50 protein-coding genes, 6 tRNA genes and 1 pseudogene (1 of these 57 running past the window's edge) are annotated in these 57,671 nt (G+C 54.2%); 21 read left to right on the forward strand and 36 right to left on the reverse strand.

Annotation, left to right across the window (positions count from 1 at the left end; all coding sequences use genetic code 11):
• The 12 genes and pseudogenes from AB8846_RS20495 to tssB all read right to left on the reverse strand — a co-directional run.
• Positions 1-333 (reverse strand): annotated as a pseudogene (locus tag AB8846_RS20495) (hypothetical protein); the annotation flags it as partial.
• Positions 326-2,347, reverse strand: a complete 2,022-nt coding sequence (locus AB8846_RS20500; protein ID WP_370733550.1) for a lipase family protein — start codon at positions 2,345-2,347, stop codon at positions 326-328. The pseudogene AB8846_RS20495 and the gene AB8846_RS20500, both read right to left, overlap by 8 nt.
• 1 nt (position 2,348) lies before the next feature.
• Positions 2,349-4,889, reverse strand: a complete 2,541-nt coding sequence (locus tag AB8846_RS20505) for a type VI secretion system Vgr family protein (RefSeq protein ID WP_370733551.1) — start codon at positions 4,887-4,889, stop codon at positions 2,349-2,351.
• Positions 4,890-5,193: 304 nt separating this feature from the next.
• On the reverse strand, positions 5,194-5,658 hold the full coding sequence (locus AB8846_RS20510) for a putative T6SS immunity periplasmic lipoprotein (RefSeq protein WP_370733552.1): 465 nt from the start codon (positions 5,656-5,658) through the stop codon (positions 5,194-5,196).
• The gene (locus tag AB8846_RS20515) at positions 5,652-6,218 is read right to left on the reverse strand and encodes a type IV secretion protein Rhs (protein ID WP_370733553.1); all 567 of its coding nucleotides are present in this window, start codon (positions 6,216-6,218) and stop codon (positions 5,652-5,654) included. Before AB8846_RS20515 ends, AB8846_RS20510 begins: the two co-directional genes overlap by 7 nt.
• Positions 6,205-8,880 carry a type VI secretion system ATPase TssH gene (tssH, locus tag AB8846_RS20520; RefSeq protein ID WP_370733589.1) on the reverse strand — a complete coding sequence of 892 codons (2,676 nt, stop codon included), beginning with the start codon at positions 8,878-8,880 and terminating at the stop codon, positions 6,205-6,207. Before tssH ends, AB8846_RS20515 begins: the two co-directional genes overlap by 14 nt.
• 168 nt (positions 8,881-9,048) lie before the next feature.
• Positions 9,049-9,540 (reverse strand): type VI secretion system effector Hcp, encoded by a 492-nt coding sequence (gene hcp, locus AB8846_RS20525; RefSeq protein ID WP_023325816.1) that lies wholly within the window; start codon positions 9,538-9,540, stop codon positions 9,049-9,051.
• A gap of 4 nt (positions 9,541-9,544) precedes the next feature.
• Positions 9,545-11,269, reverse strand: a complete 1,725-nt coding sequence (locus AB8846_RS20530; RefSeq protein ID WP_370733554.1) for an OmpA family protein — start codon at positions 11,267-11,269, stop codon at positions 9,545-9,547.
• Positions 11,270-11,272: 3 nt separating this feature from the next.
• The gene (gene tssL / locus AB8846_RS20535) at positions 11,273-11,926 is read right to left on the reverse strand and encodes a type VI secretion system protein TssL, short form (RefSeq protein ID WP_370733555.1); all 654 of its coding nucleotides are present in this window, start codon (positions 11,924-11,926) and stop codon (positions 11,273-11,275) included.
• Positions 11,923-13,260, reverse strand: coding sequence for a type VI secretion system baseplate subunit TssK (gene tssK / locus AB8846_RS20540; RefSeq protein ID WP_370733557.1), 1,338 nt, complete (start codon positions 13,258-13,260; stop codon positions 11,923-11,925). The genes tssL and tssK overlap by 4 nt, the downstream gene beginning before the upstream one ends.
• 18 nt (positions 13,261-13,278) lie before the next feature.
• Positions 13,279-14,823 (reverse strand): type VI secretion system contractile sheath large subunit, encoded by a 1,545-nt coding sequence (gene tssC / locus AB8846_RS20545; RefSeq protein WP_370733558.1) that lies wholly within the window; start codon positions 14,821-14,823, stop codon positions 13,279-13,281.
• Between the two features lie 32 nt (positions 14,824-14,855).
• Complete coding sequence (gene tssB, locus AB8846_RS20550; RefSeq protein ID WP_032643508.1) at positions 14,856-15,353, reverse strand: type VI secretion system contractile sheath small subunit; 498 nt, start codon at positions 15,351-15,353, stop codon at positions 14,856-14,858.
• A 756-nt stretch (positions 15,354-16,109) separates the two neighbouring features.
• Here tssB and lpxP point away from each other — a divergent pair.
• On the forward strand, positions 16,110-17,066 hold the full coding sequence (gene lpxP / locus AB8846_RS20555) for a kdo(2)-lipid IV(A) palmitoleoyltransferase (RefSeq protein ID WP_063143503.1): 957 nt from the start codon (positions 16,110-16,112) through the stop codon (positions 17,064-17,066).
• A gap of 356 nt (positions 17,067-17,422) precedes the next feature.
• Positions 17,423-17,494 carry a membrane protein YpdK gene (gene ypdK / locus AB8846_RS20560; RefSeq protein ID WP_099458937.1) on the forward strand — a complete coding sequence of 24 codons (72 nt, stop codon included), beginning with the start codon at positions 17,423-17,425 and terminating at the stop codon, positions 17,492-17,494.
• A gap of 52 nt (positions 17,495-17,546) precedes the next feature.
• Here the strand turns inward: ypdK and alaC are convergent, their stop codons facing one another.
• Positions 17,547-18,785, reverse strand: coding sequence for an alanine transaminase (gene alaC, locus AB8846_RS20565; RefSeq protein ID WP_023308710.1), 1,239 nt, complete (start codon positions 18,783-18,785; stop codon positions 17,547-17,549).
• A 386-nt stretch (positions 18,786-19,171) separates the two neighbouring features.
• On the opposite strand from alaC, the gene AB8846_RS20570 reads away from it, so the two are divergent.
• The gene (locus AB8846_RS20570; protein WP_370733559.1) at positions 19,172-20,878 is read left to right on the forward strand and encodes a LytS/YhcK type 5TM receptor domain-containing protein; all 1,707 of its coding nucleotides are present in this window, start codon (positions 19,172-19,174) and stop codon (positions 20,876-20,878) included.
• A gap of 3 nt (positions 20,879-20,881) precedes the next feature.
• On the forward strand, positions 20,882-21,613 hold the full coding sequence (locus tag AB8846_RS20575; RefSeq protein ID WP_370733560.1) for a LytR/AlgR family response regulator transcription factor: 732 nt from the start codon (positions 20,882-20,884) through the stop codon (positions 21,611-21,613).
• Between the two features lie 35 nt (positions 21,614-21,648).
• Here AB8846_RS20575 and glk read toward each other — a convergent pair whose 3' ends face one another.
• Positions 21,649-22,614 (reverse strand): glucokinase, encoded by a 966-nt coding sequence (gene glk, locus AB8846_RS20580; RefSeq protein ID WP_048029635.1) that lies wholly within the window; start codon positions 22,612-22,614, stop codon positions 21,649-21,651.
• Positions 22,615-22,819: 205 nt separating this feature from the next.
• On the opposite strand from glk, the gene AB8846_RS20585 reads away from it, so the two are divergent.
• Positions 22,820-24,055: an ion channel protein gene (locus AB8846_RS20585; RefSeq protein ID WP_370733561.1), complete on the forward strand. Its 1,236-nt coding sequence runs from the start codon at positions 22,820-22,822 to the stop codon at positions 24,053-24,055.
• Here the strand turns inward: AB8846_RS20585 and ipdC are convergent, their stop codons facing one another.
• Positions 24,056-25,714, reverse strand: a complete 1,659-nt coding sequence (ipdC, locus tag AB8846_RS20590) for an indolepyruvate decarboxylase (RefSeq protein WP_370733562.1) — start codon at positions 25,712-25,714, stop codon at positions 24,056-24,058. It lies immediately after the preceding gene.
• Positions 25,715-25,898: 184 nt separating this feature from the next.
• Between ipdC and mgrA the strand changes: the two genes are divergently transcribed.
• A complete protein-coding gene (gene mgrA / locus AB8846_RS20595) occupies positions 25,899-26,897 on the forward strand; it encodes an L-glyceraldehyde 3-phosphate reductase (protein WP_370733563.1) in 999 nt (332 codons plus the stop codon).
• Between the two features lie 127 nt (positions 26,898-27,024).
• Positions 27,025-27,375 (forward strand): DUF2502 domain-containing protein, encoded by a 351-nt coding sequence (locus AB8846_RS20600; protein WP_331411694.1) that lies wholly within the window; start codon positions 27,025-27,027, stop codon positions 27,373-27,375.
• A gap of 33 nt (positions 27,376-27,408) precedes the next feature.
• On the opposite strand, the gene AB8846_RS20605 is transcribed toward AB8846_RS20600, so the two are convergent.
• Positions 27,409-28,647 (reverse strand): Nramp family divalent metal transporter, encoded by a 1,239-nt coding sequence (locus AB8846_RS20605; RefSeq protein WP_370733564.1) that lies wholly within the window; start codon positions 28,645-28,647, stop codon positions 27,409-27,411.
• 348 nt (positions 28,648-28,995) lie between these two features.
• Here AB8846_RS20605 and AB8846_RS20610 point away from each other — a divergent pair, with 348 nt between their 5' ends.
• On the forward strand, positions 28,996-30,183 hold the full coding sequence (locus AB8846_RS20610; protein ID WP_008501591.1) for a NupC/NupG family nucleoside CNT transporter: 1,188 nt from the start codon (positions 28,996-28,998) through the stop codon (positions 30,181-30,183).
• 44 nt (positions 30,184-30,227) lie between these two features.
• Here AB8846_RS20610 and AB8846_RS20615 read toward each other — a convergent pair whose 3' ends face one another.
• From AB8846_RS20615 to AB8846_RS20625, 3 genes are all read right to left on the reverse strand, one after another.
• Positions 30,228-32,417, reverse strand: a complete 2,190-nt coding sequence (locus AB8846_RS20615) for an EAL domain-containing protein (protein ID WP_370733565.1) — start codon at positions 32,415-32,417, stop codon at positions 30,228-30,230.
• A gap of 215 nt (positions 32,418-32,632) precedes the next feature.
• Positions 32,633-32,708: transfer RNA gene (locus AB8846_RS20620), tRNA-Ala, on the reverse strand.
• A gap of 41 nt (positions 32,709-32,749) precedes the next feature.
• A tRNA-Ala gene (locus tag AB8846_RS20625) sits at positions 32,750-32,825 on the reverse strand.
• A gap of 217 nt (positions 32,826-33,042) precedes the next feature.
• On the opposite strand from AB8846_RS20625, the gene AB8846_RS20630 reads away from it, so the two are divergent.
• Together AB8846_RS20630 and AB8846_RS20635 are read left to right on the forward strand one after the other, a co-directional pair.
• Entirely contained in the window at positions 33,043-33,405 is a 363-nt protein-coding gene (locus tag AB8846_RS20630) for a YfeC-like transcriptional regulator (protein ID WP_063143493.1), read from the forward strand.
• A 1-nt stretch (position 33,406) separates the two neighbouring features.
• A complete protein-coding gene (locus tag AB8846_RS20635) occupies positions 33,407-33,790 on the forward strand; it encodes a YfeC-like transcriptional regulator (protein ID WP_370733566.1) in 384 nt (127 codons plus the stop codon).
• A gap of 52 nt (positions 33,791-33,842) precedes the next feature.
• Here the strand turns inward: AB8846_RS20635 and gltX are convergent, their stop codons facing one another.
• Complete coding sequence (gene gltX, locus AB8846_RS20640) at positions 33,843-35,258, reverse strand: glutamate--tRNA ligase (protein WP_370733567.1); 1,416 nt, start codon at positions 35,256-35,258, stop codon at positions 33,843-33,845.
• Between the two features lie 258 nt (positions 35,259-35,516).
• Between gltX and AB8846_RS20645 the strand changes: the two genes are divergently transcribed.
• From AB8846_RS20645 to AB8846_RS20660, 4 genes are all read left to right on the forward strand, one after another.
• Positions 35,517-35,592 (forward strand) — tRNA-Val (locus tag AB8846_RS20645).
• Between the two features lie 41 nt (positions 35,593-35,633).
• Positions 35,634-35,709 (forward strand) — tRNA-Val (locus AB8846_RS20650).
• A gap of 29 nt (positions 35,710-35,738) precedes the next feature.
• Positions 35,739-35,814: transfer RNA gene (locus AB8846_RS20655), tRNA-Val, on the forward strand.
• Between the two features lie 4 nt (positions 35,815-35,818).
• Positions 35,819-35,894, forward strand: a tRNA-Lys gene (locus AB8846_RS20660).
• A gap of 43 nt (positions 35,895-35,937) precedes the next feature.
• On the opposite strand, the gene AB8846_RS20665 is transcribed toward AB8846_RS20660, so the two are convergent.
• The 3 genes from AB8846_RS20665 to xapA all read right to left on the reverse strand — a co-directional run bounded on the left by AB8846_RS20665 (position 35,938) and on the right by xapA (position 39,022).
• Positions 35,938-36,822, reverse strand: a complete 885-nt coding sequence (locus tag AB8846_RS20665; protein WP_370733568.1) for a LysR family transcriptional regulator — start codon at positions 36,820-36,822, stop codon at positions 35,938-35,940.
• A 67-nt stretch (positions 36,823-36,889) separates the two neighbouring features.
• On the reverse strand, positions 36,890-38,146 hold the full coding sequence (locus tag AB8846_RS20670) for a nucleoside permease (RefSeq protein ID WP_370733569.1): 1,257 nt from the start codon (positions 38,144-38,146) through the stop codon (positions 36,890-36,892).
• Between the two features lie 51 nt (positions 38,147-38,197).
• Positions 38,198-39,022: a xanthosine phosphorylase gene (gene xapA, locus AB8846_RS20675; RefSeq protein ID WP_024907618.1), complete on the reverse strand. Its 825-nt coding sequence runs from the start codon at positions 39,020-39,022 to the stop codon at positions 38,198-38,200.
• Positions 39,023-39,229: 207 nt separating this feature from the next.
• On the opposite strand from xapA, the gene AB8846_RS20680 reads away from it, so the two are divergent.
• Complete coding sequence (locus AB8846_RS20680; RefSeq protein WP_032659298.1) at positions 39,230-39,568, forward strand: FlxA-like family protein; 339 nt, start codon at positions 39,230-39,232, stop codon at positions 39,566-39,568.
• Here AB8846_RS20680 and AB8846_RS20685 read toward each other — a convergent pair.
• Positions 39,565-40,500, reverse strand: coding sequence for a LysR family transcriptional regulator (locus tag AB8846_RS20685; protein ID WP_063143488.1), 936 nt, complete (start codon positions 40,498-40,500; stop codon positions 39,565-39,567). The genes AB8846_RS20680 and AB8846_RS20685 overlap by 4 nt on opposite strands.
• A gap of 89 nt (positions 40,501-40,589) precedes the next feature.
• Between AB8846_RS20685 and AB8846_RS20690 the strand changes: the two genes are divergently transcribed.
• On the forward strand, positions 40,590-41,585 hold the full coding sequence (locus tag AB8846_RS20690; RefSeq protein WP_023332950.1) for a bile acid:sodium symporter family protein: 996 nt from the start codon (positions 40,590-40,592) through the stop codon (positions 41,583-41,585).
• On the opposite strand, the gene AB8846_RS20695 is transcribed toward AB8846_RS20690, so the two are convergent.
• The 3 genes from AB8846_RS20695 to zipA form a co-directional block, all read right to left on the reverse strand.
• Entirely contained in the window at positions 41,582-41,797 is a 216-nt protein-coding gene (locus AB8846_RS20695) for a DUF3820 family protein (protein ID WP_003861328.1), read from the reverse strand. The two genes, AB8846_RS20690 and AB8846_RS20695, sit on opposite strands and share 4 nt — an antisense overlap.
• 1 nt (position 41,798) lies before the next feature.
• On the reverse strand, positions 41,799-43,814 hold the full coding sequence (gene ligA, locus AB8846_RS20700) for an NAD-dependent DNA ligase LigA (RefSeq protein ID WP_370733570.1): 2,016 nt from the start codon (positions 43,812-43,814) through the stop codon (positions 41,799-41,801).
• Positions 43,815-43,883: 69 nt separating this feature from the next.
• Positions 43,884-44,861 (reverse strand): cell division protein ZipA, encoded by a 978-nt coding sequence (zipA, locus tag AB8846_RS20705; protein WP_370733571.1) that lies wholly within the window; start codon positions 44,859-44,861, stop codon positions 43,884-43,886.
• Between the two features lie 230 nt (positions 44,862-45,091).
• Between zipA and cysZ the strand changes: the two genes are divergently transcribed.
• From cysZ to crr, 5 genes are all read left to right on the forward strand, one after another.
• The gene (gene cysZ / locus AB8846_RS20710; protein WP_370733572.1) at positions 45,092-45,853 is read left to right on the forward strand and encodes a sulfate transporter CysZ; all 762 of its coding nucleotides are present in this window, start codon (positions 45,092-45,094) and stop codon (positions 45,851-45,853) included.
• Between the two features lie 163 nt (positions 45,854-46,016).
• Positions 46,017-46,988, forward strand: a complete 972-nt coding sequence (gene cysK, locus AB8846_RS20715; RefSeq protein ID WP_014884739.1) for a cysteine synthase A — start codon at positions 46,017-46,019, stop codon at positions 46,986-46,988.
• Between the two features lie 317 nt (positions 46,989-47,305).
• Positions 47,306-47,563, forward strand: coding sequence for a phosphocarrier protein Hpr (ptsH, locus tag AB8846_RS20720; RefSeq protein WP_000487600.1), 258 nt, complete (start codon positions 47,306-47,308; stop codon positions 47,561-47,563).
• A 44-nt stretch (positions 47,564-47,607) separates the two neighbouring features.
• A complete protein-coding gene (gene ptsI, locus AB8846_RS20725; protein WP_023332954.1) occupies positions 47,608-49,335 on the forward strand; it encodes a phosphoenolpyruvate-protein phosphotransferase PtsI in 1,728 nt (575 codons plus the stop codon).
• A 40-nt stretch (positions 49,336-49,375) separates the two neighbouring features.
• Entirely contained in the window at positions 49,376-49,885 is a 510-nt protein-coding gene (crr, locus tag AB8846_RS20730; RefSeq protein WP_003861316.1) for a PTS glucose transporter subunit IIA, read from the forward strand.
• 44 nt (positions 49,886-49,929) lie between these two features.
• Here crr and pdxK read toward each other — a convergent pair whose 3' ends face one another.
• The 9 genes from pdxK to AB8846_RS20775 all read right to left on the reverse strand — a co-directional run.
• Complete coding sequence (gene pdxK, locus AB8846_RS20735; protein WP_023332955.1) at positions 49,930-50,766, reverse strand: pyridoxine/pyridoxal/pyridoxamine kinase; 837 nt, start codon at positions 50,764-50,766, stop codon at positions 49,930-49,932.
• Between the two features lie 5 nt (positions 50,767-50,771).
• Positions 50,772-51,683 (reverse strand): cysteine synthase CysM, encoded by a 912-nt coding sequence (gene cysM, locus AB8846_RS20740; RefSeq protein WP_032643539.1) that lies wholly within the window; start codon positions 51,681-51,683, stop codon positions 50,772-50,774.
• Positions 51,684-51,801: 118 nt separating this feature from the next.
• Complete coding sequence (gene cysA, locus AB8846_RS20745) at positions 51,802-52,896, reverse strand: sulfate/thiosulfate ABC transporter ATP-binding protein CysA (protein ID WP_063143482.1); 1,095 nt, start codon at positions 52,894-52,896, stop codon at positions 51,802-51,804.
• Positions 52,886-53,761 carry a sulfate/thiosulfate ABC transporter permease CysW gene (gene cysW, locus AB8846_RS20750; protein ID WP_370733573.1) on the reverse strand — a complete coding sequence of 292 codons (876 nt, stop codon included), beginning with the start codon at positions 53,759-53,761 and terminating at the stop codon, positions 52,886-52,888. The genes cysA and cysW overlap by 11 nt, the downstream gene beginning before the upstream one ends.
• Positions 53,761-54,594, reverse strand: a complete 834-nt coding sequence (gene cysT, locus AB8846_RS20755; protein WP_063143481.1) for a sulfate/thiosulfate ABC transporter permease CysT — start codon at positions 54,592-54,594, stop codon at positions 53,761-53,763. The genes cysW and cysT overlap by 1 nt, the downstream gene beginning before the upstream one ends.
• Positions 54,594-55,607, reverse strand: coding sequence for a sulfate ABC transporter substrate-binding protein (locus AB8846_RS20760; protein WP_370733574.1), 1,014 nt, complete (start codon positions 55,605-55,607; stop codon positions 54,594-54,596). The genes cysT and AB8846_RS20760 overlap by 1 nt, the downstream gene beginning before the upstream one ends.
• A 176-nt stretch (positions 55,608-55,783) precedes the next feature.
• Positions 55,784-56,683: a Dyp-type peroxidase gene (locus AB8846_RS20765; protein ID WP_045355354.1), complete on the reverse strand. Its 900-nt coding sequence runs from the start codon at positions 56,681-56,683 to the stop codon at positions 55,784-55,786.
• A 92-nt stretch (positions 56,684-56,775) separates the two neighbouring features.
• Positions 56,776-57,351, reverse strand: coding sequence for an RpoE-regulated lipoprotein (locus AB8846_RS20770; RefSeq protein ID WP_032646711.1), 576 nt, complete (start codon positions 57,349-57,351; stop codon positions 56,776-56,778).
• 63 nt (positions 57,352-57,414) lie between these two features.
• Positions 57,415-57,671: the 3' portion of a DUF2919 domain-containing protein gene (locus AB8846_RS20775; RefSeq protein ID WP_370733575.1), read on the reverse strand. 193 nt of this gene lie beyond the right edge of the window; only the last 257 of its 450 coding nucleotides appear in the window; its start codon lies beyond the right edge, outside the window; its stop codon occupies positions 57,415-57,417.

The following is a 57,671-nucleotide window of genomic DNA, read 5'->3' on the forward strand; positions in this document are numbered from 1 at the left end:
CCATTTACACGAGCCACCACCGGTCATAGCCACTTTTGCTTTCCAGATATCCCCGCTCTCTTGCTGCATGGGGATCCCGATAACGTTATAGCTGGGTTCCGTAATAACTGAGCCATCAAATCCACTGATTCTTTTTTTCTTACATTCATACGAGATGTATCTGACCTCAAGTGGAATCGGTTTCGTGTACTGAGAAGGGTTTTTTACTTCAAAATTAACCCATTTTGTATCCGCCGGTGGAGATAACGTCTTGTTAACGGCCTGGCTAACACTGCATCCTGCAGAGGAAAACAACACCAGGGAAAGCAGAATAATTTTTGATTGATTATACATTTTCCATTGCCTCTTCTCCGTATTGAGCAAACCGCAAAAGCGTATCGTTGCCAGACGGCATAGATAATGTTGGAGTCAGCGATATTCCCAACAAGCCTTCTATATTGAGGAAAATTTCATTTCTGGATAATTCATCATTCGGTATATCATTTTTATTTTCTGCCATCTGCTCCCTGAATGCATCCACATTATACCGGCGCTCAGTAAATGTGTGTTTTTCCACTATACCGGCATTATCAATCAACTCTAACACCTTGTTATACATATAGGGCATATAGGACGTCATAAAGTGTTCAAAAATATTTAAATTAATCCCTCTGTCCGGGTTGCTACCTTTAGGGAAGAAATTTTTTAGATCCGGTTGCGTCAATGACGCTTTAAATTCTTTCTGTTTCTTACCGGCCTGTTGCATCTCTTGTTCCGCCAGAGCGGGCACAAGATAAAGCTTAGCCTTTAGTGGAAGTGGATTTCTGATGGTAATGCACCCTGCAGGAGTTGGGAGATCCCTCTTACACTCATTCCATTCCCGGCTCTGTGTGGCTGTGAGAAAGGCAACCGTATTGCCGTGGTGCCAGAAGCAGTCTCCCCAGGCAACCATCTGGTAAGCAAGAAGCTCACCCAATGACCAGAAAAAGCCCAGCGTTCCACCAAACCATCCCCATAATTTATATAACTCGTTATCAAGGTTGGCTTCTGCGGGTACGGCTGGAATGGGATCATTATCATTCACATGACGGTAATGGGTAATCTCCGACAATTGCATCACTGCATCACGTGTAAAAGTTCGTGGCATTCCATAGGTATGAAGAACTGGATTAACATTCTTTAACTTTACCGAATGAATTAATGCCAGCGCGCCCCCTAAGCTATGGCCACAAATAAATAGTTCACGCTCACCTGCCAATTGTTCAAATTTTGTAACTTCTTTACTAAATTTTTTTTCAACTCTGTTATATCCACTCCAGAACCCAGTATGCACTTTGCCAGCAGGTAATAAGCTAGTACATTGCGTTTTTTCTAAATCGCATAATTCTGCATTTACCGGTCTGAACGCCAGATCCGTCCCCACATCAAACAAGCTGGCCGTTCCACGCCAGGCAACGATCACCTTATTCGCGTTATAGACATAATAAAACTGCGTATCACCGTCTGCATTTGTTACAGCAGTATCATCTTCTGCCTGTACTGTTCCAAGTGGGTTCTTCTCGTCTTCCTTAGGTGACGTGTCTCGTGAGGTATCCATAAATACCGGGGGGTAATACCGTTCACTAAAGGGAACATCATGTACTAACATATTCCATGCAGAGCCGTCTTTATAAAGTTGAGGTAATCGGGATAGATCCTGGCACTGGTTAATAAAAAAGCGCGTAATTGACACCGTATCCAGAGTACTGTCATTTGCATAGGCAAGCGTTGCTGCCGCCCCAAGGTTAATTCCATTAGCAATGGAATAGTCCTTTTGATGATGCAGAACGAGCTCCCATACCCTGAAAGGGCATATTTCTATTACATGACGCTTTTCAAGTTCATTCGTTCGGAATTTTAATCCCTTATATGCTGTTTTTGCAGGAAAGTGGTATGCAGGTAACATTTCACCAGGTCTTAATTCCAGGATTGGTGAACTCTGACAAAGTTCACCAATAACGGCATAATGCCAGATATACCCTTTCTCTTCGACTTCGGGACGAACAACAGAATCATTTTCCGCATCGCGGCTAACGCGTAAGGCACGTTTTTCCATTTCCCTGGCCAGTTGATTGCCATCTAACTTCAGCCTCAGCTCCAGACCGTGCGGCATGTCGACCCTGATTAGTCCGTCAGCATCGCTCTGACCAGAATAAGTGAATCCCTCCACCGGCGCGGAAACAGGATGAGCACTTTCAACAGTCCATGGCATATATGCTACAGCATCGCCCTGCTCATCAACCAGTTGAAATTCGACCCAGTAGGGCATTTGCTCTTCACATGGAGCATGAGGGTTTTTACGGCAGAGTGAGGATACAGCGGTAGTCATTTTATTCGCCCTCCTGGCTATCAGCAATATTGCGCGGATATTCGATTTTTAACTGCGATGGCATAGACGTAAATATTGGAGAAGTCTCTCCTTCTGCACCGGAAATGCCCTCATAAACCTCCCCTTCAGCCGTTGTAATTTTATATGTGGTGAAAGGCTTTACTGCTCCGCTGACAGATGATGTTGTGATAAACCCTTCACTGTACCCTTTCGGGAACGTCACTGGTGGTGTATCTAAACTGGCAGGACCTGTCTGATTTACATTGGCCGCTTTCAGCAAAATATTTCCCGGACATCCTAGTTCAATATTCCCACCGCTAAGCTTTATATAAGCGCCACCGCAACTTAAAATCAGTTCCTTGCTGGCATTCACCTTTACGCTTCCCTGACCACTGGCGACAGTGATGTCCTGTAATGCTGAGACATTCATGGCATCAGCTTGTGCCTGAATATCAACCGTCCCTGCCCCCGCATACATTTTCATTCCTGCTGCCTGTGCAAACAAACTTACAGCCTCGCTTGCCGCTACAGTGAACGATTGCCCGGTGCTGATATCCGTGTTTTTACCTGACATGAGGCCAATACTTGCCCCACCTGAAGCAAGTCGGACGGCCTCAGGACTGAGAATGCCTATTCCAGCGGGAGCACTGGCCAGCATTCCTGGCATTTTCAGATATTTCAGTGAGCTGTTTAGCGTCTTTTGGCTGTCGATGTCAGATACTGTCGCCTGTGCCCCTTTCGCAGCGGCCTGGAGGCTTCTTGCCAGCGTGAGTGCCTGCTCCAGTTGTTCTACAGCCCTGTCCATTTCAAGCATTTTACTGCCGACGTCAGGCTGAGCATCTGCAGTAAGCAGAATGCCCTTACCACCGCGAACGCTGACCCAGTCGTTAGTACGCAGCTCCGCCCCCTCGCCACGAAGAACCCTGGAAGCATTGACGTTGTGTCCTAAATTGAGTTGAGTCTTACCTCCGTACTCCGTACTGAGCTTGATATGCTCTTCACCACGCTTGTCCTCCATCCGCAGCTTGTTCAGTCCCGCGGTCCTGACAACGTTACGCGTACTGTTGGCCTCAGTGACATGGTCGACGTGGCGGGAGTCATGCATTGCATGGGCAATATACGGACGATCCGGATCGCCTTCATGGAAGGCAATGGCAACTTCAGTACCCTGTATCAGCGGAAAGTGGAAGCCGTACTTGTCACCGCCGTAAGGCTTGGCAAAACGCACCGGCATGCTTTCCATACCCTGCCGTTTATCGTCGCGGTCAGCATCGAACTTCACCCGGTACATGCCGGATGCATCCTGCCAGGCGTAGATGTCGTTATCTTTCGCACTGGTCACACGCGCCATCAGGGTACCACTTACCACCGGACGCTTTTTAGGAGCAGGCCGCCAGCAGCGGTTCTCGTAATACGGCATCCCCTCCCACATCACGATCAGGGCATCTTTACGACTGGCCATATAGCCCGTGCGGGTAACAATAATCCCGTTGTCCGTTTCTGACGGCAGTGTCGGTGGTACCACACGTTCACTGATGGTCAGCACCTGGGCCGGAGAAAGCAGGGCATCATTACTGCAGCCGCTGATAGTCGTCTGTCCTGACAGAAAACGCTCGTGCTCAAGGCGTGCCCAGAAGTTGCCGGTTTCCGCTGAAGGTGTGATTTTGTCGCCACGTTCAAGATGACGCGGCAGGTAGTGATAGACCTCTCCGTAGGTAACACCATCACCATCGCCAAGGGTCATGTCCGCCGGTACAGAGGTCAGGACATTCTGGGCTTCACGGTGATTGTAATCACTGACGGTGACATTACGCTCAACCACGTTATGTCGGACGTAAACCCCCCAGACCGAATCCGCTGCATTGTCACTCATTCCTGATGGGCTGCTGAGCGGTAGAGACTTACCGAATGTCCATGCGCTCTGCTTGTCTGCGAAATGCACCACCTCAGTCTGGGTGTCAGGTTGCAGGGTAAAGAAGTAGAAAATCCCCACTTCAGCCAGCAAACGCTCAATGAACGCGAGGTCATTTTCCTTGTACTGGTTAATCTGTTCGCGCTTCGGATAGTCGGCTTTGAGGGTGAGCTCATACTCCCAGCCTTTCAGGCCATGCTCCTGTAATACTTCGGTGACGACTTCCGGTACTGACTTGTTGACGAAAAAACGGTGGGTACGGAATTGCTTGCGCAGCAGAGACAGGAACGGCTCAATAATAATCTGATAAGTCGCCTGGTCACGTGAACCACTGATACGCTTAAAATGCGTCACCACACCATGCACCACTTTCTGTCCGGTGAGTCCCGACAGTGGTCCTGTTCCCATAGTCAGTGTGGCAGGCTTGGTCAACAGTTGCGCTGGACTGATATTCTGGTCACTGCTGGTAAATATAATGGTATAGGTATAAAGCTCACTCATGAACTCATTACCGTTAAACTCTTCCACATCCAGTAATGCTGTGCAGGACGGAATATCCAGACGGTAGCGGTTCAGTCCGCCTTCAGTTAGCGCAGACAGGGTGTCCTTAAGCGTATCTGTCAGACTCATGATATTGACTCCATGGGATAACCTGCAGTCCATGACTTTCTTGCCGACGGGCAAGTAACAGGTTTAAGTACTCAGCGAGTACGAAAAGAGTAGTTAAAATTCCAGCCCCTACAGCGCACCGAGGGCTTTAATCAGTTATACGATCATTTAAAAATTGTTCATGCTGTTTTTCCGTCACCGCTAATGGGTATTACACGCTTAACAGACATGAATATAAAACCATCAAAAAAAAACAAAGTGACGGCAATAACGAGAATAACAAAGACAATTAGGTTCATTACGTTACCTGCCGAGCCGAAATGCATCAATTCTTAATCATTTCATCATAAGGCCTTAGGATCTCCATATCGTTGGGTCGTATGTTATGAACCACGCCTTTACTCACTTCAAGCGCTGAAACAATACGCCGAGTACAGCCTATATGCTTTAAAGAGGCAAAACTGGCCTGGATGAAATACTGACCATCTTTATTGAAGTCATAAAACGATGGCGGAATACAAAGCAATTCATTATTTATTCGTAACTGCGGGCTAAATATTACTCTTTCATCTTTGGGATTTGTTCCCCGAGGATTAATAGATATATACTTTAATACATAGTCATCGCCACCATTGACAGAGAAGCAAACACTCCCATTATTAAAAATGATATGCCCCTCTTCATCTGGCTCTAGTCTGTCGCCAAGCCCCGGGCATCCGGTTAAGGTTTGCAAACATATAACAGCAAGCAGGCTTGCTCGCAGAATCCGAAAAATTATCGGAATCACCATGGAAATCCTCTTAACACGTTTTTATACTCTTGTTTAATGACAGACTCAGAAATATCGCCATCCAACGTTACACTATGATCAATCCTCAGCTTTAACCAGCCATAATACCCTTCACTTTGCAAGGCAAAACTATCCGCAATGATTTGTGCTTGTTGTTCCATTGGATATTCGCTTAACAGTCGTCCATCGAGCACATACCGATAGCTCACCAACCAACTTATCAACCCTCTGGCAATGACGTTCATTCCCCGCTCTCTCTGCCAAACATGACTCATTTCGTGAATAAATAAATGCCGTAAAAATGGCAAGCTTTTTGAGAAATCATCGCGATACCAATACCGGAAATATATTTCACCATTAGGTGTCATTGCGGTATGTTCATCCTGCAATCCAAATGGCAGATAACTACCATGATGAATTTTTACCTTCTCGTAATCGATCCGGTTGCCGAATACCGTTCTGGCTAAGGCGATTTCCCCGATGGTCAGTTTTCTGACGGAATCATCGCCCTGATTCCTGTCGTCCTTCTTTTTCTTCTTACTGCCATCATGAATGGTCATTCCCTGCCTCCGGATTAGCATTCAGCGCACCTGAAAATTCAAGCCCAATCCCTTCTTCATCATTCCAGCCGAGCGTCAGGGTGTGTGGTTTCTGCTTAGCCGCCATATGGGTCAGTAACTGCTGGCTCAGCACCGGCAAAATTTGTTGATTCAGCAGGCTGTCGACGTTACGCGCACCGGTATCCGGCAGCAGGCAGGCTGTGGTCAGCGCGTCATACAGGCTCTCATCAATCTGCGTGGTCAGGCCGTAGTGCCGATGTAAGCGCTTGCTGACCTGTGACAGTTTCATTTCCACGATGGTACGCATGGCAGCTTCAGCCAGCGGACGGTAAATCACCGTCTGAAAACGCGCGAGCAGCGCGGGCTGGAAGTGGTCGCGCAGTATCGGACGCAGCAGTTCTTGCAGATCTGCTTCGGCGGCTTCCGGGTTTTCGTCCAGCAGCTGCATCAGGTGGTCGCTTCCGAGATTGGAAGTCATCAGGATGACGGTATTGCGGAAGTCGATTTCGCGCCCTTCGCCGTCGCGCATAAAGCCGCGATCGAAGACCTGATAGAACAGATTCATCACGTCGCGGTGCGCCTTTTCCACTTCATCCAGCAGCACCACGCTGTACGGGCGCTTACGCACGGCCTCGGTGAGGATCCCGCCCTGGCCGTAGCCGACGTAGCCCGGAGGTGACCCTTTCAACTGGGAAACCGTGTGCGGCTCCTGGTATTCAGAGAGGTTAATCGTAATAAGTGACTTCTCGCCGCCGTACATGACATCGGCCAGCGCAAGCGCTGTTTCGGTTTTCCCCACGCCGCTCGGCCCTACCAGCAGGAATACGCCCTGCGGGCCGTTCTCGGACGTAAGGCCCGTTTTTGCCGCACGCAGACGCCGGGCGATAGCCTCAAGCGCCACATCCTGCCCAACCACACGTTTACCGATTTCATTTTCCAGGGTCAGTAGTTCGGTCTGCTCGTCCTTCATCAGCGATGACAACGGCACGCCTGTCCAGTCGGCGATCACGTTGGCAACGGTGCGGATATCCACATCCAGGGAAAGCAGCGGGGTGCTATGCTGCATCTCGTTAAGCTCCTGTTGCAGCCTATGAGTCTCACGCTGACGTGAGATATCCTGACGGCTTTCGCGTAGCTGCTCGGTGAGTTTCATCTCCTGACCGTACTGGGTTTCCAGTTTGTCGAGTGCCACTATCTGGCGCACCTCTTCCTGCTCAATTTCGCTCAGGCGCTCGGCATGGCACTGATTGCCAATGGCGATATCTTCCAGTAACGACTGCTTTTCCATGTCGAGCGCAGCGATACTCGCGCGAAGGCGGGTTAGCTGCTCCGGTACCGTGTCAAGACTCATACGCACGCGGGCGGCAGCGGTGTCCAGCAGATCCACCGCTTTATCAGGAAGCTGACGTCCGGTCAGGTAGCGGCGCGAGAGGGTGACTGCCGCGCGAACCGCATCGTCGGTAATATGCACATTATGGTGTTCGGCATAGCGGGATTTCAGGCCACGGAGCATCAGGCAGGCGGTGTCATCGTCAGGCTCATCCACTTTTACCATCTGGAAACGGCGCTCCAGTGCGGCATCGCGTTCGAAGTACTGTTTGTACTCGGACCAGGTGGTGGCCGCAATAGTGCGCAATTCACCACGCGCCAGCGCCGGTTTCAGCAGGTTGGCAGCATCTGCACCACCCGCCTGGTTACCTGCGCCGATGATAGTGTGCGCTTCATCAATAAAAAGCAGGACAGGTACAGGCGATTGCTGCACCGCATCAATGACGTTTTTCAGGCGCTGTTCGAACTCACCTTTCACGCCCGCGCCAGCCTGCAGCAGGCCCAGGTCAAGGGTACGCAGGACAACCGTTTTAAGGGATTCCGGTACATTCCCCTCGGCAATACGCAGTGCCAGACCTTCAACCAGTGCAGTTTTGCCGACACCCGGCTCGCCCACCAGAATCGGGTTGTTCTTGCGACGGCGGGAGAGAATGTCCACCATCTGACGAATTTCGGTATCACGGCCAAATACCGGGTCAATCTTGCCCTCTTTGGCTTTGGCGGTGACATCAAGGGTGAATTTATCCAGCGCGTTCTGTAGCGACGGGCTCAGTTCCCCCTCTTTCACTCCTACTCCAGCCGGGCGTCCGACAAATTCCACCTCACCACCATGGCTCTGTGCCAGCTCAGCTTCGCGCTGCATTTCCAGACGCTCGTCCGATTGCGCATCCAGCAAAGGTCGCAGGCGATCCAGCTGACTCTGACCAAGGGTTAACAACGGCCAAAGGCCGTCACAACGTGCCAGTTTCGGTTTTTCCACCAGTGCCATCAGCAGGTGGACGCTGCGAATATGCTCTTCTTCGTTAAGTGAAGCGAGTAGCCAGGCTTGCTGCATCAGAGTCTGGATGTCATCAGACAGCTGAGGCCGATGGCGAACAGAGCGAGGTTGTCTATCCAGCCAGCCGAGCAAATCCTGCCAGATGCTATCCATATCCCATTCGTAGCGACGCGCCAACACCGTCAGGTCACCTTCCCCCTGCTCCAGCAGCTTCAGCAGCCAGTGCTCAGGCAGAATTTCTGCATGGGCGCGGGTCTGGCAGAGCGAAGCTGCACCTTCCAGAGCTCGAGCGCAGTATGGATTAAGACGTCGAAGGAGGATTGCCGGGTTTTCCATGTTGGTTTTACTCACTGTTGAGGACCTGACAGGCACGCTACCGCCCCTGGCCGTTACCGAGGCCCATAAGGTCTGTTTCCGGGATGTGATGTTTTCTTTGCTCAGCGCCCGCCACTGCAGACGTTCAGCAAAGAGAAAAGCGGACAGAGAAATCTGCCCGCTTGCGACTTACGCGGTGGCGCGTTCGTTCCAGGAATCGGAATGAATGATGTTGCCGTCTTTGTAGGTCCAGGTGATTTTCTCGTAACGCAGTTCAACGCGCTCAAGGTGGTTGTGCTTCTCTTTAGAAGGATCCTTGATGTCATACATTTCAGGATTCACTTTCACCACCTTCACGTTTTCCAGTTTGGTGTTGAAGTACTCCACTTCCTGGCCCGCGTCGTTGATTTTGTACCACTTGAATTCCGCAGACTTGAGGGTCTGACCGGTGGTCACAGCCTTGTACAGGTACGGGCTGGACGAGTCGATTTCCTTGGTGAACAGGAACGGGGTGTGGATACGGGTACCGGTCAGCTTGCCGGTGTTGTTGTCGGTCGGGATGTACAGGTTATGTTCCTGAGCGACAACTTCGATGCTGCCTTCACGATCCTGAACGTCCACAGAACCTTTAATGTCCGCGCCGCCGTCGTCTTTCAGCCAAAGATAAACAGGAATTGCCATGGAATTACTCTCCATTGTGTTGTGATGCGCCATCATCCTGCGATGACGCCTGGGTGTGGCCCGGTATCTGGCAGGCATTGGCCTGCGGTACCAGACTGATTTCGACACGGCGGTTGAGCGCGCGCCCATCCGGGGTGTCGTTAGTTGCGATCGGACGGCTTTCGCCATAGCCCTGCACCGCAAAACAGCTTTCCGGCACATCGCCGGTGTCACGCATCCAGTTGCGCACCGCTTCGGCACGTTTCAGGGACAGCGTCTGGTTCAGTTGCGGAGTACCGGTATTATCGGTATGACCGGACACGACAATCAGCCAGCCCGGTTTGGCCTTAACCCCCACCAGGGAATTGACAAGCATTTTGGTGGATCCGGCTTTCAGCGCCGACTTGCCCGAATCGAACAGCGACATGCTGTCGAGGCGAAGGGTTTTCGGACCCTGAATGATTTTCTTAATGACCGGTGGAGGCGGTGGTGGAGGCGCCCAGTCACTGACGGCGGCTTCAACGAGCGGAATCAGGCGCAGCCCCTGATACAACCCAAGACGATAGCGCAGTGGCTCCCCGCGGCGCTGCCAGTCGTCCAGCAATGCGCCATCGGCTCTCAGTCGCTGCTGCGCACGCAGTTTCGGGGCAGCAGGCTGACCCGTCAGCTGGTGATATAACGTAAGATGATCGCCAACATTCCGAATGAGGCGCTGGTTGTTCATCCAGGACGCCAGCATGGCAAGCGCGAGGAAAATCCCGCCCAGAAATGCGGCGTAGCGCCAGAACATCATTCTGCGGCTGACGCCACGTCGACGCGGTAACGCAGGTAGCAGCAGTTCAGGCAGCGGCAGTGGCTTGGTGGTGACAACGGTATCCGGTGGTAGCGCCGTCACGGAGGTGATGCGCTGTTGCCAGAGATTGCCTGCGATACCGCTCACCGGAACTATGCACATACCCTGTACGCAGGGCTTCATCACCGGCAACTCTCCCCGCCGTACCGACAACAGGTCATTCACCGCGATTTTCTGCCAGGCAAGCAGACTGTCCAGCCACAGGCCCTGACTCAGACGAGAAAGACGCCCTTCTGCCCCGGTATCTCGGGTCCATTCCGTCAGTGACACACTGCCCTGACCGGGCTGATACACCTGAATACCGCCCCGCTGGCTTACCGTGGTAAACCAGACAGGCTCTTCCTCCACACATGCTGCAGGGGGCGATAACCAGGTCACTGTCCACAGCGGGGGGAGCGTGCCGAATGCCACGCGGCACTGGACGACAGCCCGCTGCCAGCCCCGCAGAGACTGGGTAAAATCATCACTGGAGGTGTGCTGTTCAGGCACCACCGCCAGCATTACGGAGATTTGCGACACCAGGGCTGGACGCACCAAACTCAGGTGCTGCGCAAAGAGGGGAAGCTGTTCCGCATCCTTCACCCGCAGATACCAACCCTGCCGGGTTTCCCTGTGATGTAAGCCGGACGCAAACAGCGGAGCGTTGTCGCCACAGGCGAGGATCACCGCCCCCTGAAAATCTTCCGGCGGCAGGTTTTCGTCCACAATCTCACGAACAGCGGTTGCCCGCACCTGAGAAGCCCGGCGTTGACGCCAGAGCATCACCCCGGACACCAGAACAACCAGCAGACTGAGTACTACACGGCTTCCCGTCGACAGTGCCCAGAATCCCAGAATGAGCCACAGCGCCAGTACGGCACCCAGGGCAGTTAACAGACTTCGGTACGCATCCCGCATCTCTTACTCCGGCCTGACGGTCTGGCTTACCAGTTCGGTAAGCGAAGACGAAAGGAAGAACCAGAGCGCTGCCAGGGCGACAACAGCCAAAGCCCAGGTCAGCCAGTACCAGCGACAACCGCTGCGCAGGCGTGATGCTCGGGCAACAATGGGGGCATCCTGTGCCAGCGAGAAAGCGGGCACCCGTTCTGCTAGAGCGCGAATAATGTCTTCCCGACGCTCGTCATTCTGGGCGCGATACTGACCAACGAACCCCAGTTGCAGGGTCCGGTACATACAGGTCAGGACGGCGGCGTCAGGGGCAGTTTCTTTCAGCAAGTCCCGGATTCTTTCCCACAACTCCTCACCGGCATTGAGGGTGCCAAAGAAGTGTGCCTGCAGCGGGTCACGCCGCCAGGTCAGATAACCATCATCGATGGTTCCCCGGTTCATCACGCTCTCATCAAGTAGCGCACACAGGGCATACACCATATGATCGCGGCTTATATCGCTGTAGCCAGCTTCCGTGAGCGCCGCTTTCGCCTCCTGCACCAAACGGCAGGCCCGGCGATAGAGGCCTTCCCCGTCACGGACTTCCTGACCGCCCCGCAGCTGACTAACCATCAGCCAGCCCGGGTAGAAGATACGTTCTAGCTGGGTGAGTTCGGATTTATTCATGTGCGCAGCACCGCAAAGAGTTCAAGTTTCACATCTCCCAATGAGCGCGGGGTGTAGAAGGTGCAGCTTCCCGCTTCCAGCATCGCCCGCGCCGCATCGGTACTCAGATCCAGAGAGAAGTACTGGTTCTCAAGACGTAACGGGATAGCCGCCGGAACATGGGTCAGAGGTTTGATAGCCATCCCGCTGAGAGCCACATTCACTACATCCGACACATCATCAAAGCTGCCCGCCTTACACAACTGCGGGAATTTCGTCTGAAGTTCATGGTTCGGCATGGAGGAGCGCACGGAAAGATAGAAATCAGCCCCTTCACGCAGGCGAGCATCGTGGAGGGCACCTTTCCAGATCTGGTCCTGATGCTCCAGGTGGATACTCACCACCCGCGACGGCAGGCTCGCTTCCAGCAGTTTATCGAGTAGTGTCAGCAATGGTGGGAATACCCGTTCCGGTGCATCATGCTGATAAGCAGGAATGTCCCCGGCGTCGTGCTCAAGCGAGAAGGTCAGCAGGCTGCCAGCCAGACGAGTCAGTTCGCGGTACAGCAACTCCGGGTGACGATCCGGTGTCTGCAGCAGTTCCGTCAGCACCGGCTCGGCACTGTTTAGAGCATTGAGTAGCCAGAACAGGGAGACATCCGCGACTGCAAAGTCGGCCATCCTCTCATTGCTTTCACGGCGCATGGCCATCAGGCGACGGCGGCGGGCCTGCAAACGGATCAGCAGGTCACCCAGCTCGCTGGTCAGAAGCGGGCTTGCAGAAAGGGAAAGCATCGTCGGAATGAAAGCCGGGTCCCGGCTCCACTGCCCCTGCGCATTACGCATCAGACGGGCCACCGGACAGGTCAGGTATGACGTATTTTCCTGGCTGGACAAACGAAGAGTCAGCGCATGACGCAGAATGGCCAACTCCCCGCTTTCATACCCGGCCAGTTCCTGCACTACCACACGCTCCGCTTTCCAGCGACGCGGGCGCTCACTGTCCTGACCGTTATCGAGGTTGCCACCGCTGGCACTCAGCAGCGGCAGTGCGACAACCACATCAACAGATTCACTGCCGGCTGCAACAGACAAGTCACAGACCGGAGGAAGCATATCTGCCAGGTCAGTATCCACAAGAGTACCGTCCTGAAAGCGTACCACCAGACGGATGGCATTCAGGCGAGAGAGCGCCAATGCAGCATCATCAAATTCTGCCGCAACCACACCCCAGGGATGAGAAATACCCATCCGGGCGACCATGTTGGCAACGTGTTCATTCCAACGGGCCTGCTGCTGGAACTGTTGCGGGGCCAGAGCGGCCCCATCCTCCCAAAGTGGGCGGTAAATTTTCATCCCTGATTTCCCCTCGCCTTACGACTTCGCTTTCGGCATCTGGGAAACCAGCGACAGGTTTACGTCCATACCTTCCACCTGGAAGTGCGGAATCGCATACAATTTCACGCGGAAGAAGCCCGGATTATCCTCAATGTCTTCCACCACGACTTTCGCATCACGCAGTGGATGAGACGCCTGCAGTTCGTCGCCCGGATCGGTCATTTCGGTCACCAGACTGCGGACCCAGGTGTTCAGCTCCAGCTCCAGCAGTCGGCGATCCTTGGTGGTACCGATGTTCTCGCGCTGAATTAGCTTCAGGTAGTGGGCGATACGCGACAGCAGGAAAATGTAAGGAAGACGGGCGTTGATGCGGCTGTTAGCCGTCGCATCTGCTGTGTCATACAGCGCCGGTTTCTGAGTAGAGTTGGCTGAGAAGAAGCAGGCGTAGTCGCGGTTTTTGTAGTAGGACAATGGAATGAAGCCCAGATTCGCGAATTCGAATTCGCGGGTTTCAGGGATCATCACTTCACTCGGGATTTTTACCTGATTGCCGGTACCCAGGTCATACAGATGGATAGGCAGATCCTGAACCGCACCGCCGGCCTGCGGGCCACGGATTTGTACACACCAGCCATTGTTGATAAAGCTGCGCACCATGTTAGACGCGAAGGCAAACGAGGCATTGGTCCACAGGTATTTGTCGTGATCCGGACCTTTGACTTCTTCGACATAGTTGAAGCTGCGAACCGGAACGGTATCCGGGCCATACGGTAAACGACCCAGTACGCGCGGCATCACCAGGCCGATGTAGCGAGCGTCGTCCGTATCGCGGAACGATTTCCACTTAATGTACTCTGCGCGGTCAAAATAGTTGCCAATATCTTTAATCGCCGCGACGTCTTCCATTGACTCCTTGAGGAAGAATTTTGGACCTGCAGAGCCGATAAACGGCATATGCGCAGCAGCGGAAACTTTAGAGATGTTGCGCAGCAGAGCGACATCCTGCGCTGAAGCATCAAACTCGTAAGCGGAAATCAGCGCCGCAATCGGCTCGCCGCCTGGGGTATCATATTCATCAATGTAGGCGTGTTTATAGAGACCACTCTGGATAATTTCCGGGCTGTCTTCAAAGTCCTGGCGCAGGTCTTCTTTAGACATGCTCAGCAGCTCAATTTTCACGTTCTGGCGAAAATCTGTTTTATCAACCAGCGACTTCACCCCGCGCCACAGGCTTTCAACCGCCTGAAATTCGTCATGGTGCATAACCGCATCTAACTGGCGGCTGATCTGATAATCGAGCTCAGCGATATGGTGATCAATCAGGCTTTTATCCAGTTTTTCGACCTTCGAGCCTGCTTTGGTCAGACACTCCAGAAAGACCTGCATACCGGCAGTCAGACGCTCATCAGCGGTCGCATCTGACATCGCCTGCGCATCTTGCCAGATGTCTAGCGCGCTCAACTCGGAGACAGGACTCAGATTGATTTTCTCAAACAGGGAGGCATAAACCCCACCCGCAGCAGGACGTTCCAGCACCACGCTTTCACTGCCAGCAATATTATTTTGTACAGACATGAGCATTCCTTGATTAATCCGTTAAAACAGCGCGATGGTTAAGGTTGTTTTGATGCCAGTGCTGAAAGCTCATTTCGCAGCTCAGCACTAAGTGACTGGTCCAAAACGATTTTTTCCAGCTCTTTTCGGAAAGTCTGGTTATCCAACAGGTTGGCCTTCAGATCGCGCAGCAAGTTGCGCATCGCCAGCATCGCCTTCAGCTGCGGTATCTGAGCAGCCACCTGCTCCGGCGTGAAATCTTTCATATTCTGAAAAGTCAGCTGAATATTGTCCTCGCCGCCATCATCAGACAGCGTATTTTTAACGGTCAGATTAACTTTTGGGGAATATTCGGAAAGAACGCTATCAAAATTATTTTTGGTGATGTTAATCTTTTCGCGCTCAGATATTGTCGCAGATTCCTGCCCATTGCTGAAATCACCCGTAACGAGCAACTTCAAGGGTAATTCCATTTTCTTGCTTGCTCCGCCTGTATGCAGGTCAAGCTTCAGGTTAATACGTGCCTTAGGCACCTCATTCTGAAAACTGTCAGCCATCTCATCATCCCTCTTTGTTTTGCTATGCCAACTTCACGGTATCGTTCTTGATGCGCAATAATAGAATAATGATCGAAACAAAATCAAATACACAGATCTTTTATCTGCGATAAGAAATTTCTTAAGAATTTTCCACTAAAATATTATGGCAAATTACCCTACCACCTCAGAAAAAGACACTACTTTTGGTATGTAAACCGAATATTTATATCGAAAAAATGATTGCAGGCAGATAGACACCAGGAAAAACATCTTATATTGATTTACATCAAGAATCTGAAACCAAAAATCATGAATGGACCGCAATGCTTATTGCGGCATGATAAAAATAAGATATTTGGGAATAATCGATGAGAACTTAATTATTGATTGTATAAATAACTCATGGGAAATTTCACAAGGAATATTCTTAATCACTCATTTGGAAGCGATAAATAAATTTCTTAAATGAGCAATCTGTCACGAATATATACGCCGCTCTTTTTGCCTGTTCACGCCCTCATCAGAAGATGAGCTACCTGCCCAAGTCACGCAGACGGCCTGTTCTTGCAGCGATTGATTATAAAATCTGTAAAATCAAACACCTTCCGAACTGCCGCTTTTTTAATCAAAAACGAGTAATAGCACATATCGTATAACGGTGTTACATTATGCCGCCCACCCAATGTCAGCTATGGCCAGGTAACGCCGTAAAGATCGGTAAAGCCTGCAACCATGACCTTGTACTACGGTCTAATAGGCACGTGGTATCGCACTATGCGTTACTTTCACCGGCTCTACATAGGTTTCTCTATTTTGTCTCAATCCAATTTCAAACGCGCATTTTTGCACCCGCGTTACTGGTTTACATGGTTTGGTCTTGGCGTACTCTGGCTGTTGGTTCAACTTCCGTACCCTGTTCTGCGCTTACTGGGATCGAAACTGGGCAGCGCTTCCCGCGTTTTCCTGAAACGTCGCGAATCCATCGCGCGTAAAAATCTTGAGCTTTGCTTTCCTCAGTACAATGCTGAAGAACGCGAGAAACTCATCGCTGAAAACTTTAAGTCTATCGGCATGGCGCTGCTTGAAACCGGCATGGCCTGGTTCTGGCCCGATGAGCGTGTCCGCAAGTGGTTTGACGTGGAAGGACTGGATAACCTTAAACGCGCACAGATGCAAAAACGCGGCGTGATGGTCGTTGGTGTTCACTTTATGTCGCTGGAGCTGGGCGGCCGCGTGATGGGGCTTTGTCAGCCAATGATGGCAACCTACAGACCGCACAACAGTGCGCTGATGGAGTGGGTGCAGACACGAGGCCGCATGCGTTCCAATAAGGCGATGATCAGCCGTAACAACCTGCGCGGTATGGTCGGTGCTCTCAAGAAAGGAGAGGCCGTCTGGTTTGCACCCGATCAGGATTATGGACGTAAAGGCAGCAGCTTTGCGCCCTTCTTTGCGGTGAAAGACGTTGCGACGACTAACGGCACCTTTGTCATTTCGCGTCTGTCTGGCGCCTCCATGCTGACCGTGACGATGGTGAGAAAAGCAGATAAGTCAGGCTATCGTCTGCACATCTCCCCTGAAATGGCTAACTATCCGGAAAACGAGTGCGAAGCCGCAGCGTTTATCAATAAAGTCATCGAAACTGAAATCATGCGTGCGCCAGAGCAGTATCTTTGGATGCATCGCCGTTTCAAAACCCGCCCTCTTGGCGAATCCTCGCTCTATATTTAAGCCTTCATGAAGGTTAGTTTCGCTAAGAAACTAACCTTTTCAATCACCTGTCTTCCCGCTGAAAACCGTCTTTGATTGCGTCGCCCAAAGTAAATTTATTGCGAAGCGAAATCAAACTGTCGCCGTTCCACGACACTCGTAAGTGACGGAAATTATTTAAAAAAATGCCTCTTGTCACCCCTCATTTTTAGGCGTACATTAGCGCCGTCTGGCAACAGGAAAGCACAGAATTCTGAGCTGGAGTTAACGGCGTAACGGGAAAACTCTCATTTCCGTTTTGACCGGATTTCAGTTCTCTATAATCAGGTGGACTCTGTTTTTAAATGCGTACCACAAGATACGCGGAGCGATGAAACGTGAAATATTTCTTTATGGGCATTTCGGTGATTGTTTTAGTCTGGGCCGGAACCTTTGCCCTGATGATCTAGTGAAGAACATGCAGTCAAAAAAACAGGAGCCATCGGCTCCTGTTTTTTTATGTCATGACGACGCGGGGTGTTCTGCGACGCTCTTTGAGGTGAGAAGACCGTCGGCACGGAACATACTCTTGATGCCCCTCACCGCCTGACGAATACGGTCGCTGTTTTCAATCAGAGCAAATCGCACATGGGTGTCGCCATAATCACCAAAGCCAATGCCCGGTGACACACACACCTTCGCATCCTGCAGCAGTTTTTTGGCAAACTCCAGCGATCCCATCGCCGCATATGGCTCCGGAATTTTTGCCCAGACGTACATGGACGCTTTCGGCATTTCCACCATCCAGCCCGCTTCATGCAACCCTTTTACCAGCACGTCGCGGCGGCGCTTATACTGGGCGGCAATCTCATGAACGCACTGCTGATCGCCTTCCAGGGCAGCGATAGCCGCGACCTGCAGGGGCGTGAAGGTACCGTAGTCGTGATAACTCTTAATGCGCGCCAGTGCACTCACCAGCGTTTTGTTACCCACCATAAAACCAATACGCCAGCCCGCCATGTTGTAGCTTTTAGACAGAGTAAAGAACTCTACCGCCACGTCACGCGCGCCCGGGACCTGCATAATCGACGGGGCTTTCCAGCCGTCATAGACGATGTCAGCGTAGGCTAAATCGTGAACCACCAGCACGTCATAACGCTTGGCCAGCGCGACAACTTTCTCGAAGAAATCGAGCTCCACGCACTGGGCCGTTGGGTTCGACGGGAAGCCAAGGATCATCATCTTGGGTTTCGGATAGCTTTCGCGAATCGCACGTTCCAGTTCGTTAAAGAAATCGACACCTTCCACCAGCGGCACGGAGCGGACCTGCGCCCCGGCAATCACCGCGCCGTAGATATGGATCGGGTAGCTTGGATTAGGCACTAACACCGTATCGCCATGATCCAGCGTGGCCAGCATCAGGTGTGCCAGCCCCTCTTTCGAGCCGATGGTGACAATCGCTTCACTTTCCGGATCGATATCAACCTGATAGCGATCCTGATACCAGCGCGAGATCGCGCGACGTAATCTGGGGATACCGCGAGATGTTGAGTAGCCGTGCGTATCCGGGCGCTGGGCAACCGTGCAGAGCTTCTCAACGATATGCGGCGGCGTTGGGCCGTCAGGGTTACCCATGCTGAAATCAATGATATCTTCGCCGCGCCGACGCGCAGCCATTTTCAGCTCAGCAGTGATATTGAAAACATAAGGGGGGAGACGATCGATACGCGTAAAACGGCGTTCAGGACTGAATTCAGCCATAGATTCCTCAGATTAACGTTAGCGCCCGGACCGTCCGAGCGACGCTGCCACCGATGTGGCATGTTTAGAAAATAACCTGAAAAAAATCATGCTGTCGAGAGGGAAATGAAAAAAAAGCGATCGTCTGAAAACAGGAACCCGGCTGCGCCTAAAAGCGGAAGCCTCTGTTTCGGGATCGGCTTTCTGATAGCTGTTATTTAACATGATGATATCAAACCAGTTACCTGACGTTGCGCAGGCAAGGAAAAAACAGGACGCATCGGTCACCGCCAGATAATCCCCTTTGCAAATTATGGTTTTTCCTCATTTGATAAACCTGACGGATAGCTGGTCAATACGCGTCAGGTTTTTTATCATGGTTCTTTCCCGTTTTCCCAGGTCTCCTCGTGCACGAAATATTCACTATGCTGCTGGCGGTTTTTGACCGTGCGGCATTAATGCTGATTTGCCTGTTCTTCCTCATTCGCATTCGCCTGTTTCGCGAGCTGTTGCACAAATCAGCCCACTCGCCAAAAGAGCTGCTGGCCGTTACCGCCATCTTTTCGCTGTTCGCCCTGTTCAGCACCTGGTCCGGCGTGCCGGTAGAGGGTTCGCTGGTTAACGTGCGTATTATCGCCGTCATGTCCGGCGGGATTTTGTTTGGTCCGTGGGTGGGCGTTATCACCGGCCTGATTGCCGGGACGCACCGCTACCTGATTGATATCGGTGGCGTAACGGCGGTGCCGTGCTTTATCACCAGCATTATCGCCGGGGTGCTTTCTGGCTGGATCGGCCGAAAAACCCCGAAAAAACAGCGCTGGCGCGCCGGGATCGTCGCAGGCATGGTGTGCGAAACGCTGACCATGATCCTGGTCGTCGTCTGGGCTCCCACCACCGCGCTGGGGCTGGATATCGTCTCAAAAATCGGTATTCCGATGATCCTGGGCAGCGTGTGCATCGGTTTTATCGTGCTGCTGGTGCAAAGCGTTGAAGGGGAAAAAGAGGCCAGTGCCGCCCGTCAGGCCAAGCTGGCGCTGGATATCGCCAACAAAACGCTGCCGCTCTTCCGGCACGTTAACGCGGAATCGTTGCGTCAGGTCTGCGAAATTATCCGCCACGATATCCATGCTGACGCCGTCGCCATCACCAATATTGACCACGTGCTGGCCTACGTTGGCGTCGGCGAACACAACTATCGCGACAACGATGACACCATTAGCCCGACCACCAGACAGGCGATTAACTACGGTAAAATCATTATTAAAAACAATGATGAAGCCCACCGAACGCCGGAGATCCACTCGATGCTGGTGATCCCTCTGTGGGAGAAAGGCATCGTGACGGGCACCCTGAAAATTTATTACTGTCACGCGCATCAAATCACCTCCTCCCTGCAGGAGATGGCGATTGGCCTGTCGCAGATTATCTCCACTCAGCTTGAGGTTTCGCGGGCGGAACAGCTGCGTGAGATGGCAAATAAGGCAGAGCTGCGCGCGCTGCAGAGCAAAATCAATCCCCATTTCCTGTTTAACGCGCTGAACGCTATCTCCTCGTCCATTCGTCTTAATCCGGACACCGCGCGCCAGCTGATTTTTAACCTGTCGCGCTATCTGCGCTACAACATTGAGCTGAAAGATGACGAGCAGATCGACATTAAAAAAGAGCTGTATCAAATCAAGGACTACATCGCGATTGAGCAGGCGCGCTTTGGCGACAAGCTCACGGTCATTTACGATATTGATGAAGAGGTCAACTGCGTGATCCCGAGCCTGCTTATCCAGCCGCTGGTCGAAAACGCGATTGTTCACGGTATTCAGCCCTGTAAAGGCAAAGGCGTCGTCACCATCAGCGTCACCGAAAGCGGCAACCGCGTGCGTATTGCCGTGCGCGATACCGGCCACGGGATTGATCCAAAAGTCATTGAGCGCGTGGAGTCTAACGAGATGCCCGGGAATAAAATCGGCCTGCTGAACGTGCACCACCGGGTCAAGCTGCTTTACGGCGACGGACTGCATATTCACCGTCTTGAGCCGGGCACCGAAATTTCTTTTTACGTCCCGAATGAACGCTCTCTCGCGCATACGACGACATCACTGTTGCCCCAGGTGGAGTAGCCCATGAAAGTTATCATCGTAGAAGATGAGTTCCTGGCTCAGCAGGAGCTCACCTGGCTTATTAAAAACCACAGCCAGATGGAGATTGTGGGTACGTTTGATGATGGTCTGGACGTGCTGAAGTTTTTGCAGCATAACCGGGTCGACGCCATTTTCCTGGATATCAATATCCCGTCGCTGGATGGCGTATTGCTGGCGCAAAACATTAATCAGTTTGCCCATAAGCCGTTTATCGTTTTCGTTACCGCCTGGAAAGAGCACGCCGTAGAGGCCTTCGAGCTGGAGGCGTTTGACTACATTCTTAAGCCTTATCAGGAGTCGCGGATTGTCAGCATGCTGCAAAAGCTGGAGACCGCATGGCAGCAGCAGACCGCTCCCGCTAGCGCCACCCCAGCGGTACGGGAAAACGACACCATTAATCTGGTCAAAGACGAGCGCATCATCGTGACGCCGGTCAACGATATCTACTATGCCGAAGCCCATGAAAAGATGACGTTTGTCTATACGCGGCGGGAATCGTACGTGATGGCAATGAATATCACCGAGTTTTGCAGCAAGCTGCCGACGGCACACTTTTTCCGCTGCCACCGTTCGTTCTGCGTGAATTTAAACAAGATCCGCGAGATCGAACCCTGGTTTAACAACACCTACATTTTGCGTCTGAAGGATCTGGATTTTCAGGTGCCGGTGAGCCGCAGCAAGGTGAAAGAGTTCCGTCAGCTGATGCACCTGTAAAGAAAAAGCCCTCTCCCACGGGAGAGGGCTATGCGTCAGAGGATTTGACCGAGAACCTGACGCAGATGGGCACCCGACCCCAGCAGGCCAGGATTATCATGCACGATCAGATAAACCGGAATGTCCTGCACGTAGCTTCTGAAACGTCCTTTATCTTCAAACCCGCCGCGGAAGCCCGAGGCTTTAAAGAAGTCGAGGAAGCGCGGTACGATCCCGCCCGCAATATAGACCCCACCGAAGGTACCCAGCGTCAGCGCCAGGTTGCCGCCAAAACGTCCCATGATCACGCAGAACAGCGACAGGGCACGACGGCAGTCAATGCAGCTGTCCGCCAGCGCGCGCTCGGTGACGTCTTTCGGCTGCAGGTTTTCCGGCAGACGACCGTCAGATTTCACAATCGCCCGGTAGAGGTTCACCAGCCCCGGACCTGAAAGGACGCGCTCGGCGGAGACGTGGCCGATCTCAGCGCGTAACTCTTCGAGGATAATGCCCTCTTCTTCGCTGTTTGGCGCGAAGTCTACGTGGCCGCCTTCACCCGGCAGGCTCACCCAACGCTGGGCAACATGCACCAGATGCGACACGCCCAGGCCGGTACCGGCCCCGTAAACCGCAATCGGCTTGCCTTCGACCGGTTCAGCGCCGCCAAACTGGATCAGATGCTCAGGCTTCAGCATCGGGATCGCCATGGAGACCGCGGTGAAGTCATTGATGATTTCAAGATGAGCAAAACCGAGGTTTTTTTTCATCTCTGCGATGGAGAATGCCCAGGTATGGTTGGTCATTGCGACCCAGTCGCCGGTTATCGGGCAGGCAATCGCGATGCAGCCGTCTTCAACGCTCACCTGATGCTCGTCCAGATAGACGCGGACAACGGCCTCAAGGCTTGGATAATCCAGCCCTGAGTAGGTTTTCGCCCGGGAAATCTCACCGCTACTTACATCGCATAATGCGAGGCGCGCGTTCGTGCCGCCCACATCACCTACCAAAGCATACTTTGTCATTCTTCTACTGCTCCGCTAAAGTCAGAATAAATCTTTGGGACACTGTAAATTCAAGGCGTGATAACAACAACGGCCGTAAGGTGAATGCCCATGGATTATCGATCTTCGTCACAGAATAACTTTACCGTTTCAGCACCTTTTGCACTATTGCCATAAAGCTTAATGTGCAAAGTAACGTAATACCGTTTTGTACAAGGAAATCATCATGCTCCACCCGCGAGCCAGAACCATGCTGTTGCTGGCCATTCCGGCGTTAATCATTGGCGTAACCTCAAGCCTGGTGCTCATTGTCGTGATGAAAGTCGCGTCGGTACTGCAAACAATGTTATGGACAGCGCTTCCGGCAAAACTGGGGGCTACCGCGGATTCTCCTGCCTGGATCGTTGTGATGCTGACGTTGACCGGTATTGCAGTGGGCCTGGTGATCCGTTTCAGTCCCGGCCATGCCGGGCCAGATCCGGCGCAGGAACCGCTGATTGGCGCCCCGGTTTCCCCTTCGGCACTGCCGGGGCTGATTATCGCGTTGATTATCGGTCTGGCCGGCGGCGTCAGCCTGGGGCCTGAGCATCCGATTATGGCGGTGAATATTGGTCTGGCGGTTTTCCTCGGTTCACGCATTTTGCCCCGCGTCGGCGCGCTGGACTGGACCATCCTCGCCTCCGCAGGCACCATCGGAGCGCTTTTCGGCACGCCCGTCGCTGCTGCACTGATCTTTTCACAGACGCTCAGCAGCAATAACGACGTCCCGCTGTGGGATAAGCTGTTTGCGCCGCTGATGGCCGCAGCCGCCGGCGCGTTGACGACCAGCCTGTTTTTCCATCCCCATTTTTCGCTCTCGCTCCCTCACTACGGCCAGATGCAGATAGCCGATATTTTCAGCGGCGCCATCGTTGTCGCCATCGCCATCGCGCTGGGGATGGTCGCGGTATGGTGTCTTCCGCGCCTGCACCGGCTGGTGCATAAACTGAAACACCCGGTGTTGATTCTGGGGACCGGCGGTTTGATCCTCGGTATATTTGGGGCAATCGGCGGGACGGTGACATTGTTCAAAGGTCTGGACGAGATGCAGCAGCTGGCCTTCAGCCAGGTGTTCAGCGTCTCCGACTATCTGCTGTTTGCCGTGATTAAGCTGGCCGCGCTGGTGGTGGCTGCAGCCTGCGGTTTCCGAGGTGGGCGTATCTTCCCGGCGGTCTTTGTTGGCGTAGCGCTGGGGCTGATGCTGCACGAACATGTCGATGCGGTGCCGGCGGCCATTACCGTCTCCTGCTCAATTCTGGGGCTGGTTCTGGTGGTCACGCGTGACGCGTGGCTCAGCCTGTTTATGGCGGCGGTGGTAGTACCCGATTCAACGCTTTTCCCCCTGCTCTGTATCGTGATGTTGCCCGCCTGGCTCCTGCTGGCGGGCAAACCGATGATGATGGCATGGCGAAACGACAAGTAATCAGGCGTTATTGCGCGCTTCCAGCGCTTTGGTAAGCGCCCCCAGCAGCGGTGGGATATCTGCTTTCGGCAGCATCACCTCAATCAGCGAGAGCCGCTCGTGGTGCGCGACTTTTTCCAGTACGTCCGCCAGCTGCTCCGCTTCACTAACCCGCCAGCTCTGAGCCTGAGGATCAAGGCTCAGGGCCTGCGGTAGTTGCGTCCAGTTCCATAGCGCGATGTCGTTATACCGCTGCTCCGGCCCGTGGATCGCCCTTTCCACCGTGTACCCTTCGTTGTTAAGGACCAGAATGATGGGGTGCTGTTTATCCCGCAGCATCGAGCCAAGCTCCTGGATGGTGAGCTGCGCCGCGCCATCTCCCGTCAGCACAATCACGCGCCGGTTCGGGCAGGCGGTTTGCGCGCCAAATGCCGCCGCCAGCGTGTAGCCGATCGATCCCCACAGCGGCTGGACGATAAAATTCACGTCAGCCGGAAGACGAAGGTCGATCGCGCCGAAGGCCGAGGTTCCCTGATCCGCAAGAATGATGTCTCCCGGGCGGATAAACGTCTGTAACGTTTTCCAGAAATTCTCCTGCGTCAGCGAGCCATCCGGCTGCGGATAGGCCATCGCGCTTTGAGAGGACGGTACCGGCGTACCATGCACGTGCTGCTTACACAGCTCAACCAGCGTTTCGATTGCCTGAAGCATGGGGATGCCGGTAAACCAGACGTCACCGACGCGTGAGGCATGAGGCTGAACTTCAATTGTTTGTGAGGGGGTTAACTGATGCGTGAAGCCAGCTGTCAGGGTATCGGTAAATCGCGTGCCGATGCACAGCACCGTGTCTGCGCCCTCAATCGCCTCCTTTACCGCGCCGGCGCTCGCCGAACCGCTGTACGTGCCGTAAAAACCGGCGTGACGCTCGTCAAAGATGCCTTTACCCATCAGCATGGTGGCGTGCGCCATCGGCACGTCCTTGACCCATTTCTGTAAGGCATGCTTCAGGCCATGGCGCAGGACAAGGAAATCGGCCAGAAGCGCCGTACGCTTGCTCATGGCCAGCCTGTTCTCTGCGGCATCCCGGAAGGCTTTCAGACAAGCGCTATCGGCATGCGCATGCCTGAGAGTGAGAGCGTTTACAGGCGGCGTGGCGGCCTTTTTAGCCACGTCGGCGGGCAACATCAGATAGCCGGGGCGACGTTCCCGGAGCATGGTAGTTAACACCCGGTCAATCTCATAGCAGGCGTTTTGTTCGGTCAGGATCGCCTGTGCAACGGTGATCGGTTCGCTCATATGGTAAAAATGACGAAACTCACCATCGCCCAGCGTATGGTGCAGCAGTTCCCCTCTTTGCTGTGACGCCGTACCCGGCGCGCCCACAATATGCAGCACCGGAACGTGCTCGGCGTAGCTGCCCGCAATGCCGTTCATCGCGCTTAACTCCCCTACGCCAAATGTCGTCAGCAGCGCGGCGAAGCCCTTACATCGGGCATATCCGTCTGCGGCATAGGAGGCGTTTAACTCGTTGGCACAGCCCACCCAGCAGATATCCGGGCTGTCTATCACATGGTCGAGAAACTGCAGGTTATAGTCGCCCGGCACGCCAAACAGATGATCGGCTCCACAATCTGTAAGACGGTCCAGCAGGTAATCGGCGACGCAGTATGGGGTACGCATAAACAGGTATCCTTCTAATGTTGACCTCACCTTGAGTATTAAATAAGCGTGATGACTGTCCAGAATTGGCGATAAGTAGGACATGGAAAGAATGCTTTACAAAAAAGGCTGCGCTATGCTGCTTTTTTTCACGTTAATGTAAACGCATACACTGATTGTTTCTTCAGCGCCAGAGGTTATAAGAATGGGTTATCAGCCGGACAAAAATCGTTATCGGACAATGGAATATCGCCGTTGCGGCCAAAGCGGGCTCAGGTTGCCCGCTATCTCGCTTGGGCTGTGGCATAATTTTGGCGACACCACGCTTATCGAAAACAGCCGTCAACTTTTACAGCGCGCGTTCGACTTGGGTATTACGCATTTCGACCTTGCCAATAACTACGGTCCCCCGCCGGGGTCGGCCGAGCGAAATTTCGGCCGTATTTTGCAGGAAGATTTTCTACCCTGGCGCGACGAGCTGATCGTCTCCACGAAGGCGGGATATACCATGTGGGAGGGTCCGTACGGCGACTGGGGGTCACGTAAATACCTGCTGGCAAGCCTCGATCAAAGCCTGAAGCGCATGGGGCTGGAGTATGTCGATATCTTCTATCATCACCGTCCTGACCCACAAACGCCGCTGCTGGAAACCATGAAAGCGCTTGACCATGTGGTGCGCCAGGGAAAAGCCCTGTATGTCGGCTTATCCAACTACCCTGCAGAACTGGCCCGCAAGGCGATTGATATTCTTGACGATCTCGGTACGCCCTGCCTGATCCACCAGCCGAAATACTCTCTGTTTGAGCGTGCGCCGGAAGCGGGGTTGCTGAACGTATTGCAGGAAAAAGGGGTTGGCTGTATTCCCTTCTCGCCGCTGGCAGGCGGGCAACTGACCAACCGCTATCTGAACGGCATTCCGGCTGATTCACGCGCGGCAAGCGGCAGTCAGTTCCTTAATCCTGACCAGATCACCGAAGAGAAGCTGGATAAGGTAAGAAAGCTGAACGCCATGGCGGAAGAGCGCGGCCAGAAGCTGTCCCAGATGGCGCTGGCCTGGGTATTACGCCATGAGAATGTGACGTCAGTGCTGATTGGGGCAAGTAAAGCAGCTCAGATTGATGACGCCGTAGGCATGCTGGAAAATCGCCATTTCTCTGCGGAAGAATTAGCCCATATTGAAGAGATTTTGAACTGCTCAAAGTAGAACCACTTTTAGCAAAAAGTGCTCTCACCCAGGAATTCGGAGTTGAGGCGATGAAACGAGGCTTTACCAACTCGTAATATTGCATTAACAGGCCCAACAAAGGCCCCGATCGTGAAGGAGAAAGAGTATGTTCAGGTCACTGATTCTTGCAGCGGTATTACTGGCTTCAGCCCCGCTGATCGCCACTGCGGGCGAAATCACCCTGTTGCCATCAGTAAAATTACAAATTGGCGATCGTGACGACTACGGCAGATACTGGGACGGTGGCTACTGGCGCGACCGTGACTACTGGAACCGTCACTATGAGTGGCACGGAGACCGCTGGTGGAAACATGATAACGGCAGACACCGCGGCTGGTATAAAAACAACGCGTATGAGCGCGGCTACCGCGAAGGCTGGAACGATCGTGACGACCGTCGCGGCGGCTGGGGTCGCGGCAAAGGTCACGGACATGGCCATCACGGTCATGACGACTAACAGCAAAAAGGAGCCTCCCGGCTCCTTTTTCTTTTAGAGCCCCAACGCGGTACCAATCAGCAGCCACAGGTTCAGCGCCACCACTACCACCACGATGACCCACCCGGTCCTTTTCACCAGCGTTGAGTTGACCAGTTCGCCCATCAGGGTTTTGTTGCTGGTGAAGATCAGCAGCGGCACCAGCGCCAGCGCGATACCAAAACTCAGCAGCACCTGGCTCATGACCAGAATTCGCGTTGGGTCGAGCCCCATCAGAATCACGATAAATGACGGGAGCATGGTAACAGAGCGACGAACCCACAGCGGAATATGGAACCGAACAAACCCCTGCATCACCACCTGGCCTGCCAGCGTGCCCACTACCGTAGAAGAAAGACCGGCAGCCACCAGGCTGAGGCCAAATATCGTGGCGGCAGCATGGCTCAGTAATGGCTCCAGCGTGAGATAGGCCTGGTCGAGATCGGCAATACCGGTATGACCGTTAAAGTGGAAAGCTGCGGCTGCGGTAGCCATCATCGCCAGATTGACAAACCCCGCGATGGTCATGGCGATCGCCACGTCCCATTTGGTGGCGGAGTAACGTTCTTTGCGCGTCCCACCGTGCAGATGCTGAGTCAGCGAGGAGTGGAGGTAAATCACATGCGGCATGATGGTCGCCCCCAATACCCCGGCGGCCAGGAATACCGCTTCCGACGTTGGCAGGCTTGGGATCACCATACCTTTACCGAGCTGCGCCAGATTCGGCTGTGAGAAAATCAGCTCGACGATATAGGCCGCCGCGACAAACAGCAGCAGGCCGCCGATGACCTTCTCCAGCGGCTTTTGGCCCCGATGCTGCAGCATCAGGATCAGGAAAGTGGCAATCCCGGTCAGTACCGCCCCCTGCAACAGCGACACCCCCAGAATCAGCTTAAAGCCGATCGCTGCGCCGATAAATTCAGCGAGGTCAGTGGCCATGGCGATGATTTCAGCCTGGACCCAGTAGAGCCAGACGGCCGGACGCGGATAATGGTCGCGAATTTGCTCCGCCAGGTTTTTGCCCGTGGCAATCCCCAGCTTTGCGGAGAGCATCTGAATCAGCATCGCCATCAGGTTAGCCCAGACGACCACCCACAGCAGCTTATAGCCGAAGCTGGCCCCGGCCTGAATATTGGTCGCAAAGTTACCTGGATCGATATAGCCAATGGCAGCGATGAACGCAGGTCCCATTAATGCGAACCGCAGCTTGCGCGCGGCTCTGCCACTGCTACCCTCTACGCGACTGTTTGTCATTTCTGCCTCTAAAATATAGCCTTTGCTATGTTTAATGCTACCAAAATGAGAATGATTATCAAGATCATTTATGCAGTTTACAGTGATTTCTCTGATAGCTTTGAACGATAGGCGGGCGGGTAAGTGGGGCGATCTAACAGAAACTGAAATCGCGCGCGCTTTTGTGAAGCCTAGCACACAAACTTAACTTTTCACTCATTTACCTAACATAACAAAAATGTATTGTGGATCACTATTTTTGAGACTCGTCACAGGATGTAACTATAGTGTGTCCTCGATCTCGTTTTCTTTTCGCTTGTTACATAGAATGTGCACGAAAATTAAACCTGCCTCATATTTGGAGCAAATATGGACCGCGTCCTTCATTTTGTCCTGGCACTTGTTGTCGTTACTGCACTTGCATTGCTGGTCAGCACAGACCGCAAAAAAATTCGTATCCGTTATGTTGTCCAGCTGCTGGTCATTGAAGTTTTACTTGCGTGGTTCTTCCTGAACTCCAACGTAGGTCTCGGCTTCGTGAAAGGCTTCTCCGAAATGTTCGAAAAACTGCTCGGATTCGCCAACGAAGGGACCAACTTTGTCTTCGGTAAAATGAACGACGAAGGTCTGGCGTTCTTCTTCCTGAAGGTTCTCTGCCCAATCGTCTTCATCTCCGCGCTGATCGGTATTCTGCAGCACATCCGCGTTCTGCCGTTCGTTATTCGTGGAATTGGCTTCCTGTTATCCAAAGTGAACGGCATGGGCAAGCTGGAATCCTTTAACGCCGTCAGTTCCCTGATCCTCGGTCAGTCTGAGAACTTCATCGCGTATAAAGATATTCTCGGCAAAATGTCCCGCAACCGCATGTACACCATGGCGGCAACCGCAATGTCTACCGTTTCCATGTCTATCGTGGGCGCGTATATGACCATGCTGGAGCCAAAGTATGTTGTTGCGGCGCTGGTTCTGAACATGTTCAGCACCTTTATCGTTCTGTCGCTGATCAACCCGTACCGCGTTGACGCCAGCGAAGAGAACATCCAGATGTCAAACCTGCACGAAGGCCAGAGCTTCTTCGAAATGCTGGGTGAATACATTCTGGCTGGTTTCAAAGTAGCGATTATCGTTGCCGCCATGCTGATCGGCTTCATTGCGCTGATTTCTGCGCTGAACGCCCTGTTCGCCGCGGTGCTGGGTATCTCCTTCCAGGGTATTCTGGGCTACATCTTCTACCCGGTTGCATGGGTGATGGGTGTTCCGGCTCATGAAGCGCTGCAGGTAGGGAGTATCATGGCAACCAAACTGGTTTCTAACGAATTCGTTGCGATGATGGATCTGCAGAAAATTGCCAGCACGCTTTCTCCGCGCGCGGAAGGCATTCTGTCCGTGTTCCTGGTCTCCTTCGCGAACTTCTCGTCCATCGGGATTATCGCGGGCGCGATTAAAGGTCTGAACGAAGAACAGGGTAACGTGGTTTCTCGCTTTGGCCTGAAGCTGGTTTACGGCTCTACGCTGGTGAGCGTCCTGTCTGCTTCCATCGCGGCACTGGTCCTGTAACGTTTACCGTTAAACAAAAACCGGGAGCCTGGCTCCCGGTTTTTTTATGCCCGCAATTCTTCCAGCGGTTTGGGTTTACCTATCAGGTAGCCCTGCAGGTAATCCACGCCGAAGCGAAGCAACATCTCCCGCTGGGCCGGCGTTTCTACGTATTCCGCTACGACGCACAGCGATTTCGTCTTCGCCAGATTACACATCGACTGGACGATCATCGCATCCATATCGTCGGTACAAATGTCTTTAACAAAACAACCGTCAATCTTAATGATATCTGCCTGCAGGCGTCTGAGACGCTCATAGTTGGCGTAGCCGGTACCAAAATCATCAATGGCAATCCGGAAGCCGTAATCGCGCAGCTGCTGAATATTGTGGATGCTGCAGCCTGAATTTGAGAAGGCCTGCTCTTCGGTGATCTCAATCACGACGGCCTGAGGCGCAACGCCGTAGCGTTCAAAGAGCGCGAAAATTTCGGTCGCCACCTCTTTTTGCATCAGCGTGAGCGGCATCAGATTGACAGAGAAACGGGCGCCAGCCTGCGTTGGAGGGTGATCGCGCAGCCACAGCAGTAATTTCTCCATAATGCACATATCAAACCGGTGGCTGAGGTTGAACTGGGCAATCAAAGGAATAAAGCGGTCAGGAGTGAAGATCTCGCCCTCGCTCTCCATACGCGCCAGAATTTCGTAATACCCGCTCCCGTCCGCCTTCTGGATCGGCTGCGCGTATAAGTGGAATCGATCCGTCTCCAGAGCATGCTTAATCCGCGCCAGCATCAGGACGCGCTCCGTTGTTTGCCCTGATGCCGCCTCGAGGCTATTCGTGAGTGCGAGAACGTTTTGCGCTCCGCTGGCCTGCTCTGCCAGCCAGCTCAGCTGCCCCAGCGTGTGATGCAGCTTTTCGCCATTTTCGACCATTCCCCAGGACGCACCAAACTCAATATCCAGCCCGGCGTTGTTCCAGAAAATCTTACTGCTGTTGAGCCGATCGACCATATGCTGGAGACGTTCAGCAATTTCAGGCCCAAGCAATACCAGCACCAGCTCGCTTCCGGGCAGCTGGAAGAGCATCTCATCTTTTTGCAGGAGCGGCTGAAGCGACGTGGCGATCGTTCGTTTGCAATGGACCCGCATAATAATCCCGTAGTGGCGGCTCAAAAATTCCAGGTTATCCATGCGCAGAATGCACACTTTGGCATCCGGATGAATCTCAAGATAGTCCTCCAGCGCACGGATGTTCGGCAACCCGGTCAGCGGATCGGTGAGCGCCCTGTCCTGCCAGCCCCGCTTTAGCCATTCGCTGCGCTGATAGATCCGCGACATGTAAAGCAAACAGATAGCGAAAGAGATAAGCACGGACAGGATAAAAGAGAGCGAATGGCCCGTTTCCACCCCGTTAAGGAAGTTGTAGTTGTAGGTCAACAGCAGGAGCGCGGATGCAGCCCACAGCAGAGAGATAAGCGCATAGGTCAGGCGGCTTATCGCTAAGGTAAAAAGAATAAAAATCAGCGGCATCAAATAGCCGGCAATGACGGGTGATTCAAAAGGACCACATAAAATGACGAGAATGAAAATTAAAAGCATTAGCCAGACAAAAATATATAATGAATTCTTGTGAAAAAACACGGGCTTCACGCTTTGCCGCCAGAACTTCCTCGCATAGCGAGGATTAATTATCATTCTTAGCGGGTAATAGAACATCATGGTAAAAATCAACGCCGCACATATCAGGCTCAGTATATCTACAACGTTATAAATTACCGTTCCCTCGCCGAAAAAGGTCGATATTGTCACAGGAAAATCAAATAAATAGCCCGCCAAATACATCGACAGTTTAATACCTATCGGCACGATAAAACCAAGCCAGAATATACGTAAACCGATGTGCTTGTTAGGGATGCAGTAGCGCCAACGCTTACCCAGTATGATGCGCAGAACGCCGCATGCCGAGAACAACGCAAAGGTCTGACAAAACAGTAATACTGCATATTGTAGCGGTGCTAAATTAATATAAAATAGATTAGTGACAGTAAAACCTAACACAATGGGAAGAATAGCCCTGCGCCCAAATAGCAGAACAACCGCCAGCATAACGCTTAGCGGTAACCATGCTAAATAAACGTCGTGACCATTAACAATTGCACGGGGAGAAAGATAACGGGAGACAGGTACCGCAATCAGACAAAGTGTCAGGGCAATTATAAATATCTTTACATTATTGTACGTTTTTCTATTCATTAAGCTGATGAGTATATTATCCGTTCGAATCATTGACCGGATGGATAATAGGTTTATTAATTGCACGAATCAAGTTCAAGTCTATTTATAGACTGGTTTATTGATGTCGATTGAGGTGAGGTATGGGAATACCTTCTTTTTGATAACAAAATACGGGGGTGGGTGTTACAAACACATAAAAAAAACCCTCGTCTTTTGACGAGGGTTTACAATTTTGGTGGAGCTAAGCGGGATCGAACCGCTGACCTCTTGCATGCCATGCAAGCGCTCTCCCAGCTGAGCTATAGCCCCACATGTGACTTTACTAACCGCACTCTGTTGGGTTCAGAGTTTGGTGGAGCTAAGCGGGATCGAACCGCTGACCTCTTGCATGCCATGCAAGCGCTCTCCCAGCTGAGCTATAGCCCCATCGTAAAGCTGTCATGTTGACGGGCGGCATAATATGAATTCCGCTGCGGAGTGTCAACGGCAAAATCAATCCCAGCCATTCAATCGCCGAAAAATCATGCAAATGAATCACTTTGCGAGCCTGCTCGCAGCCAGGAGTTAAGCCTGTCACGTTTTCACGTAAAACGGTGCTATAAAATGAGCCGTTAATTAACCCCACAGATATTCAGGAAATTGCATGATCAAGGAACGAATGACGCCAGAAGAGTTAGCCCTCCTCACTGGCTATAGCCGCCAGACCATCAATAAATGGGTACGCAAAGAGGGTTGGATTACGTCACCAAAGCCAGGCGTCCAGGGCGGGAAAGCGCGCCTGGTACATGTGAACGAAAAAGTCCGTGACTTTATCCGCAGCGCACGTCGGGCAAGTGAAACGTCTGAACTGCCAGACGGCGCCAGCCATGACGGTTCGCTTCACACCCTGCTCCTGACGCTGGCCAATGAAATGACGCCGGAAGAGCAGAAGCAGATGACATCGCTGTTAATGCGGGAAGGGATTACCGGATTGTTGCAACGTTTAGGGATTCGCGATCAGAACTGATATGAAAAAATTACGTAGCAAAATGACCACGGAAGAGCTGGCGGAGAGTTTGGGCGTTGCCAGACAAACGGTTAATCGCTGGATACGCCAGCAGGGATGGAAAACGGAAGGACTCAACGGCGTGAAGGGTGGTCGGGCACGGCTCATTCATGTTGATGCGCGCGTGAAGGAGCATATTATGAGCCTCCCGGCGATCCGTAACCGTCAGGCGGTTTACCATCTCGCGGAGGCCACCGCTTCCTACAGTGACCCCTCTTCAAACCTGTCTCCGGGTATTATTGAGACGCTGGAGAGTATGACTGAGCCGGAGCAGAAGCGTCTGGACGCCTTATTGAAACGCGAAGGCATACACGGCTTTCTTACGCGGCTGGGTATCACTGAATAAAAGGCATAAAAAAACGGCAGGTTACCCTGCCGTTTTTTTATCTGAGGCGTACTTACTGCTGATTTTCACGTTCAGCGATAAAATCCAGCGCCTTGTTAATGCGCGCCACGCTGCGTGACTTGCCGATGGCATGAACCGTCACATCCAGTGCCGGAGACTGACCGGCACCGGTCACCGCAACGCGCAGTGGCATACCGACTTTACCCATACCGACTTCCAGCTCGTCTGCCGTCGCCTGAATGGCGTGATGCACATTCTCAGCGGTCCACTCGGTGAGTGCAGCCAGCTTGTCACGCACCACTTCCAGCGGCTGACGCGCAACCGGACGGAGGTGTTTCTTCGCGGCATCCGCGTCGAACGCATCAAACTCTTCATAGAAGTAGCGGCAGCTTTCGGCAATTTCTTTCAGCGTTTTGCAGCGCTCGCCGAGCAGTTTCACCAGATCCGCCAGCTCAGGGCCGGTGCGGGTATCAATATTTGCCTGCTCAATGTGCCACTGCAGGTACGTCGCCACATATTCTGGCTGCATGGTATTGATGTAGTGATGGTTCAGCCACTGGAGCTTGTCGGTATTAAATGCGCTCGCTGATTTGCTCACAGAGCTCAGAGAGAACAGTTCGATCATCTCTTCACGGCTGAAGATCTCCTGGTCACCGTGGGCCCAGCCCAGGCGCACCAGATAGTTCAGCAGCGCTTCTGGCAGATAGCCGTCGTCGCGATACTGCATGACGCTCACCGCACCGTGACGTTTAGACAGTTTTTTCCCGTCATCGCCGTTGATCATGGAGACGTGCGCATAGACCGGAACAGGGGCATTCAGCGCTTTCAGGATGTTGATCTGGCGCGGGGTGTTGTTGATATGGTCTTCACCACGAACAACGTGGGTAATTTCCATATCCCAGTCGTCAACCACTACGCAGAAGTTGTACGTTGGGGAGCCGTCGGTGCGACGGATGATCAGATCGTCCAGCTCCTGGTTGCTGAATTCAATTGGGCCACGGATCTGGTCGTCAAAGATCACAGAGCCATCCTGCGGGTTAGCAAAACGCACCACGCAAGGCTCATCAGCAGCATGCTCGCTGTGGTCGTGGCGGCAGCGGCCGTCATAACGCGGCTTTTCACCGTTCGCCATCTGCGCTTCACGCAGTTCATCCAGACGCTCTTTAGAGCAGTAGCACTTATACGCCGTGCCCGCGACCAGCATCTCATCAATGACGGCGTTATAGCGGTCAAAGCGTTTGGTCTGGAAATACGGGCCTTCGTCCCATTCCAGATTCAGCCAGTTCATCCCATCCATAATGGCTTCAATTGCTTCCGGCGTGGAGCGCTCAAGATCGGTGTCTTCAATACGCAGCACGAACTCACCTTTGTTATGGCGTGCGAAAAGCCAGGAATAGAGAGCGGTACGTGCACCACCGACGTGCAGATAGCCTGTCGGGCTCGGCGCGAAGCGAGTTTTGATTTTCATGAAATGGCCTTACGTTATAAAGATGCCGGCAATCGGCAAATCCTGGGGAAAAAACGATGGGCAATATTCTATCACTGTGGGGGGATTCCTCAATGTTGATCCCTTTATCGTGACCGAGTTTGCGATTTTTGTTTAGAAATCATGCGCCACAGCCCGTTTCACGATCGTTTTGTTTAATTTTACGACGAACGAATAAAAACTTTAGAAAATGCGTTGACTCATTTTCAACTCTCCCTATAATGCGACTCCACACAGCGGGGGTGATTAGCTCAGTTGGTAGAGCATCTCCTTTACACGGAGGGGGTCGGCGGTTCGAGCCCGTCATCACCCACCATCTACTTCGGTAGACTCGCAGTGTAGATAAGAATTGAGATTGGGCGATTAGCTCAGTTGGTAGAGCATCTCCTTTACACGGAGGGGGTCGGCGGTTCGAGCCCGTCATCGCCCACCATTCTCACCTTATCGCAGTAGTTCCGAAATGGGCGATTAGCTCAGTTGGTAGAGCATCTCCTTTACACGGAGGGGGTCGGCGGTTCGAGCCCGTCATCGCCCACCATTTCGGGTCGTTAGCTCAGTTGGTAGAGCAGTTGACTTTTAATCAATTGGTCGCAGGTTCGAATCCTGCACGACCCACCAATGTAAAAAAGCGCCCTAAAGGCGCTTTTTTGCTATCTGAGATTTACATCACCAGTGTTGCAATTAACGTCTTCACCGCTGGCGTCGCCTGCTTCTCGTCATACACCACATACAAATCTGCCGGTATACGCTCTTTCAGCGGGCGGAACACCACGCCCGGCCACTGCATTTGCGCGTAGCTGTCTGCGGCGAGCGTAATCCCCATCCCCATGCTGATCATCGCCAGCACGGTTTGTGGTTCAACGGCTTCGCGCACAATCATCGGCGAAAAACCGGCCTGCTGGCAGACGCGATGTAAAAATGCCCAGTCAGAATGGGCCGACGGCATCGTGACAAAATACTCGTCCTGCAATTCTGCGAGCGCAATAGAAGGCTCCCTGACCAGCCGGTGATCTTCCGGCATCGCCACCAGAAAAGCCGCCTCACGCAACAGCAGGCTGGTAAACCCCGCGGTAGGTTCCGTTGCCATTCGCCAGATCCCAACGTCCAGCTCCCGGCGCTCAAGCAGCGCCATCTGCATGACCGGCGATTTTTCGCGAAAAACGACATCAACATTCGGATGCTCTTTCAGGAAAGCGCGCATCACCGTGCGCACCTCGCTCCACATGGCGGTGCCGACAATCCCTAGCTCAATGCGCCCTGCCTCACCCCGACCAATTTGCTCGACGCGAGCCAGAGCCTGGTTTGCGCTGGCGAGCAACCGGCGTGACTCTTCCATCAGCACTTTTCCGGCATGCGTCAACGCGACGCTCCGCGAGTGGCGAATAAACAGTAACGTGCCCAGCTGACTTTCCAGCTCTTTAATATGCAGGCTTAACGGCGGCTGAGACATGTTGAGACGGGCCGCAGCCCGTCCAAAATGCAGTTCCTCCGCCACGGCCAGAAAATAGCGCAGCAGCTTGAGATCGGTCCGATAGACGCGTTCCATCAAAACATATCCTGGCGATAACACTTATACGCCTACCTTAAGGCCTTTCAGCGTCCGGAGGGAAAATTTAGTGCGCAACTGTGCGCATCCCGCTGTTTTTACAGGTGTGGTGGTAGTTAAAGCTGAAGTAAAAGACCACCGCGAGCGCCAGGGCATAGGCCGCAAACACCAGCCAGATCGTCTGCCAGTCCTTCACCCCATCCACCGAGAAATAATCCACTGCCATACCGCTCAATACCGATCCGAAATACGCCCCGATACCGTTAACGGTCGTCATAAACAACCCTTGCGCGCTGGCGCGGATATCGGCACTGACCTCCTGTTCAACAAATACCGAGCCTGAAATATTGAAGAAGTCGAACGCGCAGCCGTAGACAATCATTGAGAGCATGAGCAGCACAAAGCCCGTTGCGGACGGATCGCCAAAGGCAAACAGCCCGAACCGCAGCATCCAGGCCACCATGCTCATCAGCATAACGGCTTTAATGCCAAATCGTCCGAGGAAGTACGGAATGGTCAGAATGAAGAACACCTCCGACATTTGCGAAACGGAGAGCAGGATGGACGGATATTTGACGATAAAGCTATCTGCATACGCCGGATTACGCGCAAAATCATGCAGGAAGGGGCTGCCAAACGTGTTGGTTATCTGCAGCACGGCGCCCAGCAGCATCGCGAATAAAAAGAACACCGCCATGCGGGGCTGTTTAAACAGGATAAACGCATTGAGGCCCAGCTTGCTTGCCAGAGACGGAGACGATTTTGTCTTCGCAACCGGAATTGCCGGTAGCGTCAGAGAGTAGAGCGCCAGCAGCAGGGACGCGGCAGCCGCAATATAGAGCTGCACGTTGTTCAGCTCCGCCCCCATCAGGCTTATGGCCCACATCGCGGCAATAAAGCCCACGGTGCCATACACCCGCACTCGCGGAAAATGGCTCACCGTATCCAACCCTGCCTGTTCAAGACAGGAGTAGGAAATGGTGTTCGACAGCGCAATCGTAGGCATGAAGGCCATCGCATTCACCAGCATGACCCAAAACATCAGCCCGGGCTCATTGACCTGCGCGGCATAGCAGAGCGCGACGGCGCAGACGAGGTGGCAAATCATGTAGGCGCGATCGGCCCGCAGCCACTTATCGGCAATAATCCCCACCAGCGAAGGCATAACGATCGCGGCAAGTCCTTTGGAGCTGTACACCATGCCCACGTCGGAGCCGGTAAAGTGTAGGGTGTTAATCATGTAAGCGCCGAGGGTAACCAGCCAGCTCCCCCAGATAAAATATTGCATAAAGGACATCATCTTTAAGCGAGTCGTGATGTTCATAACCCATTCCTTATAGCAGTGTGGCCCTGGCGGGCCACTTTATTGTTTTACTCAGGCAATATGGCGAAGAAAACCGCAGATAAGATTGATAAAGTTCTGGCGGGAGAGCTCGGCGGCGGCAAGGGTTTGTTCATGCGAGAGTTTGACCTCACCCAGACCTTCGGCGAGATTGGTAATTGCAGAAACGGCCACGACCTTCAGGCCGCAGTGGCGCGCGGAAATCACTTCCGGCACCACGGACATCCCCACCACATCGCCGCCGATAATCTGCATCATGCGGATCTCGGCCGCCGTCTCGAAGTTCGGGCCGGGATAAGAGACAAACACCCCTTCATGCAGCGGGAAGCCTTCTTTCGTTGCCACGGTTTGCAGAACGGCACGGTAATCCGCGTCGTAAGCATTGGCCAGAGAGAAGAAACGATCGCCAAAGCGCTCATCGTTCAGCCCCACCATCGGCGTGCCCGGCATGGTGTTAATATGGTCGCTCAGGGCAACCAGGCTTCCTGGCTGAACCTCCGGGCGCAGCGAGCCCGCCGCATTGGTGCTAAACAGCAGCTCGCACCCCAGCAGCGTAAAGGTGCGGATTGCATCGGTCATGATGGTCATCCCGCGCCCTTCATAGAAATGGCCGCGCCCCTTCATGCAGGCCACAGGCACCCCGGCCAGATGCCCGAGCACCAGCTCGCCGGCATGCCCATGCACGGTGCTCACCGGGAAGCCCGGCAGCTTTTCGTAGCTCAGGGAAACGGCGTCATCAATCTGGTCGGCGAGCGCGCCCAGGCCAGAGCCGAGAATAAACGCCACGCGAGGCGTGAAGTTCGGCTTAGCGGCACGAATGATGTCGGCGCAGTACCACGGATTATTCGAGAGGGTCATAGAGGCTCCTTAAGGATTAAGATCGCGATAGCGGGGATCGCATGACTTACGTCTTATATCCCCAGCCTGCTGGTGGCCTCCAATACACTTTCATCGCACCATCAATACTGATTGTGTATCAATGCAACTCCCTGCCAGATATAGCAGTTTTGCTCAAGCTAATCCCATCGGTGCCGATACCTCTGTTTTATAACGCGAGGAAAAAGTATGACGACCATTCAGGCTTCAACCCAACAGATTCAAACCAGCGGCGCGAGTGGAACTTCGAGCAGTAACGATATCTCTGCGCAAATCACCCGCATTCTCGACAAGATCAAAAAGCTGACTCAGCAGTTAAAAGAACTGGCAAACAGTCCCGTCAGCACCGATGAGAAGAAGAAGCAGCAGGAACTTATTCAGACCCAGATCAAAGTGCTGCAGGCGCAGCTCGCCGCACTGCAGCGCCAGCAGGCCGAAGAGGCCCAGAAGAAGCAGGATCAAAAGCTGGGCAAAGTGGAAGGGGTGAACAGCCCGTCAGACAATAATCAGATTGATATCTACATCTAATCTTCTGATGCGTTAAACAGTGGGTCGCGTATGCGGGCTTCGGTTAGTCGTTGTGCCTGGATACGCACCACTTCCCAGATAGCCTGCGCCGCCCCCGAGAGTGAACGATTTTTTCGCCGCACCAGCATCAGCTTTCGCTCGACAACGGGCGTTAATCGCCTGACGGCCAGTCGGCTTCCCTGCGGCAGGGGAAGCGCCAGGGCGGGCAACACGCTGATGCCAATGCCGGCTTCCACCATCGGAAACAGCGTCGCCGGGTGACCAATCTCCTGCACGATTGTTGCCTTTACGCCCTGATTCACCAGCGCGGAATCAATCAGCGGACGGCTGCCCGAGGCATAATCCTGTAACACCAGGTTCGCGCCCGTCAGGGACTGCCAGCTGACCTCCGGCAACGCGGCCAGCGGATCGTCGTCACGGCAGAGCAGCAAAAAGGGCTCAGAAAGTACGCTTTCGCACGCCAGATCGCTCACCTGACCGGGATCGATAACAATACCAAAATCCACATCTCCCTGACGGATGCTTTCCAGCACCCACTGTTGCGGCCTGTCATGCAGCACAAAATCAATGTCCGGGTAGCGATAACTGCCCTCGGCAATACACTGCGGGATAAGGTGCGCAGAGATCGTCTGACTGGCCGCGACGCGCACGGTTCCCGAAAGCTGCTGCCCCAGCCTCCCCACGTCTCTGAGCGTGCTGTTAAGCTCATCCAGCAGTCGTTCGAGGCGCAGGGCCAGCTGCTGGCCTGCTTCGGTCAACACCACTTCGCGCGTGGTGCGGTCAAGCAACTTCACCCCGGTCTGATTCTCCAGCTCTTTTACGCTGTGGCTGACCGCCGACTGGCTCAGGCCAATCATCTCCCCTGCCCGGCTAAAGCTGCGGGCGTGGGCGACGGTGACGAAAATACGAAGCTGACGTAAGGAGTAATTCATCTGTTTCATTCATGAATGGATGCAATAAATCAATTTTATTTCTCAAATGGAAAAAAGCACAATAGCGATATCTGATTTCAGGAGTCATTATGAAACTGTTTCGTATCCTTGATCCGTTCACGCTTACCCTGGTGGTCACTGTTTTACTGGCCTCCTTCTTCCCCGCACGCGGCGGTTTTGTTCCGTTCTTTGAAGGGCTAACCACGGCGGCCATCGCGTTGCTGTTCTTTATGCACGGTGCCAAACTCTCCCGCGAGGCCATTATCGCAGGCGGCGGACACTGGCGACTGCACCTGTGGGTAATGTGCAGCACCTTCATTCTGTTCCCGATACTCGGCGTACTGTTTGCCTGGTGGGCACCGGTCAATGTCGACCCTGCCCTCTATACCGGGTTCCTGTATCTGTGCATTCTCCCCGCGACCGTGCAGTCTGCCATTGCCTTTACCTCGCTGGCAGGCGGCAACGTTGCGGCAGCCGTTTGTTCAGCATCCGCCTCCAGCCTGTTAGGGATTTTTGTCTCTCCGCTGCTGGTAGGCCTGCTGATGAACATGCACGGTGCGGAAGGTAACCTGGAGCAGGTCGGCAAAATCTGTCTGCAGCTGCTGCTGCCGTTTGTGCTGGGGCATCTTTCCCGACCGTGGACCGGCGCGTTTGTGGCGAAGCATAAAAAGTGGATTTCAAAAACTGACCAGACCTCGATTTTGCTGGTGGTGTACTCCGCCTTCAGCGAAGCGGTCGTGAACGGGATCTGGCACAAGGTGGGTGCAGGCTCGCTGCTGTTTATCGTGGTGGTCAGCATCGTTCTGCTGGCAATTGTGATTGCGGTAAACGTCTTTGTGGCGCGCAGGTGCGGCTTCAACAAAGCGGATGAAATTACGATTGTGTTCTGCGGTTCGAAGAAGAGCCTGGCGAACGGTATCCCGATGGCCAACATTCTGTTCCCGACCTCGGTCATTGGGATGATGGTGCTGCCGCTGATGATTTTCCATCAGATCCAGCTGATGGTCTGTGCGGTGCTGGCGCGTCGCTACAAGCGCCAGACCGAAAAGCTGGCGCAGGAAGAGACCCGCGCCGCGAAGGCTTAAGGACGCTTCAGGGGCTGAACCAGCTGGGTCAGCCCCTCGGTTTTGATCAGTAACGTGATAGCCATCAGCTCGCCCAGCCGCCCTGCCGGGAATTCATCCTTACGGGCAAACCACAGCAGATACTCCTCCGGCAAATCTATCAGCCTGCGGCCCTTGTATTTACCGAACGGCATCTCCGTATTGGCAATCTCAACGAGCTGTTCTTTCTCCACGTTACTCTCCTAACAGACGCATCATTTCCGCTTCGTCGATAACCTCAATGCCGAGCTCCTGGGCTTTCGCCAGCTTCGAACCCGCCGCTTCCCCGGCGATCACCAGATCGGTTTTCTTCGACACGCTGCCCGCCACTTTGGCCCCCAGCGCCACCAGACGCGCTTTCGCATCGTCGCGTGAAAGCTGGCTCAGGCTGCCGGTCAGGACTACCGTTTTACCGGCGAACGGGCTGTCGATCTCTTCGGCGTTAACCACCACCGGCACGGGCCACCTGATGCCCTCCTCCAGCAGCTTGCCGATGACTTCACGGTTGCTCTCTTCGGCAAAGAAGTTAAAGACGTGCGTGGCGACGACGATGCCGACATCCGGGACTTTCTGCAGCTCATCGATGCTTGCCTTTTCCAACGCCTCCAGCGTACCGAAGTACGCCGCCAGGCCTGCGGCCGTCGCCTCACCGACTTCACGAATGCCCAGCGCGTAGAGGAAGCGGGCGAAGGTGGTCTCTTTCGCGGCTTCCAGCGCGTTCACCACGTTCTGGGCTGACTTTGGCCCCATGCGATCCAGGCCGGTCAGCTTGCCTGCCGTCAGCCTGAAGAGATCCGCTGGCGTGTGGACATACTCTTTCTCAACCAGCTGATCGATAATTTTATCGCCCATGCCGTCAACGTCCATCGCCCGACGGGAGACGAAGTGCTTCAGCGACTCTTTACGCTGCGCGCCACAGATTAAGCCGCCCGTACAGCGCGCCACCGCTTCACCTTCCACACGCTCAACGTCAGAGCCGCACACCGGGCAGTGGGTCGGGAAGACGATCTCGCGCGTTTCGGCAGGGCGTTCTGACTCCACGACGTTAACCACCTGCGGGATAACGTCGCCCGCGCGGCGAATCACCACTTTGTCGCCAATGCGCAGGCCCAGGCGTTCGATTTCATCGGCATTATGCAGCGTGGCATTACTCACCAGCACGCCCGCAACCTGCACGGGCTCCAGACGGGCGACCGGGGTAATGGCCCCCGTACGGCCGACCTGGAACTCTACGTCGCGAACGAAGGTCATCTGCTCCTGAGCGGGGAACTTAAACGCCACCGCCCAGCGCGGCGCGCGCGCCACAAAGCCCAGCTGTTCCTGCAGCGCCAGTGAATTCACCTTGATGACGACGCCATCGATATCAAACCCGAGCGTCGGACGGTCCTCTTCCACCTTGTGGTAGAACGCCAGTACCGCTTCCGGCGAGTCGCAGAGCTGAACGCGGTTGCTCACCGGCAGGCCCCACGCTTTAAACTGCAGCAGACGCCCGAGGTGCGTATCCGGCAGCTCGCCCCCCTCAAGAATACCCACACCGTAGCAGAAGAAAGTCAGCGGTCGCTTCGCGGTGATACGCGGGTCAAGCTGGCGCAGAGAGCCAGCCGCCGCATTACGCGGGTTAGCAAACACCTTCCCGCCGGTGCGGCGCGCCTCTTCGTTAATTTTCTCGAAGCCCGCCTGGGGCAGGAACACCTCGCCGCGCACTTCCAGACGCGCAGGAATGTTGTCACCCTGCAGTCTCAGCGGGATCGCGCGGATGGTACGCACGTTGGTGGTGATGTCTTCGCCCGTCGTGCCGTCGCCACGCGTCGCGGCGCGCACCAGCACGCCGTTTTCGTAGAGAAGACTGACCGCCAGGCCATCCAGTTTGAGCTCGCAGCACCAGGTGAGGGAGTCGCTGCTTTTCAGGCGATCCTGCACGCGCTTGTTAAACGCCAGAAAGCTCTCTTCATCGAAGACGTTATCCAGCGACAGCATCGGCACCTCATGGCGCACCTGGCTGAAGGCACCCAGCGGCTCAGCGCCGACGCGCTGGGTGGGGGAATCCGGTGTGATGAGCTCTGGATGTTGCGCCTCTAACTCGCGCAGCTCGCGCATCAGGCGGTCATATTCCGCATCCGGGACTTCCGGCGCGTCCATAACATGATAGAGGTATTCATGATGGCGAAGCGTGGTTCGCAGTTCAGTGAGTTGTTGTTCGATTGAGTCCATATCGCACCATCAATGAGAAAAAACCCCCGACAGGCGGGGGTTGAGGAGGAGTCGAAGTAAACGCGACGATTACGCGTTAGCTTCCTTAACTTCGCGGATGCGGTCCTGATACTCGCGCAGCTTCTGCGGGGTCATCATTCGACGCTGATCGTCGAGCACCACGCCGCCGACTTCGTCAGCGATGTGCTGAGCGGACTGCAGCATCAGCTTAAAGTTTTGCAGTTCGTCGCCATAGGACGGCACCTGCATAAAGATAGTCACGCCCGGGGTCACGAAATCACCGGTCATTTCCGGATCAAAGGTGCCAGGGTTAACCATGTTGGCCAGGCTGAACAGCGCCGGGCCGCTACCGTCAGGGCTCAGGTGGCGATGGAAAATGTTCATATCGCCAAACTTGAAGCCTGCCTGTTGAATACTGTTAAGCAGCACGTCACCGTTGAGATGGCTACCGTGATGCGCGGCCACGTTCATGATGATCACCGCTTCTTTACGCTGCGGTTTTTCAACAACCGGCTCTGGCTCTACAACGGGCTCAGGCTCAACGTGCGGTGCCGGAGCGGGCTGAGGCGCAGGCTGTACGTGAACAGGCTGCTGCGGCTGTTGTACCGGCTGAACGGGCTGTTGTTGCACGGGCTGCTGCACCGGTTGCTGTTGAACCGGCTGGGCAGGCTGCTGATAGACAGGCTGTTGCGGCGGCTGGCGCACCGGCTCTTCCACAGGCTGCGGCGCTGGCTGGCGCGGCTGTGCAGAAGCATACGGCGGTTGATACTGGTGCTGCGAAGGACGAGGCGCTTCATGCTCCCCATGGCCTGCGCCGGGCGCAGTATTGACCCGATGAACACGAACTTCACCCACGCCGTCGTCATCGCTGCCGTCGATGTCATCTTCACTGTCATCGTCGTCACGACTGGACTTCATGCGCTTCAGTGGGCGATCGCGAAACATCGAGGAACGTTCTTTACGGCTGGTCCAGAAACCATGTACCAGTAAAGCGATTATGGCGATCGCGCCAACAATGATTAATATCAGACGCAAATCCTGCATCATTATATTCTCTGTTGTTCTAACACCTTGCCACCACGGCAAACATTTACTCACTAAGAGTATTTGCCGTTTACGTCAAGTGCAAGTGTGTGCAGAGCATTCACAGCATAAAGATGAAGGAAATCGTGCTTTTTGCTGGTTTTTCGAACATTTCCGAACTGGTCATTGCCCCGTAAGTGGATAATATAGGCGGGCAATTCCACTGGTTGTGTAAAAAGGAGTACAGCCTGGCTATGGTTTCAACATCTTCTTCTCCCCCACGCAGCGGCGTCTGGTATTTTTCTCAGGGCTGGAAACTGGTCTCCCTGCCGGGGATTCGACGCTTCGTCATTCTGCCGCTGTTGATCAACATTATTCTGATGGGCGGCGCGTTCTGGTGGCTGTTCACAAAGCTGGAGAGCTGGATCCCGTCGCTGATGAGCTATGTACCAAACTGGCTACAGTGGCTCAACTACCTGCTCTGGCCGGTGGCGGTGATCTCCGTGCTGCTGGTGTTTGGGTATTTTTTCTCGACGATTGCGAACTGGATAGCCGCACCGTTTAACGGTCTGCTGGCGGAACAGCTGGAAGCGCGGCTTACCGGCGCAACGCCGCCGGATACGGGCGTGCTGGGGATCATGAAAGACCTGCCACGCATCATGAAGCGCGAGTGGCAGAAGTTTGCCTGGTACCTGCCCCGCGCGATTGTGCTGCTTATCCTTTATTTTGTGCCAGGCATTGGCCAGACGGTGGCACCGGTGCTGTGGTTCCTGTTCAGCGCCTGGATGCTGGCTATTCAGTACTGCGATTATCCGTTCGATAACCACAAGGTGCCGTTTAAAGCGATGCGCACCGCCCTGCGCAGCCAGAAGGTCGCCAATATGCAGTTTGGCGCGCTGACCAGCCTGTTCACCATGATTCCCTTCCTGAATCTGTTCATCATGCCCGTCGCCGTCTGCGGCGCGACGGCGATGTGGGTCGACTGCTATCGTGCTAAGCACGCGTTATGGAAATAATGCAAAAATGTGTAAAGCAGGGGTGGCTTATGCCGCCCCTTATTCCATACTGATCCCCATTATTTCCTTGCAGTATATAGATATGCGAATTCCTTACTTCCCCCTACCTGCTTAGCAGGTATGCTGGGTCGGTATCCCAATTTCATACAGTTAAGGACAGGCCATGAGTAAGATTTATGAAGACAACTCGCTGACTATCGGTCATACGCCCCTGGTTCGACTGAACCGTATCGGTAATGGACGCATTCTGGCGAAGGTAGAATCACGTAACCCGAGCTTCAGCGTAAAATGCCGTATCGGTGCAAACATGATTTGGGATGCTGAAAAACGTGGCGTACTGAAGCCTGGCGTTGAGCTGGTGGAACCGACCAGCGGCAACACCGGTATCGCTCTGGCCTATGTGGCTGCCGCGCGTGGCTACAAGCTGACGCTGACCATGCCAGAAACCATGAGCATCGAGCGTCGTAAATTGCTCAAAGCGCTGGGCGCGAACCTGGTGCTGACCGAAGGCGCGAAGGGCATGAAGGGTGCCATTCAGAAAGCCGAAGAGATTGTAGCCAGCGACCCGGCGAAATATCTTCTGCTGCAGCAGTTCAGCAACCCGGCTAACCCGGAAATTCACGAGAAGACCACCGGTCCGGAAATCTGGGAAGATACCGACGGCCAGGTTGACGTCTTTATCTCCGGCGTGGGTACCGGCGGTACGCTGACCGGCGTGTCACGCTATATTAAAGGCACAAAGGGTAAAAAAGACCTGATCACCGTTGCCGTTGAGCCGACTGACTCACCGGTTATCACCCAGGCACTGGCGGGTGAAGAGCTCAAACCAGGCCCGCATAAAATCCAGGGTATTGGCGCAGGCTTTATTCCGGGCAACCTGGATCTGAAGCTGATCGATAAAGTGGTTACCATCACTAACGAAGAAGCCATCTCTACCGCGCGTCGCCTGATGGATGAAGAAGGCATTCTGGCGGGTATCTCTTCCGGTGCGGCCGTTGCGGCGGCGCTCAAACTTCAGGAAGATGAAGCCTTTACCAATAAGAATATTGTGGTTATCCTTCCTTCCTCGGGTGAGCGTTACTTGAGCACCGCACTGTTTGCCGATCTGTTTACCGAAAAAGAGCTGCAACAGTAGTGCCAGCATGTTAATAACGCGTAAAAAAGCACCTTTTCAGGTGCTTTTTTGTGGCCTGCTTCAAACTTTTGCCCCTCCTGGCATTGCTTCACCCCGTTGGGTCTGGTATTTAAACCAGCAATTATTTTGATGCGTGAAATTAATCAGTGAACGAAATACCCTTGCTGAATCGATTTTATGATTTGGTTCAAGTCTTGCTTTCGCTGCATAATGTTTAATGACGATCGAAACGTCAGCGCTAACAATACAGGCTAAAGTTCAGTCGCCAGGCTAGACTTTAGTTCCACAACACTAAACCTATAAGTTGGGGAAATACAATGTTCCAGCAAGAAGTTACCATTACCGCTCCGAACGGTCTGCACACCCGCCCTGCTGCTCAGTTTGTTAAAGAAGCAAAAGGCTTCACTTCTGAAATCACTGTGACTTCCAACGGCAAAAGCGCGAGCGCAAAAAGCCTGTTCAAACTGCAGACTCTGGGCCTGACTCAGGGCACCGTTGTCACCATCTCTGCAGAAGGTGAAGACGAGCAGAAAGCAGTTGAGCATCTGGTTAAACTGATGGCTGAGCTCGAGTAAGTTTCCGGGTTCTTTTAAATATCAGTCACAAGTAAGGTAGGGTTATGATTTCAGGCATTTTAGCATCCCCGGGTATCGCTTTCGGCAAAGCACTGCTGCTGAAAGAAGACGAGATCGTCATCGACCGGAAAAAAATTTCTGCCGACAAGGTTGATCAGGAAGTTGAACGTTTTCTGAGCGGTCGTGCCAAGGCATCTGCGCAACTGGAAGCAATCAAAACTAAAGCTGGCGAAACTTTCGGTGAAGAAAAAGAAGCCATCTTCGAAGGGCACATCATGCTGCTCGAAGATGAGGAGCTGGAGCAGGAAATCATAGCCCTGATTAAAGATAAAGGCATGACGGCCGACGCGGCTGCGCATGAAGTTATCGAAGGTCAGGCAACTGCCCTGGAAGAACTGGATGATGAATACCTGAAAGAGCGTGCGGCTGACGTACGTGACATCGGTAAGCGCCTGCTGCGCAACATCCTGGGCCTGGCCATCATCGACCTGAGCGCGATTCAGGATGAAGTGATCCTGGTTGCCGCTGACCTCACCCCGTCTGAAACCGCACAGCTGAACCTGAAAAAGGTCCTCGGTTTCATCACCGACGCGGGCGGCCGTACCTCCCACACCTCTATCATGGCGCGCTCTCTGGAACTGCCTGCCATCGTGGGTACCGGTAGCGTCACCTCTCAGGTGAAAAACGGCGACTATCTGATTCTGGATGCCGTAAACAATCTGGTTTACGTCAACCCAACCAATGAAGAGATCGATAAACTGCGCGCGGTTCAGGAGCAGGTTGCGACTGAAAAAGCGGAACTCGCTAAGCTGAAAGACCTGCCGGCCATCACCCTGGACGGCCATCAGGTAGAAGTGTGCGCAAACATCGGTACCGTTCGCGACGTTGATGGCGCTGAGCGCAACGGTGCGGAAGGCGTAGGTCTCTATCGTACAGAATTCCTGTTCATGGACCGCGACGCGCTGCCAACGGAAGAAGAGCAGTTTGCTGCTTATAAAGCCGTGGCTGAAGCGTGTGGCTCTCAGGCGGTTATCGTCCGTACCATGGACATCGGTGGCGACAAAGAGCTGCCGTACATGAACTTCCCGAAAGAAGAGAACCCGTTCCTGGGCTGGCGTGCAATCCGTATCGCGATGGATCGTAAAGAGATCCTGCGTGACCAGGTTCGCGCAATCCTGCGTGCCTCTGCTTTCGGTAAACTGCGCATCATGTTCCCGATGATCATCTCTGTTGAAGAAGTGCGTGCACTGAAGAAAGAGATCGAAATCTACAAACAGGAACTGCGCGACGAAGGTAAAGCGTTTGACGAGTCAATCGAGATCGGCGTGATGGTGGAAACACCTGCGGCGGCGACCATTGCGCGTCATTTAGCCAAAGAAGTTGATTTCTTTAGTATCGGCACCAATGATTTAACGCAGTACACCCTGGCAGTTGACCGTGGTAATGATATGATTTCACATCTCTACCAGCCAATGTCACCGTCCGTACTGAACTTGATTAAGCAAGTTATTGATGCTTCTCATGCAGAAGGTAAATGGACTGGCATGTGTGGTGAGCTTGCAGGCGACGAACGTGCTACACTTCTGTTGCTGGGTATGGGTCTGGACGAATTCTCTATGAGCGCCATTTCCATCCCGCGCATTAAGAAGATTATCCGTAACACGAACTTCGAAGATGCGAAGGTATTAGCAGAGCAGGCTCTTGCTCAACCGACAACGGACGAGTTAATGACGCTGGTTAACAAGTTCATTGAAGAAAAAACAATCTGCTAATCCACGAGATGCGGCCCAATTTACTGCTTAGGAGAAGATCATGGGTTTGTTCGATAAACTGAAATCTCTGGTTTCTGATGATAAAAAAGACTCCGGAACTATTGAGATTGTTGCTCCGCTCTCCGGCGAGATCGTCAACATCGAAGACGTGCCGGATGTAGTGTTTGCTGAGAAAATCGTTGGTGATGGCATTGCTATCAAACCAACTGGCAACAAAATGGTTGCTCCAGTTGACGGCACCATCGGTAAAATTTTTGAAACCAACCATGCGTTCTCTATCGAATCTGATAGCGGTATCGAACTGTTCGTTCACTTCGGTATCGACACCGTTGAACTGAAAGGCGAAGGCTTCAAACGTATCGCGGAAGAAGGCCAGCGTGTTAAAGTTGGCGACCCGGTGATTGAATTCGATCTGCCACTGCTGGAAGAAAAAGCCAAGTCTACCCTGACGCCGGTTGTTATCTCCAACATGGACGAAATCAAAGAACTGATCAAACTGTCTGGCAGCGTCACCGTGGGTGAAACCCCGGTTATCCGCATCAAGAAGTAATTCTTGCCGCACAGAAAAATGGCGCCTTCGGGCGCCATTTTTGTTTATGCGGGGAGGATAAGCTCGTCGTACCCTTTCGACTGCGTATACAGCATCACGTCAGTCACTCGATCGCCGGCCATGCGAATAGCATCGGCAACGGTTTTCCCCTCTACAATTCCGCTCACCAGCTCTGAACAGAACAGATCGCCCGTCCCTTTCAGATCGGTTTCAACGCGCGGATGCGCGCTGACGGTCACGCCCTCATTCGTCACCAGCACCACGTGGATGTTTTCCGGGTCATCGGCAACCGGCGCGCTGGTGATTGCCACCCATTTCAGGCTGTCGGAGAGCAGTCCCTGCGCCGCCGCGATGGCGCTTTCCGGCGTGCGGCACGGTTTGCCGCTTAACACTTCCAGCTCATAAACGTTTGGCGTGATCCCCTGCGCCAGCGGCAGCAGGTGCTCCCGATACGCTTGCGGGATCTCGGGCTTCACGTACATTCCGCTGTCGATATCGCCGATAACCGGGTCGACCAGCACCAGCAGGTCAGGATGCTGCGCTTTGACCGCCTTCAGCCACTGAGCCAGCAGAACGATCTGGCTGGCACTGCCCATATAGCCGGTGGTGACCGCCTTAAGCTCGCGCAGGATCTCGCGCTCTTCCAGCGCCTTAAGGTAGCCGCTGAACCACTCGTCGGGGATCACTCCACCATAAAACGTGTCGTAGTGCGGCGTGTTGCTAAACAGTACCGTCGGCACGGCGGTAACGTTCAGCCTGTGGGTACGAATATTCGGAACCGCAATGCTGTTCCCCACGCTGCCGTAAACCACCTGCGACTGCACGGCGACAATGTCGGTTTGCTGCGCCCGGGTATTATCCCGGAATAGAATCATCTCCATGACGCTTAAATCCCCGCCCCCTGCGAATAACTCTCTTCACCAAAGACGCCGGTAGAAAGATAGCGATCGCCGCGATCGCAAATAATCGCCACCACCACCGCCCCCGGGTTTGCCTGCGCCACCCGAATCGCTCCCGCTACCGCGCCGCCCGAGCTGACGCCGCAGAAGATACCTTCGCGCACGGCCAGCTCACGCATGGTATTTTCCGCCTCGCGCTGGTGAAGATCCAGCACCTGGTCCACAAGCTGCGCATTAAAGATGCCGGGCATATACTCCGCAGGCCAGCGGCGAATGCCGGGAATACTGCTCCCCTCTTCCGGCTGCAGACCAACGATAGTGACGGCTTTTTCCTGCTCGCGCAGAAAACGCGATACCCCGGTAATGGTGCCGGTAGTGCCCATGCTGGAGACAAAATGGGTGATACGCCCGTCGGTTTGCTGCCAGATTTCCGGGCCGGTGGTGGTGTAGTGCGCGTAAGGGTTATCCGGGTTGTTGAACTGATCGAGGAGCTTACCTTCGCCGCGCTCGGCCATTTCTAACGCCAGGTCGCGCGCGCCTTCCATTCCCTGCTCTTTGGTCACCAGAATCAGCTCGGCCCCGTAGGCACGCATCGCGGCGCGGCGCTCCTGGCTCATGTTGTCCGGCATCAGCAGCTTCATGCGGTAGCCTTTCAGCGCGGCGATCATTGCCAGGGCAATACCGGTGTTGCCGCTGGTGGCCTCAATCAGCACGTCGCCAGGCTTAATTTCTCCACGTTTTTCGGCCTGGACAATCATCGACAGCGCCGCGCGGTCTTTCACCGACCCCGCCGGGTTATTGCCTTCGAGTTTGACCCAGATTTCACTGCCGTTGTCTGGCCCCATGCGCTGAAGCTTGACCAGAGGAGTGTTGCCGATGGTGTGTTCGAGTGTATTCACGATTTTTACTCAATAAAAAAGCCGGGTGGCGCTTCGCTTACCCGGCCTACAAGACGCAGTGATAACTGTAGGCCCGGTCAGCGCAGCGCCACCGGGCGATAAACATCCTAATAACCTATCAGGCTGACTCCGCCAGAGCAATATCCTCGCGCGTCTCGATGCGCTCCTTCCCGTGATAAATGCGGGCGTGCTGCAGCCCGACAAACAGGCGCTCGCCCCGGTGCGGCGGCACGTCGTCGCGCATGACCACGGTCAGCGGCTCGGTATACCAGCCCAGCGGCTGTACCACCATTTGGGTGTAGTGACCTTTAGGGCTAGCTTCCAGCACCTGCACCGGCAGCGGTGAATCCAGGCTGGTTCGGCGGCTCACGTCCACTTCCCACGGACGCAGGAACAGATCGACCGGCCCCTGATGCGCGGAGGTATAGCCCAGCGGCCAGCGGTGCGCGCCAACGTGGAACTGTCCACCGCGAATAGTGCCCTGAAGACGGTTTACCTCGCCCATAAACTCCAGCACGAAGCGGGTCGCCGGTTCGCGCCAGAGCTGCTCCGGCTCGTCAACCTGCTCAATGTTGCCCTGGCTCATGACCACCACGCGATCCGCGACTTCCATCGCCTCTTCCTGATCGTGGGTCACGAAGACGCTGGTGAACTTCAGCTCTTCATGCAGCTGGCGCAGCCAGCGGCGCAGCTCTTTACGCACCTGCGCATCCAGCGCGCCGAAGGGTTCATCCAGCAGCAGAATTTGCGGCTCAACGGCCAGCGCGCGCGCCAGCGCCACGCGCTGCTTCTGCCCGCCGGACAGCTGGGCTGGAAAACGGTCCGCCAGATGAGCCAGCTGGACCATCTCCAGCAGTTTGGTCACTTTCGCCTTAATGGTTGCCGCATCCGGACGCTCGCGACGCGGCAGCACGGTCAGGCCAAACGCGATGTTGTCGAACACGGTCATATGGCGGAACAGCGCGTAATGCTGGAACACAAAACCTACTTTACGATCGCGGGCATGCAGGCGGCTCACGTCGGTGCCCTGGAAGCGGATGTGCCCGCTGGTCTGATGCTCAAGCCCGGCGATAATACGCAGCAGCGTGGTTTTACCCGAGCCAGACGGCCCCAGCAGCGCCACCATTTGTCCGGAAGGGATATCCAGCGAGATATCATTCAGCACCTGGGTGCGACCAAAAGACTTCTTAATATTGGCAATCTCAATGCTCATGATTTCCCTCCTGATGCTGACGTTTTTCCTGATTTTCTAAACGCCACTGCACCACACTCTTCAAAAACAGGGTCAAAATGGCCATCAGCGTCAGCAACGCTGCGGCAGTAAACGAGCCGATGGTGTTGTAGTCCTGCTGCAGCAGCTCAATCTGTAGCGGCAGCGACAGGGTTTCACCCCGGATAGAGCCGGAGACGACGGAAACGGCACCGAACTCACCAATCGCGCGGGCGTTGGTCAGCACCACGCCGTAAAGCAACGCCCAGCGGATATTCGGCAGCGTCACGCGACGGAACATCTGCCAGCCTGATGCGCCCAGCAGCACCGACGCTTCGTCTTCGTTGCTGCCCTGGCTCAACATCACCGGCACCAGCTCACGCACCACAAACGGACAGGTTACGAAGATGGTGACCAGCACCATGCCCGGCCAGGCGAACATGATCTGCAGGTTATGCTCGTCCAGCCAGCCGCCCAATGGGCCGTTGGAGCCGTAAAAGAGCAGGTACACCAGACCCGCCACAACCGGCGAGACGGCGAAAGGAATGTCCAGCAGGGTTAGCAGCAGCTGACGTCCCGGGAAGTTGAAGCGGGTCACCAGCCAGGCCAACAGGGTACCGAACACGAGGTTCACCGGCACGGTGATCAACGCAATCAGCACGGTCAGCCAGATGGCATGCAGCATATCCGGGTTCGCCAGGTTTTCCAGCGCGGGCATCAGGCCCTTGCTGAACGCCTGAACGAAGATATAAACCGTCGGCACGACGAGAATGAGGGCGGAAACCAGCACGCCCGCCCCAATCAGAAACCATTTACCCCAGTTGATGCGGGGTGCATCGTATCGCTTCAATTGCGTAACTTCCGCCATCAGTGACCTACCACACGTCGACCAAAGCGACTTTGCAGAGTGTTAATCGAGTACAGCAGCAGCAGCGAGGCCGCCAGGATCACCGAGGCAATAGCGCTCGCCGCCGGATAATCAAACTCCTGCAAACGGATGAAAATCATCAGCGAGGTGACTTCTGTTTTCCAGGCGATGTTTCCGGCGATAAAAATCACCGCGCCGAACTCACCAAGGCTGCGGGTAAACGACAGCGCGACACCCGCCATCAGCGCCGGAGACAGCTCCGGCAGAACTACCTTACGGAAGCTCTGCCAGCGCGTGGCGCCCAGCGTTTCCGCCGCTTCTTCGTATTCCGGACCCAACTCTTCCAGCACCGGCTGCACGGTACGCACCACAAACGGGATGCTGGTAAAGGCCATCGCCACCGCGATCCCGAGCCAGGTGTAGGTCACTTTGATGTCAAATTTCGCCAGCCACTCGCCGTACAGCCCGTTCACGGAGAAGAGCGACGCGAGGGTTAAGCCCGCCACCGCCGTCGGCAGCGCAAACGGCAGATCCATCAGGGCGTCAAGCAGCGTGCGGCCCGGGAAGCGATAGCGGGTTAAGATCCACGCCATCAGCAGGCCAAACACGCCGTTAAAAACGGAGGCGACAAACGCCGACAGCAGCGTCACCTTATAGGCCGCCACCACCTGCGGGTTGGTGACCACGTCCCAGTACTGCGCCCAGCTCATCTGAGCAAGCTGCATCACCAGCGCGCTGAGCGGCAACAGCAGGATCAGGCAGACGAACAGCAGGCTGGTTCCGAGGCTTAAGGTAAAGCCCGGCAGCACGCGTTTTGTCGAGACTGCAAACATTACTTATGCCCCGCCGCCAGCAATTTGTCTAACTCACCGCCGCTGGCAAAATGCGTTTTCATCACATCAGGCCAGGAGCCAAAATGATCTTCCACGCGGAACAGCGCGGTCTGCGGGAATTTGTCTTTCAGTTTGTTCATCACGTCCGGGTTATTCACGCGGTAGTAGTAATCGGTAATGATGGTCTGCGCCTGCGGGCTGTACAGGTAGTTGAGATAGGCTTTTGCCGCTTTCTCGGTGCCGTTTGCCTGCACGTTTTTATCCACCCACGCCACCGGGAACTCGGCCAGGATATTGGTTTTCGGGATAACGACCTCGAAGCCCTGCGCTTCATACTGTTTGCGGATGTTATTCACTTCCGATTCAAAGCTGATCAGCACATCGCCGAGACCGCGTTCTGCGAAGGTCGTGGTCGCCCCGCGGCCGCCGGTATCAAACACTTCGACGTTTTTCAGGAACTGGGTCATGAACTGCTCGGTTTTGGCTTTATCGTTACCGTCAGCCTTGTCCGCCGCGCCCCACGCCGCTAAATAGGTATAACGCGCGTTGCCGGAGGTTTTCGGGTTCGGGAAAATCAGCTTCACGTCGGAACGCACCAGGTCGTTCCAGTCGTGGATATTCTTCGGGTTGCCCTTACGCACCAGGAAGCCCATGGTGGAATAGAACGGCGAGCTGTTGTTCGGCAGACGGCTCTGCCAGTCGGCCGGAAGCAGCTTGCCTTTGTCGTGCAGGATCTGCACGTCAGTCACCTGGTTGTAGGTCACCACATCCGCTTTCAGGCCCTGCAAAATCGCCAGCGCCTGCTTGGACGACCCGGCGTGGGACTGCTTGATGGTCAGCTTGTCGCCGTTATTGTCTTTCGCCCACTGCTGTTCGAACGGTGGATTAAGGGCGGCAAACAGCTCGCGGGAGACGTCATACGAACTGTTTAACAGTTCAGTCGCCTGCGCCTGCGCCACCAGCAGTAAACCTGCCAGCGCCAGAGTTCCTTTTTTCAGTACAGTAACGGCCATTGCGCACCCTTATAAATGTGATGACTATCTTATAGTCATAATATTTATAACGGGGATGAAAGGAGTAACGGTTTTATATACCGTTTGGTGATTTAGAAGCAGAAAAGGGAATAAGGGGACGGGAGAAATTGCCGGGTGGCGCTAACGCTTACCCGGCCTACGTATGGAGAGCAGTTTTACAGCGCCAGCAGACGCTCAACGGACGGCGCAAAGTAGTAACCGCCGGTCACCGGTTTGGTGAAGCGCAGCATGGCGTCGCGCTTGCCGTCGGTATCGCCAAACATGCTCAGCAGCTGCTGCTCAATGTTATACAGGCGCGCGCAGTAGGCGCAGAAGTAAAGGCCGTGCGTGCCGCTGGCGGTACCGTACGGCAGGCTCTGGCGAACAATCTTCAGCCCTTTGCCGTCTTCTTTGAGGTCAACGCGGGTCAGGTGAGAGGTAACGGGACGGTCATCGCCGTCGATCTCTTCGTTGGCTTCTTTAGTACGACCAATCATCATCTCCTGGTCGTGCACGCTCATGCGGTTAAGCTGCTTGAGGTTGTGCTCCCAGCGCTGAACGAACACGTAGCTGCCGCCCGCGTCCACGCCGTCTTTAATCACCGCCACGTCACGACGCGTCTCTTCGCCCGCCGGGTTTTCCGTCCCGTCGACGAAGCCGCTCAGATCGCGCTCTTCCACCCAGCGGAAGCCGTGAACCTCTTCCTGCACCTCAATGCTGTCGCCAAAGGCCGCTACCGCCGCCTGGGCAACGGAAAAGTTCACGTCGTGACGCAGGGAGAGAATGTGGATCAGCACGTCGTATTGGGTCGCCGGCGCCAGTCCTTTGCCGTAAGGGATGAAGTCTTTCAGCTCTTCCGCCCCTTCGCCGCCGCTCAGCTGACGCCAGACGTTATTGCCAAAGGCAACAACGGCGCCGAGGTGGGCTTCCGGGAATTTGGCCTGGAAGGTGGCCAGCTTATCAACAAACGCTTTACTGGCCGCACGCAGGGCATCCACGTCCCCTTTAACATTGGCTTCAATCCAAATCGCCGCGCGGCAATGTTCTGGCAAAATGCCACTCTGAACCTGAGACATCGCTCCTCCTGAAATAAAGATGCCACGTCAGCGTGGCATTGATGGCGGGTATTATACCCGGATTTCAGCGAGGCGGATTGTTCAGGCGCAAATTACTGCTTCCAGAGTATTTTGCTCACTTTCCAGCTCTTGAGCGTGTCGTCAGACGGCATCAGTCCCTCCGGTCCGCTCCATGTTCCGGTGAAAACATAGCTGATGTGCTGGCTGCCTTCAGCCTTACATTCCACCGCGACCTTGTCGTCAGACGGCAAGCTGGTGCAGTTGCCAAAGGCCTGCTTATAAAGTTCGCTAAACGGCGTACCCACCTTCACACCGCTCGCCGTCGGAATATCTTCATCCATCACGGCAATTCGGTTTACCGTGCCTTTGTCACCGTTGATCACCAGCGCCAGCTTGTCGCCCTTCAGCGCTTCGTAATAGCGAACAATATTGCCATTCTCCGTTTTCATGCCGCTGCGCAGGCGGTAATCGCTGCTGAGCGCATCCTGAATAGCATTCTGATCCAGCGCCGTCGCGGCGGTAATTTTCCCCACGCCCTGCTCGGTCACTTCCGTTGATGAGCCAAACCAGTTCCACGGATACGCGGCGGACCAGTTAATGGAGGAGAGCGTCGAACAGCCGGTCAATGCCAGCGGAAGAGCGCATAAAAGTAAACGCAGCGATTTCATTGAAACGTCCTTTCTTGTTAAATCAACGCTTGTTGGAGTGCGACATCGGCAAAAAGTGCCGGATTAATCATCCTGATGCGCAAAACAGGCGCGAAGACGCGGGTTGGTCAGCAGCCACAGCAGCGCCACAATATCGGCAACCACCAGCGCAACGCCGGTGCCCGTCAGCGGTTCACCGTACCACCAGAGTACCGGCTGCCAGAAGAGCAGCGCAACCTGGGCGAGGATCAGCAGCCAGCGAAGCGCGCGCCAAAAACGGGGGATCGCCTGCCGTCGTCCGCTGCATAAAAAAGCGATCACCGCCGGTACGCCCGGCAGCA

This window comes from Enterobacter sp. KB-221C9, from assembly GCF_041320715.1.
GTDB classification, from domain to species: domain Bacteria; phylum Pseudomonadota; class Gammaproteobacteria; order Enterobacterales; family Enterobacteriaceae; genus Enterobacter; species Enterobacter asburiae_D.

What these genes read in the sequence shown, in the direction of transcription:
- AB8846_RS20600 (WP_331411694.1), top strand. Translation starts at nt 27,025, where the DNA reads ATGTTCAGGTCACTGATTCTTGCAGCGGTATTACTGGCTTCAGCCCCG.
- AB8846_RS20585 (WP_370733561.1), top strand. Translation starts at nt 22,820, where the DNA reads ATGCTCCACCCGCGAGCCAGAACCATGCTGTTGCTGGCCATTCCGGCG.
- AB8846_RS20665 (WP_370733568.1), bottom strand. Translation starts at nt 36,822, where the DNA reads ATGGAACGCGTCTATCGGACCGATCTCAAGCTGCTGCGCTATTTTCTG.
- cysZ (WP_370733572.1), top strand. Translation starts at nt 45,092, where the DNA reads ATGGTTTCAACATCTTCTTCTCCCCCACGCAGCGGCGTCTGGTATTTT.
- ligA (WP_370733570.1), bottom strand. Translation starts at nt 43,814, where the DNA reads ATGGACTCAATCGAACAACAACTCACTGAACTGCGAACCACGCTTCGC.
- AB8846_RS20605 (WP_370733564.1), bottom strand. Translation starts at nt 28,647, where the DNA reads ATGACAAACAGTCGCGTAGAGGGTAGCAGTGGCAGAGCCGCGCGCAAG.
- ipdC (WP_370733562.1), bottom strand. Translation starts at nt 25,714, where the DNA reads ATGCGTACCCCATACTGCGTCGCCGATTACCTGCTGGACCGTCTTACA.
- AB8846_RS20630 (WP_063143493.1), top strand. Translation starts at nt 33,043, where the DNA reads ATGATCAAGGAACGAATGACGCCAGAAGAGTTAGCCCTCCTCACTGGC.
- alaC (WP_023308710.1), bottom strand. Translation starts at nt 18,785, where the DNA reads ATGGCTGAATTCAGTCCTGAACGCCGTTTTACGCGTATCGATCGTCTC.
- tssL (WP_370733555.1), bottom strand. Translation starts at nt 11,926, where the DNA reads ATGAATAAATCCGAACTCACCCAGCTAGAACGTATCTTCTACCCGGGC.
- glk (WP_048029635.1), bottom strand. Translation starts at nt 22,614, where the DNA reads ATGACAAAGTATGCTTTGGTAGGTGATGTGGGCGGCACGAACGCGCGC.
- AB8846_RS20610 (WP_008501591.1), top strand. Translation starts at nt 28,996, where the DNA reads ATGGACCGCGTCCTTCATTTTGTCCTGGCACTTGTTGTCGTTACTGCA.
- AB8846_RS20765 (WP_045355354.1), bottom strand. Translation starts at nt 56,683, where the DNA reads ATGTCTCAGGTTCAGAGTGGCATTTTGCCAGAACATTGCCGCGCGGCG.
- gltX (WP_370733567.1), bottom strand. Translation starts at nt 35,258, where the DNA reads ATGAAAATCAAAACTCGCTTCGCGCCGAGCCCGACAGGCTATCTGCAC.
- AB8846_RS20690 (WP_023332950.1), top strand. Translation starts at nt 40,590, where the DNA reads ATGAAACTGTTTCGTATCCTTGATCCGTTCACGCTTACCCTGGTGGTC.
- zipA (WP_370733571.1), bottom strand. Translation starts at nt 44,861, where the DNA reads ATGATGCAGGATTTGCGTCTGATATTAATCATTGTTGGCGCGATCGCC.
- ptsH (WP_000487600.1), top strand. Translation starts at nt 47,306, where the DNA reads ATGTTCCAGCAAGAAGTTACCATTACCGCTCCGAACGGTCTGCACACC.
- lpxP (WP_063143503.1), top strand. Translation starts at nt 16,110, where the DNA reads ATGCGTTACTTTCACCGGCTCTACATAGGTTTCTCTATTTTGTCTCAA.
- ptsI (WP_023332954.1), top strand. Translation starts at nt 47,608, where the DNA reads ATGATTTCAGGCATTTTAGCATCCCCGGGTATCGCTTTCGGCAAAGCA.
- AB8846_RS20575 (WP_370733560.1), top strand. Translation starts at nt 20,882, where the DNA reads ATGAAAGTTATCATCGTAGAAGATGAGTTCCTGGCTCAGCAGGAGCTC.
- AB8846_RS20515 (WP_370733553.1), bottom strand. Translation starts at nt 6,218, where the DNA reads ATGACCATTCATGATGGCAGTAAGAAGAAAAAGAAGGACGACAGGAAT.
- AB8846_RS20500 (WP_370733550.1), bottom strand. Translation starts at nt 2,347, where the DNA reads ATGACTACCGCTGTATCCTCACTCTGCCGTAAAAACCCTCATGCTCCA.
- hcp (WP_023325816.1), bottom strand. Translation starts at nt 9,540, where the DNA reads ATGGCAATTCCTGTTTATCTTTGGCTGAAAGACGACGGCGGCGCGGAC.
- tssB (WP_032643508.1), bottom strand. Translation starts at nt 15,353, where the DNA reads ATGGCTGACAGTTTTCAGAATGAGGTGCCTAAGGCACGTATTAACCTG.
- cysW (WP_370733573.1), bottom strand. Translation starts at nt 53,761, where the DNA reads ATGGCGGAAGTTACGCAATTGAAGCGATACGATGCACCCCGCATCAAC.
- AB8846_RS20505 (WP_370733551.1), bottom strand. Translation starts at nt 4,889, where the DNA reads ATGAGTCTGACAGATACGCTTAAGGACACCCTGTCTGCGCTAACTGAA.
- cysK (WP_014884739.1), top strand. Translation starts at nt 46,017, where the DNA reads ATGAGTAAGATTTATGAAGACAACTCGCTGACTATCGGTCATACGCCC.
- tssC (WP_370733558.1), bottom strand. Translation starts at nt 14,823, where the DNA reads ATGCTCATGTCTGTACAAAATAATATTGCTGGCAGTGAAAGCGTGGTG.
- AB8846_RS20680 (WP_032659298.1), top strand. Translation starts at nt 39,230, where the DNA reads ATGACGACCATTCAGGCTTCAACCCAACAGATTCAAACCAGCGGCGCG.
- AB8846_RS20635 (WP_370733566.1), top strand. Translation starts at nt 33,407, where the DNA reads ATGAAAAAATTACGTAGCAAAATGACCACGGAAGAGCTGGCGGAGAGT.
- xapA (WP_024907618.1), bottom strand. Translation starts at nt 39,022, where the DNA reads ATGACCCTCTCGAATAATCCGTGGTACTGCGCCGACATCATTCGTGCC.
- AB8846_RS20770 (WP_032646711.1), bottom strand. Translation starts at nt 57,351, where the DNA reads ATGAAATCGCTGCGTTTACTTTTATGCGCTCTTCCGCTGGCATTGACC.
- cysT (WP_063143481.1), bottom strand. Translation starts at nt 54,594, where the DNA reads ATGTTTGCAGTCTCGACAAAACGCGTGCTGCCGGGCTTTACCTTAAGC.
- crr (WP_003861316.1), top strand. Translation starts at nt 49,376, where the DNA reads ATGGGTTTGTTCGATAAACTGAAATCTCTGGTTTCTGATGATAAAAAA.
- AB8846_RS20760 (WP_370733574.1), bottom strand. Translation starts at nt 55,607, where the DNA reads ATGGCCGTTACTGTACTGAAAAAAGGAACTCTGGCGCTGGCAGGTTTA.
- mgrA (WP_370733563.1), top strand. Translation starts at nt 25,899, where the DNA reads ATGGGTTATCAGCCGGACAAAAATCGTTATCGGACAATGGAATATCGC.
- tssH (WP_370733589.1), bottom strand. Translation starts at nt 8,880, where the DNA reads ATGGAAAACCCGGCAATCCTCCTTCGACGTCTTAATCCATACTGCGCT.
- tssK (WP_370733557.1), bottom strand. Translation starts at nt 13,260, where the DNA reads ATGAAAATTTACCGCCCACTTTGGGAGGATGGGGCCGCTCTGGCCCCG.
- AB8846_RS20530 (WP_370733554.1), bottom strand. Translation starts at nt 11,269, where the DNA reads ATGCGGGATGCGTACCGAAGTCTGTTAACTGCCCTGGGTGCCGTACTG.
- pdxK (WP_023332955.1), bottom strand. Translation starts at nt 50,766, where the DNA reads ATGGAGATGATTCTATTCCGGGATAATACCCGGGCGCAGCAAACCGAC.
- cysA (WP_063143482.1), bottom strand. Translation starts at nt 52,896, where the DNA reads ATGAGCATTGAGATTGCCAATATTAAGAAGTCTTTTGGTCGCACCCAG.
- AB8846_RS20670 (WP_370733569.1), bottom strand. Translation starts at nt 38,146, where the DNA reads ATGAACATCACGACTCGCTTAAAGATGATGTCCTTTATGCAATATTTT.
- AB8846_RS20685 (WP_063143488.1), bottom strand. Translation starts at nt 40,500, where the DNA reads ATGAATTACTCCTTACGTCAGCTTCGTATTTTCGTCACCGTCGCCCAC.
- AB8846_RS20510 (WP_370733552.1), bottom strand. Translation starts at nt 5,658, where the DNA reads ATGGTGATTCCGATAATTTTTCGGATTCTGCGAGCAAGCCTGCTTGCT.
- AB8846_RS20615 (WP_370733565.1), bottom strand. Translation starts at nt 32,417, where the DNA reads ATGAATAGAAAAACGTACAATAATGTAAAGATATTTATAATTGCCCTG.